The organism is Vibrio sp. 1CM7H, from assembly GCF_023161645.1.
GTDB lineage: Bacteria > Pseudomonadota > Gammaproteobacteria > Enterobacterales > Vibrionaceae > Vibrio > Vibrio diabolicus.
Map to the genome: position 1 here is coordinate 1 of NZ_JALNTV010000012.1, position 57671 is coordinate 57671.

Consider the following 57671-nt stretch of genomic DNA (forward strand, 5'->3'; position numbering starts at 1 on the left):
GGTTAGAATACCGGCCTGTCACGCCGGGGGTCGCGGGTTCGAGTCCCGTCCACTCCGCCACTTATATTAAGCCTCAGTCGAAAGACTGGGGCTTTTTTCGTTTTGGTTTCCCGACTTACCTTAACCTCATTTCCATATTGAAATCTTGCATCGAGAGGCAGACTTCCCTCTTCGCGATGCTTTCTAAGCCCTGTCATGACGAGTTGATGCGCAATTCTATGCGGTTTCTGCTGAACCGGGTCCCAGTCTCGAGCGCTAGTTTTGAGCCCCTGTGCTTACTTACCAAAGCTTCCTTTATTATTACCTGGAAAGTTTATTCACTAGGTTATGTTATTTTCAGGGATGATTTCTTTGCTTTAGATGTTGTGATTTAGCCACCGGCGCTCATTAAAATAAGCTCAGCGTATTTAAAACTTTCCTAACATGGATTTTGTTTGTAGATCTATTTAAGCCAGTGTCTGCCTTAAAGGATATTTGCTACTTCTTCCCCTCTAACCGTCTCCAACCGATAAAGCCACCACTACGTACGTATAACGTGAGCGGTATAGGTGCTCTCATAGCTGTGTTTGCTGAGTAAGTCGTTCACCTGGCACATTGACTGAGGAAAGGTCTTCTTTCAGTGGACCTTCGTGTAAGTCACGATAGTTCTAATAATTATCTGGTACTTTTTATTCTAAAGGTGTACGCTTCACATCGAATGTTTTTTCGACAGTAAACCATGTTATATCTCTTGTTTAAAAGCTTTGTAAGAAGGCTGAACTCCGTGCAAAAAACGCGATGAAGTGTTGCTCGGAGTCTTAAATTAATCTTCATCAGGTGTTTTATGCGTATAACTTCGCTGAAGTTATACGCAGGCGTCTGTACACCTGATAAAAGAGAAGAGATGGCCGGTGATATTTCATCATCGGCCTTTTTGTATCTGTTAAGCAGCTACAAAGCATTATCCAGTATTGAAATAAGGGCCGGTATTGATCACCGGCCCTTTTTATTTGGTTAAAAACATGAGTATTTTACAAGTTAAAAATTTGTCTTATCAGATCGCTGATAAGAGTTTATATAAAAACGTGACATTTCGAATTAACGTGGGAGAGAAAATAGGTATCACTGGAGCGAATGGCGTTGGAAAAAGCACCTTATTAAAACTGCTTATCGGTGAATTATCTGCAGATAAGGGCTGCATTGACTGGTTACCAAACCTTGAGGTGGGGTATTTAGAGCAACATTTTAAGATGGATAATGCGCTGAAGGTTTATGAATGCTTAAAGAGTGCTTTTGAGAACTTATACGCTGCCGAGCAGAAGCTTTGGACTTTGTATCAGGCGATGACCGAGTCTCACTCTACATCTCTTTTAAGCCAAGTCGCCCAACTACAGGCATATTTAGAAGATGAAGACTTCTATGCAATTGATACCAAAATTGAACAAGTTGCTGTAGGTCTTGGCATTTATCAATTTGGCTTAGATACACCGCTTGTCTCGCTAAGTGGGGGTCAAAGACACAAGGTCCTTTTAGGGAGGTTGTTACTCCGCAACCCCGATGTGTTAATTCTCGACGAGCCGACAAACTATCTTGATGCTCTGCACATTGAATGGTTGGTCACGTTTCTCAACGAGTACACTGGCACTGTTTTACTGGTTTCTCATGATATTGACTTCCTTAATCAAGTAGCGACCAGTATTTGTGATATTGATTATCAAACGGTCCGAAAATACAGCGGCACTTATGTCAAAGCAATGCAGCAAAAGCATCACGATGGTACTTTGTTAGAAAAGCAATATAAGGCTCAGCAAAATGAAATTCGAAAGTTAGAGCAATTTATTGCCAAAAATGGCGCTGGAGTTAACGCGAGTCTTGCTAAGGGACGCAAGAAAAAACTGGATAAAATCGAACGTATTCAACTGAATTATATAGAGAAAGTATCGATGTTTGACTTTGCTCACCAGCCTATTGGGCAACAGTATGTGATTGACGCAAAAGCGTTGATGATAGGTTATCAGCAGCCTCTGCTTCCTGCGCTTGATATCACGTTAGCGCGCGGGGAGAAGTTGGTCGTTTCTGGTTTTAACGGCGTAGGTAAGTCGACTTTGCTTAAAACCCTTATGGGGGAGATCGAGCCGCTCTCTGGTGAGGTGGTATTGGCAAAAGGTGCAATGATTGGGTATTTTTCTCAAGATTTGTCTTGGCGTCACCCTCAGCACACGCCTGAGCAGGAGCTATGCTCTTGTGATCCAACGATATCAAGCAAAGAATCACGCAAGCTATTAGCTCGCTTTGGGGTCACCGGAGATAAGACGAAGCGCCACCTAGATACATTGAGTGGAGGTGAGCAAACTCGCGTGAAACTTTGTTGTTTATCAGTCCAGAAATGCAATGTTTTGCTGTTGGACGAGCCAACGACACATTTGGATAGCAGCAGTAAAAATGCGCTTAAAGAGGCTCTCCAGCGCTTTTCTGGTAGTGTGATTGTGGTATCTCATGAGAAGGCCTTTTTACAATCTTGGCCTGATAGAGTTTTAGATATTTCGTTGCTCACTTATGCTGAATCGGAAACAGAACAGGAGGTGGAGCTATGATGCAGTCCATGATCCTATTTCTTGTTGCTTTTCTTGTTGGTGCTGATGAGTTGATGCTTGGATCTATTCTTGAACCTATCGGAAATGATTTAAGTGTTCAACCGAGTCAGGTTACGTTATTTATTACGGCATATAGTTTAGCTATAGCAATTTGTGCTCCTTACCTGGGACGTTTATCAGACCGGGTTGGGCGTATTCGTATCATGTTGCCTGCTTGCTTCGTATTTGGGGTTGCGTCTATTACGACGGGCATCGTTCATGATTTTGAACTTGCGATTGCAAGTCGAGTGATCACAGGTATTGCAAGTGCAGGCATGTTGCCAATTGCATTCGCGTTGGCGGGAGACGCGAAGGGTAATAGAGCGATGCGTCAAATTGTGATGGTTCAGGCGGGATTAACGCTGGGTATGATAACCAGCCCAGCGATCGGAGCATTGCTGACCCAGCTTTTATCATGGCGTGCCGCTTTTATTATTTTGGGGGTTGCGGCTCTTCTTGTCGGTGCCATGAGCGTAGTGTTCATGAACAACAAGCATGATGAGTCCAAGGTATTAGATACTCTGCCGCCTATCACAGACGTCATTCATCTTCCAGGCGCGTTGAGGGCGACTTTAGCGATGTGTTTAGGCCTAGGGGGAGGTATTGGTGTATTTAACCTGATAGGCCTTCATATTCGAGATACCAGCGAGTTGGCGCTCGGTTGGGTGGGCGCTATTTATGCTGCTCTAGGGATCGTGAGTGTGGTTGGAAATATGTGCGTGGGGAGAGCTTGCCGTTGGCTTGGTAGCTCTCGAGCCGTTATGCGAGTGGCTTTAATGGTGTGCATACCTTGTAGTGCATGGGTGTTCTCAAATGAGATGAGTACGGTGACCGCTTATCTTCCAGCTCTAGTGCTCTGGTCTCTTGCTGGAGGGGTAGGCTCTCCGGCGTTACAAGCACATATAGCAAGCTTATCTGATGAACATCGAGGTGTGCTGATGTCTTCTGGAATGAGTATGATGCACTTTGGTGTCGCGATTTGGTCTGCCTTGGCGGGCTTTGCTTATTCTGTAGGTCATGAATGGGTCGCTGTCGTGGCTTTGTTATTGTTTGGCTCAGCAGTGGTTATCTTAAAGCCAGTTGGTAATGCTGAACAAAGTGAGCGTTATTCGTAGTGTTTTAGTAGATAAAGAAAAGCCGTTACCTAAAAAGGTAACGGCTTGTTCCAAATACTTTTTGAAAGCCGGTCTTAGTTCATGCCGTATTTCTTAAGTTTTTTGCGAAGAGTACCGCGGTTGATACCCATCATAGTTGCCGCGCGAGTTTGGTTACCGCGAGTGTACTGCATGATAGTATCTAATAGTGGCTGTTCAACTTCAGCTAGAACTAATTCGTATAGTTCTGTTACTTCCTGGCCGTTTAGTTGAGCAAGGTAGTTTTTAAGAGACGCTTTAACAGAGTCACGTAAAGGCTTCTGAGTAATCTGGTCTTGTGACGTTACTGTAGTTACTGTTAATGCTTCTGAAGTCAGATTTTGTTCGAACATATTCGGTCTAGCTCTTCTCTTAATTATGATGCAACGTTATCAAAATAACCTTCTAACGCCTCAATTTGCAGCGGAGCTGCGTCGATAGCGTTGAAGGTACGGCGAAACTCACTTGCCTGTTCATGCTCTTTCAGGTACCACCCAACGTGCTTGCGCGCGATACGTGGACCTAAGAACTCCCCATAAAATTCATGCAGAGCATTTACATGACCAAGCATAATGGTTTTCACTTCCTCAGTTGGAAGCTCCTCCATTGTGGTGCCGTTTTCCAAATAGTGATGGATTTCCTGGAAAATCCAAGGACGACCCTGGGCAGGGCGTCCAATCATTAAAGCGTCCGCACCGGTGTACTCCAGTACAAATTTGGCTTTCTCCGGGCTATCGATATCACCGTTCGCGATAACCGGAATTGAAATCGCCTCTTTTACCGCTTTAATGCTGTCATATTCGGCCTCACCTTTGTACATACATGCTTTCGTTCTGCCATGCAGAGCAAGAGCTTGTATGCCGCAGTTTTCGGCTAATTTAGCGATCTGGACACAGTTCTTGTTGTCTGTATCCCAGCCAGTTCGAGTCTTTAACGTTACAGGAACGTCCACTGCATTCACGACCGCTTTCAAAATCTCTTCGATAATGTTTGGGTATTGAAGCAGAGCAGAGCCCGCTAGCTTCTTATTCACTTTTTTTGCCGGGCAGCCCATGTTGATGTCGATGATTTGTGCACCGTTCTCAACACTGAATTGAGCTGCGTCCGCCATAAGCTGTGGATCGGAACCCGCAATCTGTACAGAGCGAATGCCCGATTCGCCCTCGTGTACCATGCGCTGTTTCGACTTTGACGTTCCCCATAGTTTTGGGTTAGCAGACATCATTTCACTGACGGCCATTCCCGCACCATAGCGAAGACACAACTCGCGAAACGGTCTATCCGTTACACCAGCCATAGGGGCTACGATTAGATTGTTCTTAAGTTGATAGTTTCCGATTTTCAAAACGTCATCACAGTTCTGTACCAGCAAGGGCGCGCATTTTACGCATTTTTTCACTGCGTGAAAAGACTAATATTTGAGCATTTACAAATTGTTTTTGTAAATTGTATGAATTTCAAACAATTAGCTCTGAAAACCTTGTCTAGCCTTGCTTACGACCAGAGATGCGACACCATTCACTTTGCTCAACAATCGGGTCAATGTGAAGCTCGTCACGGTAATAGTTCGCAACATCTTCGGCTTGCGTGTCTAATACGCCAGACATTGCAAGGTCGCCATTTGGTTTAACTAGGCCTTTAATGATTGGTGCAAGTTCACGCAGTGGGCCAGCAAGAATGTTAGCAACAACCACGTCTGCAATCAGACCTTCTGGTTGATTTTGCGGTAAGTAAACTTCTAGTTTGTCTGCAACGCCATTACGCTCAGCATTGTCTTTTGAAGCAAGCAGTGCTTGAGGATCAATGTCGATCCCTATCACTTTTTCAGCGCCCAGTTTGATCGCAGCGATCGCCAGAATGCCAGAGCCACAACCGAAGTCGATAACGGTCTTACCGCTTAAGTCCATGCTTTCTAGCCACTCAAGACAAAGTGCTGTTGTAGGGTGAGTACCCGTACCGAATGCAAGGCCAGGATCCAACATAACATTAACAGCGTCAGGATCTGGAATGTCGCGCCAGCTTGGACAAATCCATAGGCGTTCACCAAATTTCATTGGGTGGAAGTTTTCCATCCATTCGCGTTCCCAGTCTTTATCTTCAAGCTGTTCTACTTTGTAAGCAAAATTGTCAGCCAGCATATTGCTCGCTTTAATTTGGTCGATGATGAAGTTGGTGTCTGCTTCTGCATCATACAGTGCCAGAATGTCAGTATCGCCCCATAAGCGAGTTTCGCCAGGTAGAGGTTCGAATACAGGTGTATCCTGCGCGTCTAAGAATGTAACAGACAGCGCGCCAGTCTCTTCCATTAGCATATCGCCGATTTGCTCAGCGTTTTCATTGGTCGCGTTGAGTTTGATTTGAATCCAAGGCATTGGTTTTTGCTCTTAAAGTGAATGAAGTGGCGCAGAGTTTACCAGAACTCTACGATTTGTTTGAGTATATAACCAAATAAGCCTACTTATCTGTTGAATGCTTAGAGTACATACAAAACAAAAATGCCCACGGGTGTGGGCATTTTTTAAGACGTTAGCTAAGGCTTATTGTAAGCCGAGCTTCTTCTCTAGGTAGTGGATGTTTGCACCACCATGCTGGAAGTTTTCGTCATTCATAATGGAGAATTGCAGTGGCACGTTGGTTTTGATGCCTTCGATGATCATCTCACCCAGAGCATTCTTCATGCGCGCAATCGCCACATCACGGTTTTCACCGTACGTGATTAGCTTACCAATCATTGAATCGTAATGAGGTGGTACTGTGTAACCAGAATAGATGTGTGATTCCCAACGCACACCCATACCGCCAGGCGCGTGGAAACGCTCGATCTTACCTGGAGATGGTAGGAAGCGTTCTGGGTCTTCTGCGTTGATACGGCACTCAATCGCATGGCCACGGATCTTAATGTCATCTTGAGTGAATGACAGAGGTTGACCCGCAGCAACGCGAAGCTGTTCTTTGATTAGGTCGATGCCGGTAACCATTTCTGTTACTGGGTGTTCTACCTGAATACGAGTGTTCATTTCGATGAAGTAGAATTCACCGTTCTCGTACAGGAATTCGAACGTACCTGCGCCGCGGTAACCAATTTCGATACATGCACGAGTACAACGTTCACCGATGTACTTACGCATCTCTTCAGTGATACCTGGTGCTGGCGCTTCTTCCACTACTTTTTGGTGACGACGTTGCATTGAACAATCACGCTCCCCAAGGTGGATTGCGCCGCCTTGACCGTCAGCGATAACTTGCACTTCAACGTGACGAGGGTTTTCTAGGAATTTCTCCATGTAAACCATGTCGTTGTTGAACGCTGCTTTTGCTTCAGCACGCGTCATTGCAATCGCTTGAATTAGGTCTTTTTCTGCGCGAACGACACGCATACCACGGCCACCGCCGCCACCAGACGCTTTGATGATGACTGGATAACCAATGCGTTTAGCAAACGCCTTGTTTTTCTCTTCGTCGTTGTCCAGAGGACCGTCAGAGCCAGGTACACAAGGAACGCCAGCTTTCTTCATTGCGTTGATAGCCGACACTTTGTCACCCATCAGGCGGATAGTGTCTGCTTTTGGACCAACGAAGATGAAACCACTGCGCTCAACTTGCTCAGCGAAGTCTGCGTTTTCTGACAAGAAGCCGTAACCAGGGTGAATGGCAACGGCCCCTGTTACTTCTGCTGCAGAAATAATTCGTGGGATATTTAGGTAGCTGTCGATACCACGAGCAGGGCCGATACATACGGTTTCGTCTGCGAGTAGTACGTGCTTAAGATCGCGGTCAGCTGTCGAGTGAACAGCGACGGTCTTAATACCTAATTCTTTACAAGCGCGAAGAATACGAAGTGCAATTTCACCTCGGTTCGCGATGACTACTTTGTCTAGCATAAGGCAAGCCCCGCTTATTCGATTACAACAAGAGGTTGGTCGAATTCAACTGGTTGGCCGTCTTCAGCTAGGATCGCTGTAACAACGCCAGATTTGTCCGCTTCGATTTGGTTCATCATTTTCATTGCTTCAACAATACATAGCGTATCGCCAGCATTTACTTTCTGACCCACTTCTACGAATGCTTTAGAGTCTGGGCTTGGAGAACGGTAGAAAGTACCAACCATTGGAGAAAGAACTTGGTGACCTGCAGGCGTTGCAGCTGCTGGAGCTTCTGCTGCTGGCGCTTCTGCTACTGGTGCCGCTGCTGTTGGAGCTGGTGCCGCTACTGGAGCTGCTGCGTAGTGAACTGGTGCTTGAGGGGCTGCAGTGCCGTGACGACTGATGCGTACTGACTCTTCACCTTCAGAAATCTCTAGCTCAGCAATGCCAGACTCTTCAACTAACTCAATTAGCTTCTTGATTTTACGAATATCCATCTTTTCTTTCTCTTTTATCTTGTGATTAAGACAACCCTCGTGGGGTTGCAGAGTGTTAGGGTTACTTTGCCTGTAGCTTATTAATCGCGGCAGACAGAGCGAATTCATAACCTTGTGCGCCTAAACCGCAAATCACGCCTTCTGCTTTATCTGACAGATAAGAGTGATGACGAAATGGTTCACGTGCGTGCACATTTGATAAGTGCACCTCAATAAATGGGATGGCGACGCCAAGTAATGCATCTCGCAGTGCCACACTGGTATGAGTGAAAGCCGCTGGATTGATGATGATGAAGTCAATCTTGCCATAAGCAGCATGAATGGCTTCAATCAGTTCGTACTCACGATTTGATTGTAGGTGTTCCAGTTCCACCCCAGCGTTATGAGCTTGCTTCGTAAGAGCATCCACAACTTGTGCTAAGGTGCTGTGACCATAGTGTGTCGGTTCGCGCAGACCCAATAGGTTAAGATTTGGTCCGTTTAGAACAAGAATCCGTGACTTTGCAGACATTATGTTGCTATCTTCCCTTATCGTGAGTGGAACGTTTATATTCCCAAATATACGATAGTTCAGCACGATTTTTTTGTTAAAACCGAGCAAATTTTAAAAAATCGACCAAGATTATAGCTAATTCATAGCAATTAGCAGCAATTTACTGGTCTAATCTCCTAATAGCCACCTTCGTTTCTGTAACCAAGTTAACAAAAACAACATAATTGCCATGTTCTTTGTGTGGCTAATTTGTGCGCAAAAGCAAAAAACCGCCATGAGTGATGGCGGTTTTTAAAGTGCTTTTAAAACAGTTGGTTGAATTTATGCCAATTCTGCTTTCTCTGCGATAAGTTTGTCTACCACGCTCGGATCGGCAAGCGTTGACGTGTCTCCGAGGTTGCTTGTATCGCCCGTTGCAATCTTACGCAGGATTCGACGCATGATCTTACCAGAGCGAGTCTTCGGTAAGGAATCTGTCCAGTGCAGTACATCTGGTGTCGCGATTGGACCAATCTCTTTACGCACCCAATCTTTAACTTCTTTGTGCAGCTCAGCTGACGGGAATTCACCATCGTTCAATGTAATGTAAGCGTAGATAGCTTGGCCTTTGATGTCATGTGGAATACCAACAATCGCCGCTTCTGCAATCTTGTGGTGCGCCACTAGCGCTGATTCAATTTCAGCGGTACCCATACGGTGACCCGACACGTTTAGTACGTCATCAACACGGCCAGTGATCCAGTAGTAGCCGTCTTCGTCACGACGCGCACCATCACTGGTGAAGTACATACCCTTAAAGGTTGAGAAGTAGGTCTGTTCAAAGCGCTCATGGTCGCCGTAAACCGTGCGCATCTGGCCTGGCCAAGAATCAAGGATAACCAAGTTACCTTCAGCAACAGTATCTTCAAGAATATTGCCCATGTTATCGACAAGAGCAGGCTGGACGCCGAAGAATGGGCGAGTCGCAGAGCCTGGTTTTAGATCGGTTGCCCCCGGTAGTGGCGCAATCAAGATGCCGCCAGTTTCCGTTTGCCACCAAGTATCGACGATAGGTGAGTTCTCGTTACCAATCGTTTTGTAGTACCACTCCCACGCTTCTGGGTTGATTGGTTCGCCCACTGAGCCCATGATGCGCAGGCTTGAACGAGATGTGCCTGCAACCGCTTCATCACCTTTTGCCATTAGCGCACGAATCGCGGTTGGGGCGGTGTATAGAATGTTGACTTGGTGTTTATCAACCACTTCACTCATTCGGCTTGTGCTTGGGTAGTTTGGTACACCTTCGAATAAGATGGTCTTCGCCCCATTTGCAAGTGGACCGTAGATTAGGTAAGTGTGACCGGTAATCCAACCCACGTCCGCGGTACACCAGAAGGTTTCGCCTGGTTGGTAATCGAACACATATTTGAAGGTCATCGCCGCGTAGACGAGGTAACCGCCTGTTGTGTGTAGTACACCTTTAGGTTTGCCTGTTGAACCTGAAGTGTAAAGGATGAAGAGCGGATCTTCGGCTTTCATCTCTTCTGGTGGGCAAACGTCAGAAACGTTAGCTGTTGCTTCGTGCCACCAAACATCACGGTGTTCATGCCATTCGACATCACCACCTGTACGTTTAAGCACCAACACTTTATTGATGGTTTTTACGTCTGGGTTAGTTAGTGCTTCGTCCACGTTCTTTTTCAGTGGAACGGCACGCCCGCCGCGCACGCCTTCATCAGCGGTGATCACGACTTTAGCGTCAGAGTCGATGATACGGCCAGAGAGTGCTTCTGGTGAGAAACCGCCAAATACAACGGTATGAACCGCACCGATGCGGGTACAAGCGAGCATAGCCACTGCGGCTTCTGGCACCATTGGCATGTAGAGACAAACCACGTCGCCTTTACGTACGCCTTGCTCTTTCAATGCGTTGGAGAACTTACATACTTCTTTGTGCAGTTCGTTGAAAGTGAGTGTTTTGTCGTCGGCTGGATCATCGCCTTCCCAGATGATTGCGACGTCATCCCCGTGTTCTGCGAGATGACGGTCAATACAGTTCGCCGAGACGTTCAGCGTGCCGTCTTCAAACCAACGAATGTCGACATGACCAGTATCGAAAGAGGTGCTTTTTACTTTGGTGAAAGGTTTGATCCAATCAACGATTTTGCCGTGTTCGTTCCAGAAGCCCTCTGGATCGGTTACCGACTGCTGATACATGGCTAAGTAAGTATCATTATCCGCGTGTGTATGAGTTTTAATATTTTCTTTTACCGGATAAACGTGGGCTTCGCTCATGGCTTCTCTCCTTGTGCCTTATTTCTCGGCCTTACACCAATCTAGATAAGATTTTGAATATGTTTTTGTAGGGCTGTTTTTTGGTTCTAAATAACTTGGTCGTGGTAATGACGACGTTGTGCTTATAACTGTCAGTCACTGCGCGTATTTCCACAATTAGACTTTAGGATGAGAGTGAAGGAAGCGCCGTGAAATCGCTGAAACAAAAGTATTTCTGGGAGCTAGGTCAACTGATTTTTATGTATACGGCGCGGTTAGGTTGGGCAAATCGCCTTTCGTTAAGCGAACAAAGACCAAAGCGGCAGAAATCGCATCTTGTAAAGCGTCGTGTTTATCTTGGATAGGAAGTTCGAGGTGTTTACAAATCGCATCCAGACTTAAGTCGAAATAGGCATTCGGCAAATGTCTTTCCAGCTTGTCGTGATAAATCTGACTGACCTCGATGAGCGGGTTAGGAAGTGGAAAGCCAAGTTGCCTCAGACAAGCAAGATCTAAGATCTTTTTATCGTAACGAATGTGATAACCGACAAGTGGTCGGTTGCCGATGAAGTCGAGCAGCTCGAGCAGCGCCTCTTTTTCGCTAATCCCGTCGACTAAGTCTTGGTGGCGAATTCGATGAATTTTGACTGAGCCAGAATCGAGCGATTGCGGCGCGCGTAAGCGGACTTCAAATGGCTGGCTAGTGATGATGCGGTTGTCGATGATCTTCGTGGCCGCAATGGTCACCAACTCGGCGCGATTTGGATCAAGGCTGGTGGTTTCGCAGTCGAGAGAAACGTATTCTGTTTTATCGGGCGTGCAAAAAAGCGACTGATAAGGAGAGCCTTTCAGTTTGTAGTGCCAGTATTTGCGTTGTAACCAGTTCATTGCCTACGCCTCTGTATGATTTATGAAAATCATGGTTAATCACGAATTTGATAGTGGAAGCCTAAAAATTGCTTAAATTTTTTCACTACATGTAAGCTGTGGCGAAGTAAATCACGCTCGGTTCTATCCAGTTGTTTAATATCAATGTTATTCAATGCTTCTTGCTTTTTGAGTTGTTGATTAAGGCGAACCTTAAAGAACAATTTCAGTGCTTCGTTGAGGTTATCTGCCGTTTCAGGCTCTAAGATGCGCTTATTTCTCAGTGCTTCAATGCGCTCAAACGTGTTCTTCTCCTCAATGGCATATTCCAAAGACAAGGTGCGAATGCCGTGCACAATTGGGAAAATGCCGCCGCGTTTAATATCTAATCCGTTCTTAGCACTTTTTACGTTGCCAAACAGAGTTAGGGGCACAGAAAACTGCAAGGCAGGGCGAGTAAAATCAGACAGTATCAACATGCGATCTTTCATTGTGTCGCGAAGGTGGGCCGCGATTGGAGCCAGCAGCTCGCGATTTCCCGCAACAGCATGGGCGTCACTGAAAATGGCTAAGTCCATGATTTGTTGTGGTTCGGCTTTGGCTATCCAGCGGTCTAAGGTGTTTATCCACTCTTGCTGCGTTTTGACCCATTTCGGGTTGTTGACCATGACTTTACCCGGGCAGAGTGGGTAGCCGAGCTGTTGTAGAGTGTGCGTGAAGGATTGCATCACTTGTTCGCAATGAGGCCATTCCAAACCATCTTGAATAATTAGAGCATTGTCTTGGTCTGTCTTGAGAATTTGTTCTCCTCGACCTTCTGAGCCGAGCACGATTAAGCAGCAATGATCGTGCAAGGCCGGTGGTACCACTAACTCGAACGCTTTTTCGATAATTTGCTCGTTCACGGCGGAAATCAGCTCCATGATAAAGCGAGTGCGGATGCCGTTTCTCAATAAACTCTCGACCAATTGACGCTGGCGGTTTGAGGCCAATGCGAGCTCTTCCACACTGCTTGCTCTGGCAATACTGAGCGTTAACACGTGAGAGTGGGTGGAGAACGCGCTGAGAATTTGGGTCATATCCAGCATGCCGACGGCTTGGTTGCCATCACATACCATGAGACGTTTCATTCGATTTCGGGTCATGGTGATCATGGCATTGAATAAAAAATCACCATCATCAACGTGATAGACAGGAAAGGTGGCGATATCACCAACAGGGGTATTGAGTGCGCAGCCATCTAACATCACGGAGTGCAGCATGTTGGTGCGCGTCACGATGGCGTATGGATGAGCCGAAGGCCATTTTTCTAATCGCGGATCGTCATCATTGAGTTTGACAAGTGCAGCATCAATCCCATTTGCTTTTAGGGTATGCGTCACCTCGTTAATCGGCGTGTCTGGCTCAAGGATCATCGGTGGGTGATAAATGCTGCGGTCCACTTTGGTGAGGATAAACTCTGCCAAGTTTTGTTGTTGGTGAGCGGCTTCGATGAGTTCTTGTCGCTTTGATAAATTGTTATCGAAATAGGCCGCAAACTGACCATTCTCGTTGTAAAGCGCCAGAAAGACGTCTTTCGGTAGCAGATAGGAGAGCGTGTCCTCAAGTGCGATGTATTGATGACGTACGTTGTCTTCAAGTAATGAGCGCACATCAAACATATCGTCGTTGGCATAATGCGCGAACACTTCCTGCTGATCTTGGGAGCGCTCTTCTACCGCGCCTTTGATCAGAATATGCAAGTGAGGGTTCTTCTGTCCGCAAGATAAAATTACATCTCGAGCTCGATAGTAGGCAACGTCCAGAGACGAGCGCAGTCGTGTCTGTTGTGCTTCGGTTAAGCGGTCGAACGGTGGAGATTGCATGTTAAATTTGTCAGGCATGAGAACACCCAATGATGGAAGGAACACTCTCTAAGTCTGACAAATTTCCTACCGGAAGCCAGACGACTTTGGTCTAAATCACGATGATTTCGCTTTAAGATGGCCAATGTCGCAAAGTTAGTATTCCATCGAGGAAACGATAAGTTGCCTATTCTTCCCTTTTTATAATACGCATAGCGATCCATAATTCCCGGTTCGAACGTTGATGTTCCCGTTTTAGGATATTAGTAATGTTGAAACCTTCTCCGTATGGCTGGATTTCCCAGTACTTTCTCGGATTCTTCTTTGCGTATGGCGTATATCTGCCATTTTGGTCACTCTGGTTTAAGGAGCAAGGTGTCTCTTCGACCGACATCGGTTTGCTAGTTGGGTTAGGTCTTGCGACACGTTGTGTCGCCAATATCGTGATCACCCCACGAGTGCACAAAGTTGAACACCTTATGCCTGCTTTACGTTGGTTGAGTTTCGCTGCCCTCCTTTTTGTTGGATTTCACTTTTTTACAGGTGGCAGTTTTTGGTTAATGGCGTTAGCGACGGTGCTATTTAACCTCTGTTGTGGACCGATTGTTCCATTATCGGATGCGATGGCAAACTACTACGCTCGTCTGAAAATGCTCGATTATGGCCGTACGCGCTTATGGGGCTCGATCGCCTTTATCGCGGGTTCGACGGCCGTGGGTTATCTGGTGGCTGAATTTGGCTCTGATATGATCTTGTACACGGCGATGGCCGGGGTGTTAGTTTCGTTGCTATTTTCAATGCGTATGACTAACCCGATGCCCGTTACGCTTGGTGGGCAAAGCGCGGAGCGTCCAAAACTGAGTGCTCTTTTGACTGACAAGCCGATACTTAAATTCTTAGTGTTGGTGTCATTAATTCAGGGCAGTCATGCGGCTTACTACGGTTTTAGCGCTATTCACTGGAAAGCCGCAGGTCATTCGGAAGATGTGATTGGCTATCTGTGGAGCTTGGGTGTTGCAGCCGAAGTGGCAGTGTTTGCGCTGAGCAAGCGTTTATTTGTCGGTTGGTCAATGCGCGCGTTATTTGTTGTTGCTGCCGTTGGTGTGATGATGCGTTGGGGCATTACGGCATCGACAACGTCGATTGTTGCTTTGGTGATTGTTCAATTATTGCATGGCGTGACCTTCGCAACGGCACACATTGCTGCAATTCAATATATCCAAAACTCGGAAGAAAATAAGATAGTGGCGCTGCAAGCATTGTATAACGCGATTCCGCTAGGCGCATTCATCGCACTGATGACCGTGTTGAGCGGTTGGGGTTATGAGCACTGGGGACCACTTGTGTTCTGGGGCATGGCCGCGATGGGTTTATTGGCATTGTTCATCAAGCTCGAACCACAAGAGCCACATCATGTGGTCGATGTATCAGACAAGTCACTGGAAACACAGAATTAGACTTCTGTGACAAAGGTTAAAAACTAAGCTTTGTCTCCGTTGTGAAAGCAGTGTTAAATGAAACCTCTCCCTAATGGAGAGGTTTTTTTATTCTCTTGCTTTAAAACGGCAAGAAAGGCAAGAAAGGATATCGGATGCAAGGATGGCTGGTGGTTCCCGTTTCTTTGGCGTATTTGGGAGCCTTATTTATCATCGCGTGGTACGGCGACATTCAGAAAAGGTGGTTAGCACGCTGGCGGCCGTGGATTTATAGCCTTTCCATTGCGGTGTACTGTACATCGTGGACCTTCTACGGCACGGTCGGGCAGGCCAGCAGTAACCCTTGGTCTTTCTTGCCCATCTATATTGCCCCCATTTTAGTGTTTACCATCGGATGGCGCGTTTTAGCTCGGCTTATTTTGATTGCTAAACGGGAACACATCACGTCGATTGCTGATTTTATCGGAGCTCGTTACGGCAAATCTCAAGGTTTGGCCGTAGTTGTTACACTCATTGCAGTTGCGGGAATTTTGCCGTACATCGCTTTGCAGTTGCGTGGTATCACCATGGGGCTAGAAATCATTGCCCCTGAACTGGCTACCGATTTTGGTTATCAAAACGATAGCGTGTCGTGGTTTGTCGTGGTCGCACTGGCAATTTTTACCATGCTATTTGGTACCCGGCACATTGATAACACGGAACACCATCGTGGGATGATGATGGCGATTGCCTTCGAATCGATTATCAAACTGTTGGCGTTTTTAGTGGTCGGTGTATTCATTGTTTGGTTGGCGATGAACACCGAGAATTTGAGCTTAGTTGATGTTGCCGCACAGACGTATCAGTCACCGAATATCCCGACCATATTGATTCATACCGTACTCACGATGCTGGCGATTGTTTGTCTTCCACGACAATTCCATACGATGGTGGTGGAAAACGAACGCGCGCAAGATTTGCATGTTGCTCGTTGGTTGTTTCCCATTTATCTGATCTTGATGGGGATTTTTGTTTTACCTATTGCGTGGGTAGGGCAAGGTTTGTTGAGTGGTGCTTCGCCTGATACTTATGTGATCAGTGTGCCGATGTCGGTAGGGGCGAGTGAAATCGCTTTGCTTGCATTTTTAGGTGGCACTTCGGCGGCCAGTGGCATGGTTATCGTGTCGACGATTGCCTTAGCGATCATGGTATCGAACGACTTGGTTATGCCACTACTATTGCGTCGCATGCGATTGACGCAGCGTAACCATCATCACTTCTCTGAATTATTACTGCGGATCCGCCGTGGTCTGATTTTAGTCCTACTAATTGGCGCTTGGGGTTTTTATCAAGCGTTAGATACCATTCACTCACTCTCAGCGATCGGCTTTCTCTCATTTGCGGCGATCACGCAATTCGCGCCTGCGCTGGTGGGCGGTATGTACTGGCGTCAAGGGAATAAGAAAGGTGTGTATGTTGGCTTGGCGGTAGGCTTTACCATTTGGCTGATTACGTTAATGAGCCAAACGGACATGCTTGCCGGGAATGCCAGTAACAACTTTTTGATTTGGTTGATCACCCCACCAGAGGTATTGGCTGGCTTTGACATTGCGATTTCAGATTGGGGGATGATCCTCAGCGTGGTCGCCAATGCAGTGTGTTTTGTCGTGGTTTCTATGACTACACGACCAAGCCTAAGTGAGCGCTTACAATCGGCGTCATTCGTTGGTACGCCACTGCCTGAAAGCGAAAACATGAGCCTATACCAGAGTCGTGTTACGGTTGCTGAACTAGAAATGCTAGCGTCTAGGTTTGTTGGGCGAACGCGAGTAAAAGCGGCTTTTCAAGCGTATTGGAGCCAGCAACGAGAAGAGCTAATGCCGAATCAGCAAGCGCCATCTTCTCTGATTCGACATACCGAACGTGTATTAGCCGGGGTATTCGGTGCTTCTTCTGCTAAGTTAGTACTTACTTCTGCTCTGCAAGGAAGAAACATGCAGCTTGAAGAGGTGGCGACTATCGTCGATGAAGCCTCTGAACTGTACGATTTTAGCCGAGGCCTACTTCAAGGGGCGATTGAACATATCGGCCAAGGTATTGCGGTGGTCGATAAGCAATTACGCTTGGTGGCTTGGAACCAACGCTACTTAGAACTCTTTGAGTTTCCGCCAGGCTTGATCCAAGTTGGGCGACCGATTGCGGATGTGATTCGGCACAATGCAGAGCAAGGTTTATGTGGCCCAGGCGATCCTGATGACCACGTCCGTCGCCGTGTGTATCACCTTGAGCAAGGGACTCGGCACACCTCTTCTCGGGTCCGCCCCGATGGTCGCGTGATAGAGGTACAAGGTAACCCAATGCCAGGTGGTGGCTTTGTGATGAGCTTTACCGACATCACCGTATTCCGAGATGCAGAGCAAGCGCTGAAAGACGCCAACGAGACATTGGAAGAAAGGGTACGTCTGCGGACTCGGGAATTAGAACAACTTAACAAGCAGCTGGTGGCAGCGACGCAACGCTCCGATTTGGAATCGAAGTCCAAATCACGGTTCTTGGCGGCAGTAAGCCATGACTTGATGCAGCCACTCAACGCTGCGCGCCTGTTCGCTTCTTCATTGTCGGAAGTAGCCAAAGACAGCGAAGCCAAAAAGCTGTCGGCACACATTGAGAGTGCTTTGGAGGCGGCCGAAGACCTGATAGGAGATTTGCTGGATATTTCGCGCTTGGAGTCGGGCAAGCTGGAAGTCAATGTGCACGGTTTTGCGTTAAACGATGTGTTGTCGAATTTGAATGCGGAGTTCAGCGCATTAGCCAAGCAACAAGGCATAGCATTCACCATGATTCCATCCTCACTCATGGTGAAATCGGATCCCAAACTGCTGCGCCGTGTGGTGCAAAACTTCCTGACCAATGCGTTTCGTTATAACCCGAATGGCAAAGTGGCGCTCGGTGTTCGCCGGGTAAAAGGGCGAGTGCGTATTGATGTGTGGGACAACGGTGTAGGTATTGAAGAAGAGAAGCAGCAAGAGATCTTTGAAGAGTTTAATCGCGGAACTCAAGTTCGTTCCGACCAAGGTCTCGGGCTTGGTTTGGCGATTTCCAAGGGAATTGCTCAAGTGCTCGGGCATGAAATTTCGATGCGTTCTTGGGTCGGGAAAGGCAGTGTCTTTTCTATCACGCTTGATAAAGCCGATCATGTGCAGCCGCACCCAGTTCAAGTCACGACAAGTAACCAGTCTGAACTTGGTCATCTAAGAATTCTATGTGTGGATAATGAGCCCGATATTTTAGTCGGTATGGAAAACTTACTGTCTCGATGGGGCTGCGATACGCGAGTGGCGACCGATTTGGTAGAAAGTCTACAAGCTCTCGAGGATGGTTGGATTCCGGACGTGATTTTTTCCGATTACCGACTTGATGATGGTCGTACTGGCTTGGAAGTGCTACAGCAATGTCGCTTGAGACTAGGCAGCTGCTTTGAAGGTGTCATCATCAGCGCGGATCGCACCGATGATATGCTTGATGGCATCAAGGCAAATGGGTTCAGCTTTATTGCGAAGCCAGTTAAGCCGCTTAAATTGCGTTCGGTGCTCAACCGCGTCGCATAAATTTAGAGTGCTTTAGCGTTGCTATAAAAGAGACCTCCGAATGGAGGTCTCTGTGTTTGTAATCTTATTTTGGTTTGTAGGCTGAGTTTGCCGCTTATTCCGCGACGCCGCCTTGGGTTAGCTTCGCTGGATTAAGCAATCGTTCTAGCGTTGCTCTATCTAAATCGGTTTCTTCTTCTGCGACATCAATAATCGCACGCCCCTGCTTATAGGCTTTTTTCGCGACTTCTGCCGCTTTCAGGTAGCCAATGACCGGGTTGAGGGCCGTGACCAAAATTGGGTTTTTGGCGAGCGCTATATCCAAGTTATCTTGACGAACTTCAAATGTTGCAATGGCCTTATCGGCTAAAGCGGTTGCGCTGTTAGCGAGCAACTCGATGCTCTCCAATACGTTATGAGCAATGACAGGTAGCATGACGTTTAGTTGGAAGTTGCCTGCTTGGCCCGCGACGGTAATCGTGGTGTCATTACCAATGACTTGCGCTGAGGCCATAGCTGCGGCTTCTGGGATCACAGGATTTACTTTGCCAGGCATGATGGAAGAACCCGGTTGCAAGCCTTGTAATTCAATCTCACCTAAACCAGCCAATGGGCCTGAGTTCATCCAGCGAAGATCGTTTGCGATCTTCATGATCGCAACTGCTGCTGTTTTGAGCTGTCCCGATAGGGCGACGATCGCATCTTGGCTGCTTAAATTGAAAAAGAAATTATCACTGGCTGTGAACTGAATACGAGTCGATTGTGTCAGGTTGCTAGCGAATAAGTCCGCAAAGCGTGGATCGGCATTGATCCCTGTGCCAACCGCCGTACCACCTTGGGCTAAGGCTTTTACCGCTGGCAGTGCTTGCTCAATCGCTTGCTTAGCATGGTCGATTTGGAACTGCCAACCGCCAAGCTCTTGAGCAAAGGTTATAGGCATCGCGTCCATTAAGTGAGTGCGCCCGGTTTTTACAACATCTTTCAGTGCTTGCTGCTTAGAATGTAGTGCTTGGCTGAGGTGTGACAAGGCCGGAAAGAGCTGTTTTTCAATGGCTAATGCTGCGCTAACTTGAATTGCGGTTGGCACCACATCGTTACTGCTTTGTCCCATGTTGACGTGATCATTAGGACTGACGGTACCGCCTAGATGCTGGGAGGCCAGTGTTGCAATCACTTCATTCGCATTCATATTTGAGCTGGTGCCTGAACCGGTTTGAAATACGTCAATTGGAAATTGCTCAATATGATTGCCCTCGATAATCGCCTGAGCTGCGTCAGCAATCGCATTAGCGATATCACCTTCAAGCAGCCCCAATTGTGCGTTGGTGAGTGCCGCAGTCTGCTTGATGTGTGCCAACGCTTGGATGAAGCCAGATGGCATCTTATGTTGACTGAATGAGAAGTTATCGACGGCGCGCTGAGTTTGGGCTTGGTAGAGTGCATCTTCTGGGACTTTCACTTCGCCCATACTGTCAGTTTCTATGCGGAATTCGGTGTTCATAGTAGGGATCCTTTTGGTTAATCGAGTGAGATTTGAATCAGGCGTAATTGTTGTTGTAATGCGAGAAATTTCACGTCGCCTTGTTCAAACTGATAGTAATAGCGTTTGAGGCAAAATAATGGCGTATGGATAGAATCGAGACAGACACGACGGAAGATGCGACTGCGAGTGGAGTCTTGAATTGCGTCTAGTAGATGGAAATAAACCTGACGCAAAAACAGCTCACACAACAATAGATTTTCTTCATCGGCATCGTGTTCATAGCAGGAAGACAACACCATTCCCCAATGAATATAGTCATGAATCACGTCTGGCTCAAAGCCGTGTGGTGCGGCGAGAAGGAATCTATCTTGTGCTTTAAAAAATGCGTTGAAGATGTCCCGTTTGTTGTCCATAACCACCTCTCATTTAATGTAATGATAATTATTATCAATTAAGTGGCGCGTTGGCAACCATTTTCAGAGTAAGAGGTTTGCAAAGAAAGCATTACGAAACAAAAGCCGACGTAAAAGCGTCGGCAGAGAGGGAATTATTTAGTCCTGAGGTGACAATGAGGTATCGACGTTTTGGATATCGGTGTCTTTATCTGTGGCCATTACTCTGTAAATAAGGTTTCGTACTTCACAAACGCGGTTTGTGTTTCGCCGTAATAAAGTGTACCTCCAGATTGAATGACGACTCTTAACCAACTTTCTGCGGATGCTGGTCTTGGTAAGGTAATGTACCAACTTTTTCCAGCCTGATCGGCGGGCTTCATATCAATCGGCTGAGCATTTTTCTCTTCGTCATTAACGATGGAAACTTTGACCCCTTCGAGTGGATAGGCGGCATTGAGTGACAATTCTAAGCCATTTTTCGTGAGCTGTTCTGAGCGAAACTTCACTTTAAAGTCGCCATTTTCCATGTCACACAGTCCACTGGTGTAACGACAGTTAGACTTACTCGCGAGTTTGTAAGTTTCCCCTTCTTGTGCCGCGTGGGGTTTCTCGCTGAGTGCCATATCGGTGCCGAAGTAGGCGATCAAAGAAAGAATCGGCGCAATCAGCAGAGCGAGAATAAAGTGCTTGTTTTTGAACATAAAATACTAATTCCATCAATTATCTGTTCATTTTAACTGGCTAAAATCATTAATAACTTCGTTAATGATTTTGAAGGTAGAGCAACTAGCTTGCTGCAATCTTTGCCTTGTTCTAAACGATTGTTTCTGCGTTCCCCGAACATATAACCAATGCCATTCGTGTGCTTCCTTGCTACGGCTCAGGGAATCTAATTATTAGAATAAGTTAGGTGAATAAAAAAGCCCCAAGTGGGGCTTTTGTGGCTTGCGTTATATTTTAGTGATCCACGGCATCGCCTGCACCAACAGGGACACGAACGTGTTCAACAAGATCTTTAACTTCTTGAGGTGTTTCCGCTGTAACTTTCGATACCGCGAATGCCACGATGAAGTTAAATAGGGCGCCGATAGCACCAAACGCGTTTGGCTCAATACCTAGGAACCAGTTGGTTCCCCAGCTTTCTAGATATTTCCAGTCAGCAACGAATAGGATGCCTTTGTGCTGGAATACGTAGAACAGTGTGATACTGATACCGGCAATCATACCGGCGATTGCGCCTTCTTTATTGATGCCTTTACTGAAGATACCCATCATCAACGCAGGGAAGATGGATGATGCAGCAAGACCAAAGGCGAGCGCCACCGTACCAGCTGCAAAGCCAGGAGGATTCAATCCGAGATAGCCTGCGGCTGCGATTGCCACCGCCATCGAGATTCGGCTGGCAAGCAGCTCCTTCTTCTCGGATATGTTCGGATTTATAACCCCTTTGATTAAGTCATGGGAAATTGCCGACGAAATAGCGAGCAACAGACCTGCAGCTGTGGATAGTGCTGCAGCGAGACCACCAGCGGCAACGAGTGCAATGACCCAGTTTGGTAACTTAGCGATTTCTGGGTTTGCTAGTACCATGATGTCACGGTCAACTCGCAATTCATTGGTGTCAGGGTTTGAGGTGTACTCGATCAGGCCATCGCCATTCTTATCATCAAAGCCTAATAGACCTGTTGTTTCCCAGTTTTTGAACCAATCAGGGCGCTCATCATACGCAAGGTGTTGGCCCGGAGCTGGGTTAACGGTATCCATTAGGTTTAGACGAGCCATTGCTGAAACTGCTGGCGCTGTTGTGTATAGAATCGCGATGAACACAAGTGCCCAGCCAGCAGAAGTACGCGCATCACGTACCTTAGGTACCGTAAAGAAACGGATGATAACGTGTGGTAGACCCGCAGTACCGATCATCAATGACATGGTGTAAACGAACATGTTTAGTGTGCTACCGCGAACCTGTGTGGTGTACTCACTAAAGCCGAGTTCGGTCACCACTTGGTCGAGCCTATCGAGCAGATAAACATCGGTGCCTTGAATGGTACTCCCGAGGCCAATCTGAGGTAGCGGGTTACCTGTAAGTTGCAGAGAGATAAAGATTGCAGGGATAGTGTAAGCAAGAATGAGTACGCAATATTGAGCAATCTGCGTGTAAGTGATGCCTTTCATACCGCCAAGTACGGCGTACATGAATACGATACACATACCAATCAGTAGGCCTGTTGAGTAATCAACTTCTAGGAAGCGACCGAAGGCAACGCCAACGCCTTTCATCTGGCCGATAACATAAGTGACCGATGCGATGATAAGACAGATAACCGCCACGATACGTGCCGTGTTCGAGTAGAAGCGTTCACCAACAAACTCTGGCACCGTAAACTTACCAAACTTACGTAGATAAGGGGCGAGTAGTAGCGCAAGCAGTACGTAACCGCCAGTCCAACCCATTAGGAATACGGAGCCGCCGTAACCCATAAAGGCAATCAGACCCGCCATTGAGATGAACGATGCCGCCGACATCCAGTCAGCAGCGGTTGCCATACCGTTAGCGATTGGGTTGACCCCGCCACCAGCGACATAGAACTCTTTGGTTGACCCCGCACGCGCCCAGATCGCAATACCGATGTAGAGGACGAAGGTTGCACCAACAACCAAGTAGGTAATAGTTTTCAAATCCATCTGAGTTACTCCTTACTCATCTACGCCGAATTCACGGTCGATTTGGCGCATCTTCCATGCGTAATAGAAAATAATACCTAGGAAGGTGTAGATGGAGCCTTGCTGAGCAAACCAGAAACCAAGTTTGTATCCACCTAATTGAAATTGATTAAGTACGTCGACAAATAAAATGCCGCAGCCGAAAGACACTACGAACCAGATGACCATAAGGCCAATCATGAGCTTCACGTTTTTGTCCCAATAGGCTTTGGCTCTTTCTTCGCTTTCAAATGCCATTGCCGTCTCCTTACGATTGGTATTGTTGTTAAAAAAATGTTTCAACATGTACATTAGCAAGGTGTTGGCAAGAACTCTTTTCAACTTTAGTCGGGGTATAAAAAATAAAAAACTCCCGTGATATGGGCGCTTAGAGAAGAGTTAGGGTTATTTGTTAATGTTAAAAAGCTGTTAAATTAGCCAAAGGTCTAAGGAGAAAAATGATAAAAAGCACGAATAAGAGACGTGATTAATTTTTTCTTCATTGATTTTAGCGATCCTTAACAGAAACATTCTGCGTTCTTCTTTTTATCAATCAGCGAAAAAATTGGCGTGAAAAATTCACAAGTAATTTATTTACATAAAGTTTTCGTACCAAATCACCGTTTTAGCGCACAATAAAGTAATATAACTGAGTCATTCTCGTACAACCTCGCGCTTTGGGACGGTTTAAGGAGGAGGCAGATTAAGGCATTAACTTATTAACGAAGTCGCCTTAGCTCATCACAAGCATATCGTTTTTCATTAAGGGAGGGTGAGAATGGACGCAGACACCATTAACAGTTTTTTTCTTATAGGTGCGTTGTTAATCGCACTTAGCGTTCTTTTAAGCCCAGTTTCCTCTAAGTTGGGAATCCCAATTCTTTTGGTATTTTTAGCCGTTGGAATGCTGGCGGGGGAAGACGGTTTAGGCGGTATTTTATTTGATAATTTTTCGATCGCTTACTTGGTCAGTAACCTCGCATTAGCCATCATTTTGCTCGATGGTGGTATGAGAACACGGGTTGCCAGCTTTAGGGTGGCGTTATGGCCTTCGGTGTCCTTGGCAACGTTTGGGGTTGCGATCACCACTATTTTGACCGGGCTGATGGCAACGTGGTTATTCGACTTAGACTTGCTGCAAGGTATATTAGTTGGTGCGATTGTCGGCTCCACAGATGCTGCCGCGGTTTTTTCTCTACTCAAAGGTCGTAGTCTTAACGAACGTGTTGGCTCAACGCTGGAAATTGAATCTGGCACCAATGACCCTATGGCGGTGTTTCTGACTGTTACTCTGATTGCTATTTTAGCGAACCCAGATGCAGATTTGAGTGTGGGCTTTTTGGCGCTCAGTTTTCTTAAGCAGTTTGGTATTGGTGCTTTACTCGGTTTTGCTGGTGGCTGGATTTTGTGGAAGGTCATCAATCGTAATCAACTGCCGGATGGCTTATATTCGATTTTAACCGTCAGTGGTGGATTGCTGATTTTCGCTTTATCTAATGCATTAGGTGGCAGCGGTATTCTGTCAATTTATCTGGTTGGTTTACTGTTAGGTAATCGTCCAACACGTAGCCGCCATTCCATTCTTCATGTTCTAGATGGCATGACGTGGCTAGCTCAAATCGGTATGTTCCTCGTGCTTGGTTTATTGGTTACGCCTTCCAACTTGCTTTCTATTGCGTTGCCTGGTTTGGCGTTGGCCTTTGGGATGATTTTATTTGCCCGTCCAATCTCGGTTTGGATCGGTTTACTGCCATTCAAGAGTTTCACACCACGTGAAAAGTGGTTTGTTTCTTGGGTGGGCTTGCGCGGTGCTGTCCCAATCATTCTGGCGGTATTTCCAATGATGGCAGGATTGCCAGATGCGCAGTTGTACTTCAATTTGGCGTTTTTCGTGGTAATGGTCTCTTTGATTGTGCAAGGCGGCACATTGACTAAAGCGATGTCTCTGGCGAAGGTAGAGCTGCCTTCTAAACCTGAGCCAATTTCACGCACTGGTGTGGAGATTTACCCTACCAGTGAGTGGGAGCTATTTATCTATAAGCTTAAAGCGGATAAATGGTGTATTGGTGAACCATTGCGTAGTCTTTCGATGCCGGATGGAACGCGCATCGCCGCAGTATTTCGCAATAAGGCGTTATTGCATCCGTCAGGCAGCACGCGCCTCGAAGAAGACGATACCTTGTGTGTGTTGGCGCAAGAAAAGGATTTGGATTCTCTGAGCTTGCTATTTAGTGAAGCGCCTGAGAAAGCGTCATTGGCACGATTCTTTGGTGATTTCTTCCTAGATATTGAAGTGAACCTTGCCGATATCGCGATGATGTATGGCCTGAACTTGGGCGATGAGTCACTCGATAAAAGCTTAAGAAACCTTGTAGAAGAACAATTGGGGACTACACCAGTGTTAGGGGACCAATTCGAGTGGCAAGGCTTGCAATGGATCATTGCCGATGTCGTTGACCAACAAGTCACCAAAGTGGGTATCCGTTTGCCAAGCGAGCAAAGCCTGCTCGCTGACGAGGAGTGAACCTAGTCGTTCATCTCCGTTAGCATGATGACGGCTTGTGTGCGGTTTTTTACGCCGAGCTTGCGGAAAATCGCCGTCATATGCGCTTTGATGGTGGCTTCTGAAACATTCAATTCGTAGGCGATTTGCTTGTTCAGTAAGCCATCTGACAACATCCCCAACACCTTATATTGCTGTGGCGTTAGCGCAGCAATCTTCTCCGCTAAGTCATTACATGCCGCGTTATTGGTGATCAGCCCTTCAGGAAAATACGGGTCGCCATTGAGCACTTGATTGAGCGCATTCACCAATTCGCGCATATCGCTCGATTTCGGAATAAAACCAAACGCACCATGGCTTTTCACTTGTGTCACGATCGCTGGCTCTTCACTAGCCGAGACGACGACGATTGGTAAGTCTGGGTGTTCTGCTCGCAAGTGAATCAAGCCAGACATACCATTTGCTCCTGGCATTTTGAGATCCAATAGCACCAAATCTGGCTCTTCTTCTCGCTCTAACAAAGCCAGTAGTGCGTCGAGTGAGTCCGCTTCAAGCAAATTTGCCCCACTGATTGCCATGTGGATAGATTGAAACAAGGCATTACGGAAGAGTGGGTGATCATCTGCAATGATGATGGTGTAGGTCGAATCCATGACGTTAAACACTTTTGACTATTTCGTTAAATTTATTATTGTCCAGCTTTGAGAGAGTGGACAATATTTATTCGCTAAAAGTCTGAACCAAATCGACTTTTATTAGGAAAATTGCATATAAGCGCAATTTTCTCATTCAAATCTGGGTAATAAAAAACGCCAGTGGTCATCACTGGCGTTTGAATATCTGATGATCAGAATTGTTGGATGTGCTCTAAGAAAGGCTCGGCTTGCATAAAGCCGGTTAAACGTGCGTTTGAAATGTGCTCGCCATTCGCATCCCAGAACTCGATGGTTGGCAAGCCAAGTACGTTCATGTGTTTGAGTAACTCAATATCTTGCACTTGGTTCTTGGTTACATCAGCTTGCAAAAGAACAAAGTCTTTTAGCTTGGCTTCGACGTTTGGATCATGGAAGGTGTACTTTTCAAACTCTTTACACGCCACACACCAATCGGCGTAGAAGTCGAGCATCACAGGTTTGCCAACTGCTTTGGCTAGCGCTAGTTGTTCTTCCAACTCTGCAACATTGGCAATGCGTGTAAAGCTTACGGAAGTTTGTTGAGCTTGCGTTGCGTTATTACCAAACCAGTAATTTAATACTGGCTGTGCTGACGCGAGCAAACCCAATACGGCGATGATGCCAACGGCGCTTTGTTTCCAGCCACCAAACTCCAAGCTGTTTTTCACATGATACAGCCAACCAAAGGCAGCGATGCCCAGTGTTGACCACAGAATTGTTGACCACATTTCTGGCATGATGCGTTCCAACAAGAAGATAGGCGCAGCAAGCAGAATAAAGCCGAACAGCGTTTTCACGCGGTCCATCCAACCGCCGGCTTTTGGTAGCAACTTGTTGCCAAATACCGCTACAAGGATCAACGGAATACCCATGCCCATCGCCAGCGCGTAAAGGGCGACCCCACCGGTGAGTAAGTCGCCACTTTGTGCGACGTAAAGCAGCGCACCAGAGAGTGGGGCGGTAGTACACGGAGAACAAACCAAGCCAGATATTGCCCCCATTGCAAACACGCCAGCACTGCTACCACCTTGCTGCTTGTTACTTAAGTTATTCAGCCACGTTTGCACGCTGCTTGGTAACTGCAATGAGTACAGACCAAACATCGACATAGCTAATGCAATGAACAGTACACTCAAACCAATCAGCACATAAGGGTGTTGCATCGCCGCTTGGAACTGCATACCCGCAGACGCCACTACAAGGCCGAGCAGCGTGTAAGTCAGCGCCATGCCTTGTACGTAAATAAATGACAAACCAAGCGCACGACGTTGGCTCAGTTTGCCGCTACCAAGCACGATGCTGGTGAGAATGGGATACATCGGCAGTACACAAGGGGTAAATGCTAGACCCACACCAAGTGCCAAAAACAACAACGGCGTCCACCACTTGTCGGCTAGATTCGCGGCTAAGCTATCTTGCTCACTGACTGGTACTGAAGTGGTGGTTGATTTTGTTGTTGGCTGTGCTTGTTCTGTCGCTGGTGCCTTGGCAGTCGGTGCTACGGTGTCGGAATTGGATGAAGAAAACGCGCTGATTGGAATCTCACGCGTTTCTGGTGGGTAGCAGAAGCCCGCTTTCGCACAGCCTTGATATTGCACAATGACACGTGCGCCCTCTTGCCAATTACTCATTGGGATATTGACAAATAGTGGTGTGGTATAGATATGCACATCACCAAAGAATTCATCTTTATGTGGCGTGCCGTTTTCCATTTGCAGTTCGCCCAGTGAGATGTTCTCACCAGACACAGATAAACGCTCTTGATACAGGTAATAACCATCGCGTACCTGCCAATCGAGCATCAATTTGTCGTCTTGCTGGTAGAAATTAAACGGAAATGCCTGATCGACCGGAACAAAGCTGTCGCTGCTGCTACCAAAACTGTTGTTCTGGCTATTGGTAAACTGGTCTTTGCCAAATAAAGCTAAAGACGGAGTGGAAAAGGTAATGAGCCCTAAGAGTAAAACGGAAAGTAATGCGCGCATAAAAGAGTCAATTCATCTTAGATAATTGCCGTTAGTGTAACTCAATCAGACCCGGAGGCGAGTCAATAAGTTTCATGAAAATGAAGATTTATTGAGCATAAATCAAGACAACAGGCAATAAAAAAGGGAGCCGAAGCTCCCCGAGTAAGACTCTGTTTCTACTAGATCAGTAGACCACCGAATGCGAAGCCAAGTGCTACCGCAGAAGCAATGGTTACCACACCAGGTACAAAGAATGGGTGGTTGAATACGTACTTACCGATACGCGTTGAACCCGTGTCGTCCATCTCAACCGCTGCTAGAAGCGTTGGGTAAGTTGGCAGTACGAATAGCGCACTTACTGCTGCGAAAGATGCAACGGCGGTTAGTGGTGCCACACCGATAGCAAGTGCTGCTGGCATCAGCGCAACCGTGGTTGCACCTTGCGAGTAAAGCAGCATAGACGCGAAGAATAGAACAAGCGCTAGCATCCATGGGTAGTCTGCTAGTAGTGCTCCAGCGACTTCTTTGATGCCGTCAACGTGCGCGTTAACGAACGTAGAACCTAACCATGCCACACCAAGAACACACACACACGCTGTCATACCAGAGCGGAATGTTGCTGCGGCTGGAATTTTGCCAGCATCAATTTTACAGCTCATTACGATCGCCGCGGCTGCTGCCAGCATGACTGTCATGATTGCTTCGTTACGACCCAGTGCTGGGTTCTCGATTAGACCCACTGAACCAGAGATAGCCGCTGCGTAGCACACGACGAAAGCGATAGCGCCAAGGAAGATGAACGTCGCTTTTTTCGCCGTTGGTAGGATTTCACGTTTTGTTTCAGTGTTTAGCTTGATTAGGCCTTTCTCTAGACGCTCTTGGTATTCAGGATCGTCTTTTAGCTCACAGCCCATGAAGTTCGCAACGAATGCACCGATCATACAAGCGATGAACGTGGTTGGAATACAGATCGCAAGTAGCGTTAGGTAATCCACACCAAACGGATGCAACATTGCCGCAAACGCTACAACAGCCGCTGAGATTGGCGAGGCAGTGATCGCGATTTGCGATGCGACAACCGCAATAGACAGAGGACGAGAAGGGCGCACACCTTGACCTTTCGCGACTTCTGCAATTACTGGCAAAGTAGAGAATGCCGTGTGGCCAGTACCCGCCATTAATGTCATTAGGTAAGTTACGATAGGCGCATAAAAGGTGATGCGCTCAGGATGCTTGCGCAAAAAGTTTTCAGCAACTTGCACCATCCAGTCTAAACCACCAGCCACTTGCATTGCTGCGATGGCCGTGATGACCGACATGATGATTAAAATTACGTCAACGGGAATGTAAGCTTGGCTTGTTGGTACGCCCAAGATCAAAGACAACGCAATGACCCCAGCACCACCGGCAAAACCAATGCCGATACCGCCGATTCTAGCCCCCAAATAGATGAAGAGCAGAACCACGAAGAGTTCGACCATGACCATATTGATACCTCTTTAGTTTTTATTTGATTCTGATTTTTTGAACACTCAGGAACAGGAGTAAATGCTCAGAGAATTAGAACCCAGTGGCCTAATGGCAATAAAAGCATATAAAAAATGTGGTTAACCGTATGAGAGCCTAAAAAAGGGGCCTGAGTGGCCCCCTTCGAATTAGTTATTACTCGTAGCGTTTCGCTTTGTAAGTTGGATGCATGAAGTTTTCTACTGACAAGATTTCATCAAGCTCTTCTGCGGTTAGCAGACCGCGCTCTAGCACAACTTCGCGAACACTCTTACCGGTTTCCGCACAAATCTTACCTACGATGTCACCTTCGTGGTGGCCGATGTATGGGTTTAGGTAAGTGACGATACCGATTGAGTTGTAAACGTAGTTTTCACAAGTCTCTTTATTGACTGTGATGCCGTCGATACATTTATCACGTAGGTTCACACACGCATTGTGTAGTAGAGAGATAGACTCAAACATGCTTTGTGCGATAACTGGTTCCATTACGTTTAGCTGTAGCTGACCGCCTTCTGCTGCGAAAGAAACCGTGTTGTCGTTACCTAGAACTTTAAAGCAAACTTGGTTTACTACTTCTGGGATAACTGGGTTTACTTTTGCTGGCATGATTGAAGAACCTGCTTGCATTTCAGGTAGGTTTAACTCATTTAGACCTGCGCGAGGGCCAGAAGAAAGTAGACGAAGGTCGTTACAGATCTTCGATAGTTTCACCGCTAGACGTTTTAGTGCACTGTGCGTCATTACGTATGCGCCACAGTCAGAAGTCGCTTCGATAAGGTCTTCTGCCGCAACAACGTCAAGACCTGTTACTTCCGCTAGGTGTTTTACTGCAAGAGCTTGGTAGCCAGTCGGTGTATTTAGACCTGTACCGATTGCGGTTGCGCCTAGGTTGATTTCTAGGAGTAGTTTAGAGGTGTAATCTAGAGCACGAATCTCTTCGTTTAGTGTTACTGCCCAAGCGTGGAACTCTTGACCTACAGTCATTGGTACCGCGTCTTGTAGCTGAGTACGACCCATTTTCAGTACATCTTTAAACTCAATTGCTTTAAGTTCGAATGCGCCTTTTAGGTACTCAATTGCTTCCATTAGTTTGTGTACGCTGTTGTAAACCGCGATACGGAAACCCGTTGGGTACGCACAGTTGGTTGATTGGCTCTTGTTTACGTGGTCATTTGGGTTAACAAATTCGTATTGACCTTTCTCTTTACCCATTAGCTCAAGCGCAACGTTTGCGATCACTTCGTTCGTGTTCATGTTCACTGAAGTGCCCGCACCACCTTGGAATACGTCTGATGGGAACTGATCCATGCACTTGCCAGTTTCTAGGATCAAATCACACGCTTCGATGATGTAGTTTGCAACGTCTTTTGGAATCGCACCAAGTTCTTTGTTTGCCAACGCCGCTGCTTTTTTGGTCATTACCATACCGCGTACAAATTCTGGTACGTCAGAGATGGTCATATTAGAGATGTTGAAGTTCTCGATCGCACGTAGCGTATGAATACCGTAGTACGCATCTGCAGGGACATGACGTTGACCTAATAGATCTTCTTCAATACGAGTGGCTGGGTTTGCTGTTTTTGGAGCATCAGATAGGGTAGCCATAGCAGGATCCTTAGATGATAATTCTGATAATAAAGTTATTTATTAGCCATTTCTGCAATCTAGAATCCATTCATCAGAATTTTTGGCTGGAAAATCCGTCCTGACTTATGTGGCACATGATACTGCACCTAGCGCATAAAAATAGTAACTAGATCACCTTTTTCGTTTTTCATGAGTCAATAATTTGCAAAGTATGAACGGGTTATTAATAACCCTTTATGGGTACTCGATTTTCCTCGACAAATATGGGTTTTTAGAGTTCGAAATTAGCACTTTAAAAGCACGAAAAAATCGGTATGCAATTGAATGAAACACTCCACTACTGCTTTTTCTGCGTAGGAAGAGACCAGTATGAACACGCTTTTTTACAACGATTCGTTTGAGCTTAGTCCGCTTTTACCATTACACTGAATTAAACAAAGGAGGGCGTGTGTTTCCTATCTTATTATTGGCGTTTATTTTTGTCCCGATCATTGAAATCGGCTTATTTATTCAGGTGGGCGGCTTTTTAGGTTTGTGGCCGACTATCGCATTAGTATTAATCACGGCATTTGTCGGTGCATCGTTGGTGCGCAGCCAAGGCATCCAAACTCTGATGTCTGTGCAGGGGCGTCTGGAACAAGGTGAAATTCCAGCCCAGCAAATTTTTGAAGGCGTAATGCTAGCGGTGGCTGGCGTGCTGCTGTTAACACCGGGCTTTATGACCGATGCTCTTGGTATGCTGGTGTTGCTTCCTGCGCCACGCGCCGCGATTGCCAAATACTTGATGAGTAAAATGGTGGTGAAAACCATGCATGGTGGTGGCTTCCAAGGTGGTTTCTCTAACCAAGGGCCATTTGAGCAAGACCCGTTTCGCCGTGACCCATTTAATTCCCAGTCAGAAGATGGCAATACCTTTGAAGGGGAATACGAGCGTAAAGACGATGATGATCGCAACAAGCTCAACTGATTGAGTCAGAGAGTAAAGAAAACAAAAGGGCGCACGAGCGCCCTTTTTTGTGTTTGGAATTCGTGGGGCTTACAACGCGCCTTCAAATCCCATTTGACGCCATGCTTCAAAAGCAATGATCGCAACGGCGTTCGAAAGGTTTAGGCTACGCGCATCTGGCATCATTGGAATGCGGATACGCTGCTCCATTGGCAAGCTATCGATGATTTCAGCAGGCAAGCCACGAGTTTCTGGACCAAACATCAATACGTCACCTGCTTGGTATTGTGCATCAACGTGGTGACCTGTGGTTTTGGTGGTGCAGGCAAACAATCGGTAGTTACCTTGTTTCTCTTTCTCTAAATATTCTAAGAATGCTTGATAGTTCTTATGACGCGTTACGCGAGCTAAATCATGGTAATCCAAACCAGCGCGGCGGACTTTCTTCTCTTCAAGATCGAAACCCAGAGGTTCAATTAAGTGAAGGTTTGCACCGCAGTTGGCACAAAGTCGAATGATGTTGCCGGTGTTCGGCGCGATTTCTGGTTCGTATAAAGCGATATCAAACATGGTATTGAAATAGAGTTGGTCAAATAGAGGGGCAGTATATACCCAAGTCACCAAGATATGCGAGATTCAGCAAGATTGACCTGGGTATGAAAGCAGGCATTAGCGCGGACGTTAATACCGTAAGTATCGATGCTCTTTATAATAGAGCGTGAGCGTAATTTTCTTCAACCGCTCGCCAGTTGACGACGTTCCACCATGCGTCAATGTATTCTGGACGACGGTTTTGGTAGCTGATGTAATACGCGTGCTCCCACACGTCAAGAGCGAGAATTGGCTCGCCGCGTACATCCACTACGTCCATCAGAGGGTTATCTTGATTGCTGGTGGACGTAATGTGAATCTCACCATCTTTTACGATCAGCCATGCAAAGCCAGACCCAAAGGTATTAATCGCGGCTTGGGCAAACGCTTCTTTAAATTGCGCAAAGCTACCAAATTTATCGTTAATTGCCTGAGCAAGTGCGCCTTGAGGCTCACCGCCACCGTTTGGAGACATGCAATTCCAATAAATGATGTGGTTGTAGTAGCCGCCGCCATTATTACGCACTGCAGGGCTGAGCTTAGAGATATTGTCAAAGATCTCGTCTAGCGACTGAGTTTCGAGCTCGCTCCCTTCAACGGCACTTACGAACTTATCGAAATAAGTCTTGTGATGTTTGCTGTAGTGCACTTCCATGGTTTTCGCGTCGATGTACGGCTCTAGTGAATCGTACGGGTAAGGCAGAGCGGGAAATGTATGTGACATAGTAAATCCTCCTTAATTGGAAAATTTACTTTAATGCTAACGATAATTATTATCAACTTTGATCTTTGTAAGGGTATTCGAAGGCGTTCCCATCCAATTTCTAAAGTGAAGATGAAGCCGTGAATCTCTCACTCTAGAAATAGGGTGTGGCTTACTGTTAGCTCATCGGCTTGAAGTTAACGATTGATAGGTAAGGTGATACTCATACGCAATCCGCCTAACGGACTTCGACTGGCGACGATCGTTCCACTGTGCTGGCGGATGGCACTTTCGGTAATGGTTAGGCCGAGACCCGTGCCGCCGGAGTGGCGATCGCGGGCAGTCGAAACGCGATAAAACGGGCGAAAAATCGCGGCTAATTCTTCTTCTGGAACGCCCTCGCCATTGTCATCAACCGTGATATGCAGCGTATCATCATCGGCCTTGATGTCTATTTGCACCTCATCTTTCCCGTAATAAATGGCGTTACGAACGATGTTTTCCACCGCACTCATCAGCAGTTTAGGATTGCCGGAGATACTTCGTTTTGGCAGTTCAGAATAGTGTAGGTGCTTACCCATTTGCTCAGCTTCAAACTGCGCATCTTTAATGATCTCTTCCCACAAACTTTCCAGTGGCTGCGTTTCGCGAGTCATATGGCTGTTCGCCTGCATGCGAGACAGTTCAAGCAATTCGCTGATCATCTGTTCCAAGCGCTGCGCTTCGGTATCGATACGAGTCAGTTCTGGGCTTTCACCCTGCTTACGCGTCGCTAATGCGCTCGCCATACGTAGGCGAGTTAAAGGTGAGCGTAACTCGTGAGAGATGTCGGATAGCAGGCGTTGCTGTCCTGAAATCATCTGATTGACCGCCTCGACCATCTGGTTGAAGCTGCTGCCAGCCTGACGAAACTCTGCTGTGCCTTTTTCTAAATTTGGGTCTGTGACAAATTCGCCTTTCGCGACACGTTGAGCGGCGGCTTCAAGACGACGCGCTGGCTGACTCAATGCCCAAGCAAGCCATAACAGCAGTGGTGTACTAACCAGCATGACCGCGAGCAATAGCTGGAATGGGTGATCAAACAGACGCAAGAGTAGTGGTGGTGGCTCATTCCACTTGAAGCCCACATACATCAAGATATCGGAGCCAGCCAAAGTAATTGGGATTGGACCTGCAATCATGTATCGACCATACAGTTTCTGCTTTGGCTGGTTGTAATCTTCGATACTGGTGACAAAGTTTTGCATGGCACGCAATTGGAAGTTACTGCGTTTTTCTGTCGTAAGAACATTACCGCTGTAGTCAGAAAAAAATACGCGCGGACGAGGGTCATGCTTACCGTGACGGTTACCCTCGATACGAAATAGTATTCGACCTAAATCAGTTTGCTGACTGTATTTTTGTTGGATTGCGTCACGCGTTTCTACCATACGTTTATAGTGCTCTTCTGGAATGTCGCGAGCTTTGCGAGGGTCCAAATGTGGCAGTGATAGCACAGCTATCAACACCAATAACATAGTGAACCAAAAAATGGCAAAGATGCGCCCATACAAGCTATTGATGTTTGGCAGTTTGATGCGTGATAGGCGCATTAATCCTCCTCAAGCAGCATATAGCCACGACCACGCAGGGTTTTGATTCGCGGCTTGCCATTGCTCTGATCTGGTAATTTTTTACGTAAGTTCGAAACATGCATATCGATCGCGCGATCAAAAGCGGCGAGTCGTTTACCAAGCACATCTAAGCTCAATGTTTCTTTAGTTAGCACTTGTCCTGGGTTTTGCACAAAGTGGGTCAACAGAGCAAACTCGGTTGCTGTGAGATCGAGCAACTGTTGATCGCAGTATGCTTCTTGTTTACCTGGGTAAAGACGGAGCTCTTGATACTCAATGCAATCGCTGTTTTTGGTGTTTTTCTGTGTGCTGCTGGTACGGCGTAAGATCGCACGGATACGTGCTAACAGTTCACGGTCACTAAAAGGTTTCGGTAAATAATCATCCGCGCCTAGCTCTAAACCGATCACGCGGTCAATTTCTTCCCCTTTAGCGGTCAGCATCAAGACAGGAGTTTCCCAGTTTTCACGCAAGCGTTTAAGGGTTTCCATGCCATTTAGCTTCGGCATCATGACATCCAACAAAATCAAATCAATCTTATCATTGACCGCAGCTAAGCCTGCTTCGCCATCATTTGCTTCGCTGACGTCAAATCCTTCGAAACTGAGTACTTCTTTTAATAAGCTGGTTAGCTCGATATCGTCATCAATTAAAAGAATGTTTGCCATGGGGGCACCTATAGTAAGTTACCGATAGCTTAATATTACATTGGAATGATGTGCTGCGAAGAGGGTAAAAATCACTCTTTACGATTCTTTACGCTCCCTATACGTCGCTTTACCTAGTGCGTCGTATTCTATACTCAAGCGCTGTGAGAACAGCTCAGAAGAATCACTCACCTGTGTAAGGAATCAAATTATGAAATCTGCAAAAAAACTTGTGTTAGCTGCTGTTGTTCTACCTCTTACTCTCGGCGCAGCAAGCGCATTCGCTTACGGTGGTAAAAACCATCATCAAGGCCCGCGTGATGAATGTGGCATGGGAATGGACCGCGGCATTATGCGTGATTTGAGTTTGACGGATGCTCAAAAAGATCAGCTTAAGTCTTTCCGTGAAGCAAACCGCGCACAGATGAAAGGCAAATATTCTGAAAATCGCGAAGCTCGTATGGCTGAGCGACAAGCACACCATGCAAAAATGCAGTCACTCTTACTAGCGGATAGTTTTGATGAAGCACAAGCGACCGCATTAGCAAAAGAAATGGTTGAACGCCAAACTGAGCATCGTGTGCAAATGCTAGAAAGAAAGCACCAAATGCTGAGCGTATTAACACCTGAGCAGAAAGCGAAATTTGTTGAGCTACAAAATGAACGCATGCAAGAGTGTGGCGATAGAATGCATAAGCGCATGGAAAAATACCGCAATAATTAAGTCATGAATTGATGTTATATAAAGAGGCAGCCATTGATTGCCTCTTTTTGATCTGGTTATTTCATGGGCATTCAATATACTCAACGTATGGTTTGAGTTAACTCTTTGATTATGAAACAGCAATATGCACGTTTAGTGACGACCGCAGCTTGGACTGCAACTATTGTGGCGACTCTTCTCTTGATTGTAAAAGTCATCACATGGTGGGTAACCGGCTCAGTTAGCCTATTGGCATCACTGATCGACTCAATGTTGGATATCGCCGCGTCGGTGGTAAATCTCGTTGTTGTCCGTTATGCCTTACAACCAGCAGACCGCGAACATACGTTTGGGCATGGTAAAGCTGAGTCTCTAGCGGCCTTGGCTCAGGCGATGTTTATTTCGGGGTCGGCGGTATTTTTGATCCTGAACGGGATTGACCGATTTTTCCGTCCACACGCACTGCATGCGCCGGAGCTCGGTGTTTATGTATCGCTGTTTGCGATTGTGGTCACACTTGGCTTGGTGATGTTCCAAAAACATGTGGTGCGCGTGACAGGGAGCCAAGCAATCGCGGCGGATTCTCTGCATTATCAGACTGATTTGTATATGAACGCTGCGATCATGGTGGCTCTGGGACTCAGCTACTTTGGCGTGACGCAAGCGGATGCGGTGTTTGCGATTGGCATTGGTGTCTTCATTCTTTACAGCGCCTTCAAAATGGTCAGCGAAGCGATTCAGACGTTATTAGACCGAAAGCTGCCGGATTCCGAATTGGAGCAAATCCGCAATGAATGTTTGAATGTGAAAGGGGTTCTTGGGGTTCATCAACTGCGTACCCGTATGTCAGGGCCGACACGCTTTATTCAGTTGCACTTGGAGCTAGACGATAACTTACGTTTAATCGAAGCGCACTATATTGCCGATAAAGTTGAGGAAAACCTTTTAGCTTTGTTTCCTGATGCGGATGTTTTGATCCATCAAGATCCATTGTCTGTCGTTTTTGGGCCAGAGAAAGAGCAAAAAGCGCAAGATTGGTAGGGCTCGAAAAATCAATAAGTGCCTGACGACAAACAGGCACTTATTGACTATCTTTCCATCAATACTTATTAAGATTCGTGATCCTGATGTGAATCAACAAAGTTTCATAGAGAAACTGTAATACTCTTACATAAGTAGAAAAGTTACATAAAAAAGTGCGTTTTCATTGGTAATCCTGTAGAGGAAATGTAACATAACGCACAGTTCTGGATTATGCAGGTTGCTTGGTAACAAGGGGCCTAAAAGAAAATTAAATAATTGATTGCCAAAGATCGAGGGTGAGCATGATTAAGAAGATCGGTGTTTTAACAAGTGGCGGTGACGCACCTGGTATGAACGCGGCGATACGCGGCGTAGTACGTACAGCACTATCCGAGGGATTGGAAGTATTCGGTGTGTACGACGGCTACCTAGGCCTATACGAAGGCCGCATCGAGAAGCTAGATCGTTCTAGCGTTTCAGATGTGATCAACAAAGGTGGTACGTTCCTAGGTTCTGCACGTTTCCCTGAATTTAAAGAAGTGGAAGTGCGTGAAAAAGCGATTGAGAACCTGAAAAAACATGGTATCGATGCGCTAGTCGTGATCGGTGGTGACGGTTCGTACATGGGTGCGAAGAAACTGACTGAGATGGGTTACCCATGTATCGGTCTGCCAGGCACAATCGACAACGATATCGCTGGTACTGACTACACAGTGGGCTACCTAAGTGCACTAAACACAGTTATCGATGCGATCGACCGTCTACGTGATACTTCTTCATCTCACCAACGTATTTCAATTGTAGAAATCATGGGTCGTCACTGTGGTGACCTAACTCTGATGTCTGCAATCGCGGGTGGTTGTGAGTACATCATCACTCCAGAAACTGGCCTAGACAAAGACAAGCTGATCAGCAACATCCAAGACGGCATCGCAAAAGGTAAGAAACACGCAATCATCGCGTTGACTGAGCTAATGATGGATGCCAATGAACTGGCTCGTGACATCGAAGCGGCGACAGGTCGTGAAACTCGTGCAACAGTACTTGGTCACATTCAACGTGGTGGTCGTCCAACGGCATTTGACCGCGTTCTAGCATCTCGCATGGGTAACTACGCTGTTCACCTACTGCTTGAAGGTCATGGCGGTCGCTGTGTAGGTATCGTGAAAGAGCAACTTGTTCACCACGACATCATCGACGCGATCGAAAACATGAAGCGTCCAGTACGCAACGATCTATACAAAGTTGCTGAAGAACTGTTCTAAGCAAGTTTGAAATAGATAAAGAAAAACCGCGGCTTTCCGCGGTTTTTTTGTATTTGAGTATCAGCAAAAGGAAGCTGACGCATCGGACAAAATCTTACGAAGCGCTGCTCTGTTCAATGAGCGTCAATTTACGTTCGCGCAGTGCAAACATATAGCCAAGTAGGCCACCTAACGTATTCCCCACTGCGATACCTATAAACAAGCCTTCAATACTGTAAATTTGGCTTCCGATCCATGCCGATGGCAGGGTAAACACAAACAAACGCATAAAGCTCCATTGGAATGCTCGTAATGGTTTGTGCATCGCATTCAACCCACTGATTAACATCATCACAATGCCTTGAAAACCATAACTGAACGGCACCACAAGCAGGTAATGCCACAGCAGATTTTTAACTGCTTCTTCCTGCGAGAACAATGCCGCTAGAGGAATACTCAATGGCACCATCATCAAGAAGATAAACCCTTGGAACACCACCGCAAAACGCATGCTGATAAATAAGCCGGAAAAGGCGCGTTGAGGGTTTTTCGCCCCTAAGTTTTGTGCCATGAATGGCGTGAGTGCTGAGGTCAGAGACATCAAGACTAGGATCAAAATAGACTCAATACGCTGCGCCGCACCGTAAGCCGCAACTGCTGCCGTACCGTGGTTGGATAAAAGCATCATCAAAATTGCGCCCGACAATGGATTCATCGCGTTCGACAGTGCGGCAGGAGTGCCGATTTTTAACGTTTGCTGCCAATCTTGTTTCAGTAAGGACCATTGGGGTTGAGCGAGCAACTTTTCGCGTTTAACTAGCACATAGAATGAGCCACATAGTGCACCTAACCAGCTAAAAGCACTGGCTATTGCCGCACCTTGGATACCAAGCTCGGGGAATGGGCCAAGTCCGAAGATCAGCAGTGGATCGAGCATGCCGTTAATCAAGCCTGCCAACATCATGATTTTGGCGGGTGTTTTTGTATCCCCAGATGCTCGTATCGCACTGTTGCCTGCCATCGGGATCACCAACAATGGAATGGTGAGATACCACACCTGCATGTACTCTTCGATGAGTGGAATTAGGTCGTCGGCTGCGCCAAGAAAGCGGAACAGTGGTGCAATGGTGGCAAAGCCAATCGAAGAGGCGATAGCCACGAGTAACACCGCTAATAACAAACCGTGAGTGGTAAACCGAGCGGCTTGTGGGGCGTGACCTTGTCCAAGTAAGCGACCAATATTGGTCGATAGACCCATCCCTATCCCCATCGTGATGCAGTTAACCGCAAAGGTTACAGGGAAGGTATAGCTGATCGCCGCTAGCGCTTGAGTACCAAGCAACGAGATAAAAAACGTGTCCACCAAGTTAAACATCAAAATCGCGATCATGCCCATGGTCATGGGGACGGTCATTTTCCGCAGCGTTTCAGGAATAGGTGCGGTCAACAAACCATGCTTATCGGTCGCTTGGGGTTCCAGCTTGTTATTTTCCTGCATGTATGACAACTATGTGGTGAGCAAACTGCAAGGATACAAGAAAGCGAGATGCCGGGCGAGTGAGCATTTCGAACGCAAACCGTTGCTTAGTTGTTCGTTATTTTAACTAAGTCACAAAAATTTTGTGCCCCCCCCTTGGGATCGCTGCTTCGACCCCTTATATAGGGATCACGTGTCTGGGGCTAAAGTCCCTAAGGACAATTATCAAATAAACATGGAAATTTTCAGGAGAGACGACCGATGAACATTCGTCCATTACATGACCGAGTTATCGTTGAACGTAAAGAAGTTGAATCTAAGTCTGCTGGTGGCATCGTTCTGACTGGTTCTGCTGCAGAAAAATCAACTCGCGGTGTTGTTCTAGCTGTGGGTAAAGGCCGCATCCTAGAAAACGGCACAGTACTGCCGCTGGACGTTAAAGTTGGTGATACTGTTATCTTCGCTGAAGGTTACGGTACAAAAACTGAAAAAATCGACGGTAAAGAAGTGCTTGTCATGTCTGAAAACGACATCATGGCGATCGTTGAATAATAGCAATCATTGAGTAATTTTTTACTCAGATTCAATTACGAAATTACACACAAAGAATTTTAGAAAGGAAATCAAAGATGGCTGCTAAAGACGTTAAATTTGGTAATGACGCACGAGTTAAAATGCTAGAAGGTGTAAACGTTCTGGCTGACGCAGTAAAAGTAACACTGGGTCCTAAAGGACGTAATGTCGTTCTAGACAAATCTTTTGGTGCACCGACTATCACGAAAGATGGTGTATCAGTAGCGCGTGAAATTGAACTGGAAGATAAATTCCAGAACATGGGCGCACAAATGGTTAAAGAAGTTGCGTCTAAAGCAAACGACGCGGCAGGTGACGGTACAACAACAGCAACAGTACTAGCACAATCTATCGTAAACGAAGGTCTAAAAGCAGTCGCAGCGGGTATGAACCCAATGGACCTTAAGCGTGGTATCGACAAAGCAGTAGCTGCAGCAGTAGAGCAACTAAAAGAGCTTTCTGTTGAATGTAACGACACGAAAGCGATCGCACAGGTTGGTACTATCTCTGCAAACTCAGACGCAAGCGTAGGTAACATCATTGCTGAAGCAATGGAGCGTGTGGGCCGTGATGGCGTTATCACTGTTGAAGAAGGTCAGGCGCTACAAGATGAGCTAGACGTAGTAGAAGGTATGCAGTTCGACCGCGGTTACCTATCTCCTTACTTCATCAACAACCAAGAGTCAGGCAGTGTTGATCTAGAAAACCCATTTATCCTGTTAGTTGATAAGAAGATCTCAAACATTCGTGAACTTCTTCCAACGCTAGAAGCTGTAGCGAAAGCGTCTCGTCCACTGCTTATCATCGCAGAAGATGTAGAAGGCGAAGCGCTAGCAACATTGGTTGTCAACAACATGCGTGGCATCGTGAAAGTTGCAGCAGTGAAAGCACCTGGCTTCGGTGACCGTCGTAAAGCAATGCTACAAGACATCGCGATCCTAACTGGCGGTACTGTTATTTCTGAAGAAATCGGTCTAGAGCTTGAAAAAGTAGCACTAGAAGATCTAGGTCAAGCGAAGCGTGTTTCTATCACGAAAGAAAACACGACTATCATCGATGGTATCGGTGAGGAAGAGATGATCTCTGGTCGCGTAGCTCAGATTCGTCAACAAATCGAAGACGCAACTTCAGACTACGACAAAGAGAAACTACAAGAGCGCGTAGCGAAACTGGCTGGCGGTGTTGCAGTAATCAAAGTTGGTGCAGCAACTGAAGTTGAAATGAAAGAGAAGAAAGACCGTGTAGAAGATGCGCTAGCCGCGACTCGTGCAGCGGTTGAAGAAGGTGTTGTTGCTGGTGGTGGTGTTGCACTTATCCGCGCGGCATCTAAGATTGCTCACCTAACGGGTGACAACGAAGAGCAAAACGTTGGTATCCGCGTTGCACTACGTGCAATGGAAGCGCCAATCCGTCAAATCACGAAGAACGCAGGTGAGGAAGACTCAGTGGTTGCGAACAATGTGAAAGCGGGTGAAGGCTCTTACGGTTACAACGCGGCAACAGGCGAATACGGCGACATGCTAGAGATGGGTATTCTAGACCCAACGAAAGTAACTCGTTCTGCGCTACAGTTCGCAGCATCGGTTGCGGGTCTGATGATCACGACTGAAGCAATGGTTACTGACCTACCGCAAAAAGACGCACCAGCGATGCCTGACATGGGCGGCATGGGTGGCATGGGCGGTATGGGTGGCATGATGTAAGCCAGCTTATCTCTTTGCTCTAAGGGAATCCTTATAGCGGAAAGATAACCGACCAAACCTTTAAAAGTCGAGGCATTTGCCTCGACTTTTTTATGTGCGTTATCCGAGAAATATAGCATTCTGATGTGGCTTCGATTGTGAGAGGCGAGTTCAAGAAATGTCAGTGGAAAAACATGAAAATAGAAGCGATAAAATTTTTTCTTTTGAGTCAGATGGTTAAATCTGACCTACCGCTAACACTTTTTGAACGTGGATAGCGCAAAATCTGAACATTACACTATGTTGTAAATTGTTGCTTCCCATCATGGAGATGAAAATGAAAAAGCTTATGACGTCATTGGCGGTTGCAGCCGCTATCGCATCACCAGTTGCTCTTGCTGACAGTACACCTGTGATGTTCTCTACTATCGACAACACAAACGCACCTTCTAGCTCGTCAGTTGGTGGTGTTCGTTTAGCTGTGTTGCATGGACAGGTGAATGAGGTTAAAGGTGTCGACTTTTCACTGCTTGGTATGTCAGAAACGGATCGTACGACAGGTGTGAACTTCGGTCTGTTTTTTGGTGCAGCAAAGGTAAACCAAGAAATGAAAGGTGCGTCTTTAGGCTTAGTTAACTGGAACCAAGGTCAGACGACGGGTGTTAACTTGGGTGCTGTCAACATTACGAACAATGTAAAAGGCTTGAACTGGAGCGCGGTGAACTATTCTGAAGGCTACACCATGGCGGATGTGGGCTTGGCGAGTATCTCTAAAAAGTCTAACTTCCAGTTTGGTTTCTTCAACATGACCGATCAAATTGATGGCGTACAAATTGGTCTTTTGAACTGTGCGGATAACGGTTTCTTCAAGTGTTTCCCACTCATCAACTTCGCTAAATAATCCCCGAGCAAGTCAGAATTTTTAGATACCGAAAGCCCTCGATATTCGTCGAGGGCTTTTTAATTACTGATGGGGTGAAGCGAGTTTATCGGCGGCGTTAACTATTTAATTAAGCGGGATGAGGTTTTGCGTTGTTGAATTCTTTGGTGAACCCCTCGGCGCAATGCTTTGATGTGGTTTTCTGCTTTATCCACGCCCAGTAACACCGTTAAAGCCAGTAGGGTAATGACCACCGACTGCGTTAAATAACCCAAACCGATCATCAACCCTAATCCTGCCAGTACCCAAATAACCGCTGCGGATGTTACGCCGTGGATTTTTCCATCGAGTGTCATCATCACGCCTGCGCCTAAGAAGCCGACGCCAGTAATAATCTGACCAAGCACGCGTGCTTGATCGAGTGTATTTGGCGATAACGATACTGCCATCGACATAAACAGGTAAGTGCCTGAAATAATAAGAATTGCCGTGCGAATGCCAACAGGTTTACCACGAGTTTGGCGTTCGATACCGATCATTAGCCCATTAATGGCACAGCATAGTAGGGCAGGCCAGCTGAATGGGCCAAGATCGAAAATTTGTTCGAGTGCTGTATGCATCTTGACCTCCAAAAGAGCGGAGTATGCATAGACTTACCGTGCAAAGCGAACAAAAAGGAACGGTCGTGACGACAAATTTAATTGAGCGTCAGGACCTATTCTAAATGCAAATCCAATGGCGTTTTACTTGGCCTGCCACCAATTTCTCGTGTCAGTTTTGGTACCAGGTAACCCGATACACGCGTGATGAGTCCGCGCATAATGGCTTTTGCTTCTTCGTCCGAAATAAAGTAGTGCGCCGCGCCTTGCACCTTATCAAGAACGTGGAGGTAATAAGGCAAGATACCCGCGTCAAATAAGGCTTCACTTAATGCCACTTGAGCTTCTACCGAATCATTCACGCCTTTCAGCAGAACGCCTTGGTTTAGAAGCGTAACGCCTGCTCTTTTGAGCTTGAACATCTGTTCAGCAAATTCGTCATTGATTTCGTTGGCATGGTTGATGTGAGTCACAAGGATGATTTGCAACCTTGATGCTTGCAGCAGTTGGCATAGTTCATCAGTGACTCGAGCGGGAATCACCACAGGTAAACGGCTATGAATACGCAGACGTTTGATGTGAGGTATGTGAGCAATATGCTCTAAAAGCCAATGAATTTCATCGTCTTTTGCCATTAATGGATCACCACCTGAGAAGATGACTTCGTTCAACTCTGGTTGCTGCGCCATGTACTCTAAGCACTTTGTCCATGCCTGCTTGCCGCTTTTATTTTCTTGATATGGGAAGTGACGACGAAAACAGTAACGGCAATTTACCGCGCAGCCACCTTTGACGATCATTAAGGCGCGGTTGCGATACTTGTGTAGCAGACCAGGGACTTCATTATCCTGCTCTTCTAACGGATCGTTGGAATAGCCCGGATGTACTTCAAATTCGTCACTTAATGGTAAAACCTGACGTAAAAGAGGGTCTTTAGGGTTGCCTTTCTCCATCCTATCGACAAAACTTTGCGGTACACGCTGTGCAAACAGCTTGCGCGCGGCAAACCCGTCTTGCCACGGTGAAGGATCTATTTCCAGTATTTCGAGCAATTTTGCAGGATCAGAGATCCCATTCGCCAACTGTTTGAGCCAGTTTTGCTCAACAGATTCGACTTTTCGGGTTATTATGTGCGGCATTGAATTTAGCTCTAAGAATGTAAGAGGAAAAAATGGCTACAGTTAGCACCAATGAATTTAAAGGCGGTCTTAAGTTAATGCTTGATAACGAGCCTTGTGTAATTCTGGAAAACGAATACGTTAAACCAGGTAAAGGCCAAGCGTTCAACCGCGTTAAAATTCGTAAACTTCTTTCTGGTAAAGTGCTAGAGAAAACATTCAAGTCTGGTGACACTTGTGAAGTGGCAGACGTAATGGATATCGACCTAGATTATCTATATTCAGACGGCGAATTCTACCACTTTATGAACAGTGAAACGTTTGAACAGATCGCAGCAGACGCAAAAGCGGTAGGTGACAACGCTAAGTGGTTGGTAGAAAACAACACTTGTATGATCACACTTTGGAACGGTAACCCAATTACTGTTACTCCACCAAACTTCGTTGAGCTAGAAGTGGTAGACACAGATCCAGGCCTGAAAGGTGATACTCAAGGTACTGGCGGTAAACCAGCTACGCTATCAACTGGCGCTGTTGTTCGTGTTCCTCTGTTCATCTCAATTGGTGAAGTGATTCGCGTTGATACTCGTACGGCCGAATACGTAGGCCGTGTGAAGTAAGCACTTTAGATTGATTGTTTGAAAGGTCGCTTCGGCGGCCTTTTTTATTGCCTGTAATTCTCTCTTGAATGTCCCTGCATAGAAAATCGATATCCTCCGCAAATTTTCGATGATTTTGTATTATTCGTAAAAATCTTATTTATTTCATGAATCTGTCGATTATTCCTTAATGTAACATTTTGATACATTAGTTCTTGTTGTTGAGTTGCATAGCAATCTGATTTTTATCGATTTAACTCAGTAACAATCCAAAAAGGAGAACAAAATGGAAAGCAGAGGCTTAGGAAGGGGTTTAAAGGTGGAAGAAAGACGTCAGTTACTACACAAAGGATTGAAAGCTGCGGTGTTTGGCGTACCGCTGTTGGCAATAGGCTTAACGATTAATAGCTCTGTGCTGATGACCGATGCAGGTTACAGCTACGTGCATCAGAACAATATCACTGGTGAGTTGGATGTGTTTACTGAACCTGGCATTCATTTTCGCATGCCATTTCTGTCCAAAATCACCAAGTATGACCAAGTGATCACTGTGTCATTCGGTAACAGCAAGGGCGAAGATTTTTATCAACGTCTTGATGCGATTCAGGTTCGGTTTGCCGACACCTACATTGGTCAGATCCCCGTAACATTCCGCTTTAAGCTCAGTAATGACCCTGAAGCGGCGAAGAAGATGCACAAAGAGTTCCGTAACAACAGTAACTTGATTGATGCGCTGCTTGTAAAGAACGCACGTAACGTGACGGTGATTACTGCTACCCAATACACGGGTGAAGAGTTTTTCCAAGGTGGTTTGAACCAGTTCAAATCGAAACTTGGCGATCAGTTGCGAGAGGGGATTTATCTAACAGAGCGACGTCAGGTTGAAGTGGAAGAGTTGGATCTTGCGCCTGTTGGGGCGAATCAGGCCAATGCGAACCAACTACAGCGCACCAATCAACTGGTTTGGAAAACGGTGCCAGTTGTAGATAAAACTGGGCAACCAATTCGTCAAGACAACCCGTTACAACAATACGGCATTCAAGTGACGCAGGTGACCATTGGTGATCCACAGCCAGAAAAGCAATTGGATCAGCTATTGGCGGATAAAAAGCGTTTAGTGGCGGATCGTATTCGCGCGATTCAGGAACAAGAAACGTCGAAAGCACAGGCAGAGACCGAGCAGTTACGCAAAGAGATTCAACGAACACGTGAAGTGCAAGACGCTCAGCGTGGTAAAGAACTCGCTATTATTGCTCAGCAAAAAGAAGTGGAAGTTGCACGTCAGATTGCAGAGCGTGAAATCGTTGAAGTGGAAAAAACCAAACGACTTGCTGAAGTCGAGAAGGAGAAAGAGCTAGCTATCGCAGAGGCTAACTTAGCCATTCAAAAGGCGAACGCACTTTCTGCTGAGTTTGAAGCGAAAGCGATATTAGCGAAAGGTCGTGCAGAATCTGAGGTCCTAAAAGCGAAGTACTCGGCGTTAGGGGCAAACCGTGAAGTTTATTTGGCAGAGTTGAATCGAGACGTAGCGAACTCGTTGTACAACAACTTGCAAAACTTCCAAGTTCAGATGCCACAAAACTACATTGGTGGTAGCGAAGAAACGGGCTTGAAAACAAACCTAGATGTGATTACTGGCTTTGGTGCCCTGGGTCTTATGGACCAAACGAAGAAGGTCATACAGCAATAAGATCATGGGTGGTCAAAAGCTTAAAAAGCAAAAAGATCATGGGTAACCCAAAGCAATAAAAAAAGCTGGCATAGAGCCAGCTTTTTCTTTTTTAGTCAGTATCTTAAATCATGAAGATAAAGATAACGGCTAGTGCAGTAATGAGGCCTGCAAATGCATAGCACGCAATTTTACCTATCACACCAGTGTGGAATTTAAGGTCGTGCATGCCGTGGTGTACACGGTGCATCGCATGCCACATTGGTAGAGCTAGGGTGCCAATGATGAATAGCGCACCGATGATACTGGTTGCGAATTCGGAGACACGCTCGTAGCTCATCGCTTCTGCATCAATCACGCCTAGTGGGACCAAGATACCTAGCACCAATACCGTGATTGGCGTGATCATCGCGAACCAAGTACCGCCAGCACCAAATAGACCCCACCAGATTGGCTCATCAGAACGTTTTGGTGATGTGTTTACACTATAATTCGGTTTCATGCTCAGCTCCTTACACCACGATGAGAACGATCAGTGAGATGAACGCAACCGCGGCCCACTGAGTCAATACGATGATTTTCTTGTCCACTAGTTTGCCTTTCAAACGAATTGGCATTACTTGTGGCATCATGCTGAAGAAAGTTTGAGCGTGGAATAGGCTACCTAGTAGTGCAACGATGTTGATTGCGACTACGATTGGGTTTGCCATAAAATCCAACCAACCTTGCCATGCTTCAGGGCCTTTCACCAAGCAACCTAAACCGAAAGTTAGGAACAGAGTGAATAGGATCAAAGGCAGCACAGTCGCTTCACGTAGCATGTAGAAGCGGTAGAAAGGATGGTTCTTCCACCAAGTGCGTTTTACTTCACGAACGTAAGGTTTACGATTGCTCATCCTTATGCCTCCACTTTCTTTGGTGAACCATCAGGTTTCAACATAGCAATCACGAAGTCCATAGAAGACTCCACTTTGCCTTGGTTTACTGCCGCTGCTGGGTCAACGTTCTTCGGACAAACTTCAGAACAGTAACCAACAAACGTACAACCCCAAGCACCGTTTTCACCGTTGATAAGCTTCATGCGCTCATCTTTACCGTTGTCACGGCTGTCTAGGTTGTAGCGGTGCGCTAGCGTTAGTGCCGCAGGACCGATGAATTCAGGGTTTAGACCAAACTGAGGACACGCCGCGTAGCAAAGACCGCAGTTGATACAACCAGCGAACTGCTTGTATTTCGCCATTTGCTCTGGCGTTTGCAAGTTCGTACCGTCTTCCGGCTTACGGTCGTTACCAATGATGTACGGTTTGATTGCTTCAAGACGTTCGATGAACGGCGTCATATCAACAATCAAGTCTTTCTCGATTGGGAAGTTCGCTAGAGGCTCGATAGTCACACCGTCTGGGTAATCACGTAGGAAGCTCTTACAAGCAAGCTTCGGTACGTTGTTCACCATGATGCCGCAAGAACCACAGATCGCCATACGGCAAGACCAACGGTAAGACAGATCTTTGTCTAGGTGATCTTTAATGTAGCCCAGTGCGTCAAGCACAGACATGGTTTCATCGAATGGCACTTCGAATGTTTGCTTGTATGGTTCTGCATCTTTTTCTGGGTCATAACGCAGAATGTCTACTTTTTGAATGCGATTTGCTGACATTATGCTTGCTCCTCTGCGTTCTTCTCTTCAGCTGCGGCTTTTTCTGCTGCTTCACCGTATAGACGAGCTTTTGGTTGTGACTTAGTGATAGTCACATTGCTGTAATCGATACTTGGCGCTGAATCTGGTTTGTAGAAAGCAAGTGAGTGTTTTAGGAAGTTCACGTCATCACGTTCTGTACAACCGTCGTCTAGACGTTGGTGCGCACCGCGAGATTCTTTACGTAGAATCGCAGAGTGAACCATCGCTTCTGCGACTTCTAGGCCGTAACCCACTTCAATTGCGTACAGAAGATCAGTGTTAAACACTTTGCCTTTGTCTTTAATGCTGATGCGTTTGTAGCGTTCTTTTAGTTCGGTGATCTTGTTAATGGTTTCTTGCATCAAATCTTCTTGACGGTAGATACCACAACCCGCTTCCATGGTATGACCCATTTCCGTGCGGATGTTTGCCCAGTTCTCATCACCTTCTTGGTTCATCAGTTTGGCGATGCGCTCTTCAACTGCTTTCACTTGAGCATCGATTGCAGAATCGTTCCAACCTTTGAATTCTTCAGCGCGTTTCACTGCGTTTTCACCCGCTACGCGACCAAATACCACAAACTCAGCCAATGAGTTAGAACCTAGACGGTTTGCACCATGAAGACCAACAGACGCACATTCACCAACCGCGAATAGACCTTTAATGCGAGTTTCACAGCCGCCGTTTGTCTCGATACCACCCATGGTGTAGTGAACCGTTGGACGAATTGGAATTGGCTCTTTTGCAGGGTCTACGTTTACGTAAGCTTTTGCTAGCTCACAGATGAACGGTAGACGCTCTTGTAGGTACTCTTCACCAAGGTGGCGAAGGTCTAGGTGCACCACGTCACCCAGTGGGTGTTTGATGGTGTTGCCTTTCTGTTGTTCGTGCCAGAAAGCTTGAGAAACTTTGTCACGAGGACCCAGTTCCATGTATTTGTTCTTCGGTTGGCCAACTGGAGTTTCAGGACCCATGCCGTAATCTTGTAGGTAACGGTAGCCGTTCTTGTTAACGATGATACCGCCTTCACCACGACAACCTTCCGTCATCAGGATACCTGTGCCAGGAAGACCGGTCGGATGGTATTGAACGAATTCCATATCACGTAGAGGAACGCCGTGACGGTAAGCCATTGCCATGCCATCGCCCGTTACGATACCGCCGTTGGTGTTACAGTGGTAAACACGGCCCGCGCCACCTGTTGCTAGAACAACAGATTTTGCTTTGATAGTAACAAGCTCGCCTTCAGACATGTGAATAGCAATCAGACCTTGAACTTCGCCTTCATCAACAAGCAGATCCACCACAAAGTACTCATCAAAGCGTTTGATGTTGCTGTACTTCATGGATGTCTGGAATAGCGTATGAAGCATGTGGAAGCCAGTTTTATCTGCAGCGAACCAAGTACGTTCAACCTTCATACCACCAAAGCGGCGTACGTTGACTTCACCGTTCTCTTTACGACTCCATGGGCAACCCCATTGCTCCATTTGGATCATTTCGCGAGTCGCGTTCTCTACAAAGTATTCAACAACGTCCTGTTCACATAGCCAGTCACCACCGCCAACAGTGTCGTTGAAGTGGTTGTCTAAGCTATCTTCATCCTTGATAACTGCTGCTGAGCCACCCTCTGCAGCGACCGTGTGGGAGCGCATTGGATAAACTTTAGAAATCAGAGCGACTTCTAAGTCTGGGTTTGCTTCAGCCGCTGCAATAGCAGTACGAAGACCAGCGCCGCCTGCGCCGATGACTGCGATATCTGTGGTGATAATTTGCACAGTTATCCTCCAGTGTGTGATTGCGGAAATCCGCTTGTTATTGTCATTACGAGGCGCTCTTTAAAAAGAACTCCCCAAAAGTAGTAGGGTTAGTGTAGATGAGCCACATGGCAGAAAAATTGATGTAATTGGGTTTTTGCTTCGGTAATGCACTTAAGGGCATAGAATTTATAGGTTATGTGACTGCTATCACGGCATCGAGGTTTTGGCCCTCAAGCATTAACATTAGGGATGTTAAACCTGTGTTGCGTGACATTAACCGCATGGATAATAGGATTTTAACTGAGTGTTTTTTGTGCTGCGGCACGAGTAATGCTTGCCTCAAATTTGAACAATGTGGCGGGAGAATAGAGAAGGGAAATTCCCCTCTCGTTGAACAGTGAAAAGCATGTAGAATGGGTTTTTACGCGCTAAATTAGAGTTTTGAGAGACTTGTTATGCAAACCAACTGGCAACCTACTGCTTCCATTGACCAACTTCGTCAACGTGCGACGTTAATCGCGTCGATTCGCCAATTCTTCGCTGATCGACAGGTGATGGAAGTCGACACGCCAGCCATGAGTCACGCAACCGTGACCGACATTCATTTGCATACTTTCCAAACCGAGTTTGTTGGCCCGGATTACGCCGATGGTAGCAAGCTGTTCTTTATGACCAGCCCTGAATTCCACATGAAGCGCCTGCTGGCGGCTGGCAGCGGTTGTATTTATCAAATCAACAAAGCATTTCGTAACGAAGAAAATGGTCGTTACCACAATCCAGAATTCACGATGTTGGAGTGGTATCGCGTTGGCTTTGACCATCATAAATTGATGGATGAAATGGATGATCTGTTGCAACTGGTATTGAAGTGTGGCGCAGCGCAGCGCATGACGTATCAACAAGCCTTCATTGATGTGTTGGGTGTGTGCCCACTAGAAGGCTCGATGACGGAGCTGAAAGCGGCGGCAAGCAAGCTGGGTTTGAGTGACATTGCAGAGCCTGAAGAAGATCGCGATACGTTACTGCAATTGCTATTTAGCGTGGGAGTCGAACACAAAATTGGTCAGGATGTGCCTGCTTTTGTGTACGACTTCCCGGCATCGCAGGCGGCGCTTGCGAAAATCAATCCTCAAGACCATCGTGTTGCGGATCGCTTTGAGGTGTATTTTAAGGGAATTGAGCTGGCAAATGGGTTCCATGAACTCGATAACCCGAAAGAGCAACTGGCGCGTTTTGAGCAAGATAACGCGAAGCGTCTCGACATGGGTTTAAAACCGCAGCCAATCGACTATCATTTGATCTCCGCATTGGAGGCAGGGTTGCCAGATTGTGCGGGTGTTGCGTTAGGCATCGATCGTTTGATCATGCTAGCGCTCGGCTGTGACCACATTGATCAAGTGACGGCTTTTCCATTCCCAATCGCATAAGGATATTCAATGAACTTGGCTGCTGCACGTTTGGTCATTCTCAGCTACGCAATACTGATCGCTTACTTATCGTTGAGCTCGGGAGAGTTGCAAGACTGGGGCAACATTGCGTATCTTGATAAAATGCAGCACGCCATGGCGTACAGCGGATTTGCGTTTTTAGGTTGCTTTTGCGTGTGGCGTTGGCGTCAACGTTGGGCGGTGGCGATTGGTATCTTATTATTTAGTGCTGCCATCGAATGGCTACAAGGGTATGTCGGAAGACAAACTTCTTGGTTAGACCTTGTCGCCAACTCAACGGGTATTCTAACTGGTCTGTTATGTTACCGTATTTGGAGCCTCTATCGACCTAGGTTGGTGAAGTCGCTATACTCGATTCGTTAATGAAGAGGGAACACGATAACAATGAAAACGCGCGACAAAATAGTCTACGCGGCACTGGAGTTGTTCAACCAACATGGTGAACGCAACATCACCACCAATCACATTGCCGATCACATCGAAATTAGCCCAGGTAATCTGTATTACCACTTCCGTAATAAGCAAGAAATTGTTCGTGAGATCTTTGCGCTTTATTCAGCAGAACTTTTAGAAAGATTTACCCCTATTCAAGGCTCACAGGAAAGCCTGACTATGCTGAAGAGCTACCTAGATTCCATCTTTACGCTAATGTGGAAATACCGCTTTTTCTACGCGAATCTACCTGAGATCTTGTCACGAGATGAGCAGTTACATGAGCAGTACATCGATGTGCAAGAAAAGCTGCAAGCGAACCTCATTGCGATCATGCAAGAGTTTGTATCGCTGAAGCTGCTTAATGTAGATCAACAGCAGTTGAAGTCACTGGTGTGTACGTTGCATTTGATTGCGTGTAGCTGGTTGGCGTATCAATCTGCAATGGCTTCGAAAACCAGCATCACTGAGCAAATGGTGAAGCAAGGGATGTTGCAGATGCTTAATGTCGTTAAGCCATTAGCAACTGAGCAGGGGTTAGAGCAGCTACTGTTACTGGAAGATGCGGTCAGCAATCTACACAGTTAAACGTCAAACTGCTTAATATTTCGAGAGTCACTCTCATTTTCGAGTCGTGGCTCGAGTTGACTTGTCAAATATGCCACGCACAATAGTCCTCATACCGTTCAGCCCTCTCTGGGATATGACTCTCGATAAAGGAACTATCGCTCCATGAATTACGACATTTTTAATGGCGATGCTGATGGCATCATTGCGCTTCTACAATTACGCTTGGCTGATCCTATCGAGGCTCAGTTAATTACTGGTGTAAAGCGCGATATCAAGCTGGTGGAAAAAGTAGACGTGCAAGCGGGTGATGAGTTAACGGTGTTAGACATTTCGATGGAAAAGAACATGGTAGGCCTAGAGCAAGCATTGGCTCAAGGCGCGCACGTGTTTTACGCCGATCACCATAAGGCGGGTGATATTCCTCAGCATGGCAACTTGGATGCGCACATCGATCTCGATGCCAACATGTGTACGGCTTTAATTGTCGATCAATTGCTAAATGGACGTTTTCACACATGGGCGATTACGGCGGCTTATGGCGATAACATGATCGCGAAAGCAGATGAATTGGCTGACAAGGTCGGCTTGTCACACGATCAGAAAGCGCAGCTTAAAGAGCTTGGCACTTTGATTAATTACAACGGTTACGGTTCGAAAGTGGATGACTTACATTTCCATCCAGCGGATTTATACCAAGCTTTGCTGAAGTACGCGTCGCCATTTGATGTAATTGAAGATAAAACTTCGCCTTACTACCAACTGCAATCTGCTTACCGACAAGATATGGATGCCGCTCTGGCAGTGCCTGCCACGCATGAGAGCGGTAAGCTGAAGCTGTTCGAACTACCAAACACGGCCGCATCACGTCGAATCAGTGGTGTTTATGGCAATTGGCTGGCAAATCAAAACCCAGATTCTGCTCATGCAGTACTCACCGAAAATGCAGATGGCACTTACACGGTCTCTCTACGCGCCCCGTTGAACAACAAACAAGGCGCCGTTGCCGTGTGTGGGCAGTTTCCAACTGGTGGCGGCCGAGAAGCGGCGGCAGGCATCAACGCCTTAAGCAAAGATGATGTAAGTGCTTTTATTGATGCGGTAGAAACGTACTACGTATAGCATTTGCCAAAATATGAATACAAAAAAGGAGCCGAGTGGCTCCTTTTTTATTATAAGTCGATGAGTCAGATAATCAGCGCTTCAACCAAGATTTCGGGTTTTGTGCTTCACTGTTGCGGCGAATTTCGAAATACAGTGATGCGCGATCTTGCCCGCCAGTATCACCCGCAAGAGCGATCACTTCGCCTGCGGTCACTCGATCGCCTTCTTTTTTCGTCAACGCTTGGTTGTAGCCGTAGAGCGTCATATCGCCTTTGCCGTGGTCAAGCAACACCACTAAGCCATAACCGCGTAAATACTCCGCAAACACTACAGTACCAGGATAAACGGCTTTCACTTGTTGACCGTAATTGGCCGCAAGCACCATTCCCTTCCAGTTTACTTGCCCGGTTTGGCGAGTACCGAAGTTGTGTAATACACGACCTTTGAGTGGCCATGGCAGTTTACCGCGCTGTTTGCCCAGTCCGTCCATTGGCACGGCATTACGCTTAGCCGCTTTGGCGATCTCGGCTTTTAGGCGTGTTTCGTTGCGCTGCAGTTCAGCAAGGTAGCGTTTATCGTTCTTGATACTGCTCTGAATTTTATTCAGGGTTTGCTTACGTTTGGATTGTGTACTTGCCAGCGCAGTACGTTTCTCAGATTGCTGTTTGAGTAACGTCTCGATTTGCTCTTTTTCTAGCTCAAGCTGGTTTTTGTTGTGTGCCAATTCTTGAGTGGTTTTGGTGATTGCATCAATCACTTCCGCACGCGCTTTGGCTAAGTGCTGGAAGTATTGACTCATGCGGTCTTCTTCCACACCTTGATTCAACAAGTGCCCATTGGCTTTTGCTCGTTCGGTCACGTAATACGTTTGCAGCAACTGTTTGAGCTCTTCCTCTTGCTCTTGGCGCTGCGCTTCTTGCAAGGCAATTTTATCTTCTAGCTTGTCTATGTTTTTGTCTGCTTGTGCGAGCTCAGATTTGGTTTGTCTTATTTCGCGTTCAAGTTTAGAAATGCCAAGTTCTTGTTCTTTAAGCGATTTTTGTAGCTCGTTGAGTTGCTTTTCTTGGGAAGAGAGAGATTTGCGTTGACGGCTTATCTCACTTGATACGCCTTTGAGCTCTTGTTGACTAGCGGCAGAAGAGGCGAGGGGATATGTGGCAGATAAAGCACAAGTTAATAAAATAGCCGAGCGTAGAACAGGGTGATTTTGTTTTCGCACTTGAGATTTACCTACCACGTTGTTGTCAAAGGTTTGTTGACGATTAAATACCATCTCCATGGATAAAGCTTTGTGATTTACCATTAAAGCCTTGATCCATATCGAGAGAAGGTTTGTCCGTTTTTGGACGACCGACGATTTTCGCAGGAACCCCCGCCACAGTTGTGTGTGGTGGTACTGCTTGCAATACCACAGAGCAAGAGCCGATTTTCGCGCCTTCGCCCACTTCGATATTGCCAAGAATTTTTGCACCTGCACCAATCATCACACCTTCACGGATTTTCGGGTGACGATCGCCGCACTCTTTACCCGTACCGCCTAAGGTAACGTCTTGTAGAATTGAGACGTCATTATCGATAACTGCAGTTTCACCGATGACAATACCTGTCGCGTGGTCGAGCATGATGCCGCTACCAATGCGTGCTGCCGGGTGAATGTCTACCTGACACGCAACCGAAATTTGGTTTTGCAGGTAGGTTGCCAGTGCATGGCGCCCTTGTTTCCATAGCCAGTTTGCCACGCGGTAGCCTTGCAGAGCGTGGTAGCCCTTTAAGTACAGCAGCGGCATAGAGTACATCGAAACTGCAGGGTCGCGATTAACTGTGGCACAAATGTCACAAGCGGCACAATCGGTAATGGTTGGGTCGGCAGAGAACGCTTCTTCTACCACTTCACGTACTGCCATTGCTGGCATCGATGCCGTGTTTAACTTGTTTGCCAAAATGTAGCTGAGCGCGGCACAGAAACTTTCATGCTTGATGATGGTGGCATGGTAAAAGCTGGCCAGCATTGGCTCTTGCTCTGACATTTCGCGGGCTTCTGAGACAATTCTGTTCCAGACTTTTTGTTTTTCGCAGTGTTTCATTCTCAATATCCTGAGTGGTTCTTCCGTGACCCGACAACTTCTATTCTTCTCAGATGAGGTGCGAAGGGGCGTAGAGTGCTACTTTCCTTCGGCTTTTTTGTCACGAGCAAGTAAATCTTGCGCTGCCAGGCGTGCATCCTTCCCTTGATACAATACTTGATAAATTTGATCAACAATTGGCATCTCAACACCCATGCGTTGAGAGAGCATCCATACTTCTTTCGTGTTGCGGTAGCCTTCTACGACTTGGCCAATTTCTTCTTGTGCCGTGTCGACGTCTTTACCTTGACCTAGCGCTAAACCAAAGCGGCGGTTGCGTGATTGATTGTCGGTACACGTTAGGACAAGGTCGCCCAAACCAGCCATACCCATGAAGGTTTCTGGTTTTGCACCAAGCGCAGCACCAAGACGACTCATTTCGGCCAAACCACGAGTAATCAATGCAGTACGCGCGTTGGCTCCAAAACCGATACCATCAGACATACCCGCACCAATCGCGATAACGTTTTTCACCGCGCCGCCCAATTGCATACCAATAAAGTCACTATTGGCGTATACGCGGAAGGTTTTGCTACAGTGGATTTTTTCTTGTAGATCCGCAACAAATTCAGAATCAGGAGACGCAACTGAAATTGCAGTCGGCATACCCATTGCGAGCTCTTTTGCAAACGTTGGGCCAGACAATACTGCTAGTGAGTAGTTTTCACCGATAATGTCATAAGCGACGTCTTTCAGCAGGCGCCCCGTTTCAGGTTCAAGCCCTTTGGTTGCCCAACAGATGCGAGAGTCCTCGCGCAAGAATGGTTTACAGCTGTTTAGCACGATGCCAAAGACATGGCTTGGAACCACAACCAATAAATCTCGGCTTGCTTGTACGGCTTTTTCTAAATCCGATTCAATGATCAAGCTTTCAGGGAAATCAACACCAGGTAAGAAAGCGTGGTTCGCGCGATCCGCTTCTAAACGTGCCATGTGCTCAGGCTCGTGTCCCCAAAGGACTACGTTCGCGCCGTTACGAGCGAGTGAGATCGCCAGAGAGGTACCGTATGAACCTGCGCCAATCACCGTCATTGCGATGTCTTTACCGTAAGCATTGTTTGTATTTGCTTGTGTCATGCTACCGCCTAATTGTCTTTCTACTAGTAG

At 46.6% G+C, this 57671-nt stretch carries 51 protein-coding genes; 19 read left to right on the top strand and 32 right to left on the bottom strand.

Annotated features, from left to right (window positions below; translation table 11 throughout):
- The 3 genes from MSG33_RS21795 to MSG33_RS21805 form a co-directional block, all read left to right on the top strand.
- Positions 1-374, top strand: a 374-nt coding sequence (locus tag MSG33_RS21795; RefSeq protein WP_248382102.1) for a hypothetical protein, incomplete at its 5' end; no start/stop codon positions are given.
- 627 nt (positions 375-1001) lie between these two features.
- Positions 1002-2573: an ABC-F family ATP-binding cassette domain-containing protein gene (locus MSG33_RS21800; RefSeq protein ID WP_248382104.1), complete on the top strand. Its 1572-nt coding sequence runs from the start codon at positions 1002-1004 to the stop codon at positions 2571-2573.
- Positions 2570-3727 carry an MFS transporter gene (locus MSG33_RS21805; protein WP_248382106.1) on the top strand — a complete coding sequence of 386 codons (1158 nt, stop codon included), beginning with the start codon at positions 2570-2572 and terminating at the stop codon, positions 3725-3727. The genes MSG33_RS21800 and MSG33_RS21805 overlap by 4 nt, the downstream gene beginning before the upstream one ends.
- Positions 3728-3801: 74 nt before the next feature.
- Here MSG33_RS21805 and fis read toward each other — a convergent pair whose 3' ends face one another.
- From fis to MSG33_RS21850, 9 genes are all read right to left on the bottom strand, one after another.
- On the bottom strand, positions 3802-4098 hold the full coding sequence (gene fis, locus MSG33_RS21810; RefSeq protein ID WP_000462885.1) for a DNA-binding transcriptional regulator Fis: 297 nt from the start codon (positions 4096-4098) through the stop codon (positions 3802-3804).
- Positions 4099-4121: 23 nt separating this feature from the next.
- Positions 4122-5090, bottom strand: a complete 969-nt coding sequence (dusB, locus tag MSG33_RS21815) for a tRNA dihydrouridine synthase DusB (protein WP_005382505.1) — start codon at positions 5088-5090, stop codon at positions 4122-4124.
- A gap of 139 nt (positions 5091-5229) precedes the next feature.
- Positions 5230-6117 carry a 50S ribosomal protein L11 methyltransferase gene (prmA, locus tag MSG33_RS21820; protein WP_005397838.1) on the bottom strand — a complete coding sequence of 296 codons (888 nt, stop codon included), beginning with the start codon at positions 6115-6117 and terminating at the stop codon, positions 5230-5232.
- A 165-nt stretch (positions 6118-6282) separates the two neighbouring features.
- Positions 6283-7626, bottom strand: a complete 1344-nt coding sequence (accC, locus tag MSG33_RS21825; RefSeq protein ID WP_005397839.1) for an acetyl-CoA carboxylase biotin carboxylase subunit — start codon at positions 7624-7626, stop codon at positions 6283-6285.
- 14 nt (positions 7627-7640) lie between these two features.
- Positions 7641-8105, bottom strand: a complete 465-nt coding sequence (gene accB, locus MSG33_RS21830) for an acetyl-CoA carboxylase biotin carboxyl carrier protein (protein WP_193448282.1) — start codon at positions 8103-8105, stop codon at positions 7641-7643.
- 61 nt (positions 8106-8166) lie between these two features.
- Positions 8167-8616 carry a type II 3-dehydroquinate dehydratase gene (gene aroQ, locus MSG33_RS21835; RefSeq protein ID WP_005397842.1) on the bottom strand — a complete coding sequence of 150 codons (450 nt, stop codon included), beginning with the start codon at positions 8614-8616 and terminating at the stop codon, positions 8167-8169.
- Positions 8617-8919: 303 nt separating this feature from the next.
- A complete protein-coding gene (gene acs, locus MSG33_RS21840; protein WP_006742998.1) occupies positions 8920-10872 on the bottom strand; it encodes an acetate--CoA ligase in 1953 nt (650 codons plus the stop codon).
- Between the two features lie 237 nt (positions 10873-11109).
- Entirely contained in the window at positions 11110-11739 is a 630-nt protein-coding gene (locus MSG33_RS21845) for a 3'-5' exonuclease (RefSeq protein ID WP_005382363.1), read from the bottom strand.
- A 35-nt stretch (positions 11740-11774) separates the two neighbouring features.
- Positions 11775-13601: a DUF294 nucleotidyltransferase-like domain-containing protein gene (locus tag MSG33_RS21850; protein ID WP_248382108.1), complete on the bottom strand. Its 1827-nt coding sequence runs from the start codon at positions 13599-13601 to the stop codon at positions 11775-11777.
- Between the two features lie 230 nt (positions 13602-13831).
- Here MSG33_RS21850 and MSG33_RS21855 point away from each other — a divergent pair, with 230 nt between their 5' ends.
- Both MSG33_RS21855 and MSG33_RS21860 read left to right on the top strand, forming a co-directional pair.
- Positions 13832-15019 carry a 3-phenylpropionate MFS transporter gene (locus tag MSG33_RS21855; RefSeq protein WP_005397849.1) on the top strand — a complete coding sequence of 396 codons (1188 nt, stop codon included), beginning with the start codon at positions 13832-13834 and terminating at the stop codon, positions 15017-15019.
- A gap of 134 nt (positions 15020-15153) precedes the next feature.
- A complete protein-coding gene (locus MSG33_RS21860; protein WP_048626672.1) occupies positions 15154-18585 on the top strand; it encodes a PAS-domain containing protein in 3432 nt (1143 codons plus the stop codon).
- Between the two features lie 94 nt (positions 18586-18679).
- Here the strand turns inward: MSG33_RS21860 and MSG33_RS21865 are convergent, their stop codons facing one another.
- The 5 genes from MSG33_RS21865 to MSG33_RS21885 all read right to left on the bottom strand — a co-directional run bounded on the left by MSG33_RS21865 (position 18680) and on the right by MSG33_RS21885 (position 23403).
- Positions 18680-20065, bottom strand: coding sequence for a class II fumarate hydratase (locus MSG33_RS21865; protein ID WP_248382110.1), 1386 nt, complete (start codon positions 20063-20065; stop codon positions 18680-18682).
- 17 nt (positions 20066-20082) lie between these two features.
- Positions 20083-20460 (bottom strand): hypothetical protein, encoded by a 378-nt coding sequence (locus tag MSG33_RS21870; protein ID WP_005382370.1) that lies wholly within the window; start codon positions 20458-20460, stop codon positions 20083-20085.
- 200 nt (positions 20461-20660) lie between these two features.
- Positions 20661-21143 (bottom strand): hypothetical protein, encoded by a 483-nt coding sequence (locus MSG33_RS21875; protein WP_012841321.1) that lies wholly within the window; start codon positions 21141-21143, stop codon positions 20661-20663.
- 256 nt (positions 21144-21399) lie between these two features.
- Positions 21400-23127 (bottom strand): sodium:solute symporter family protein, encoded by a 1728-nt coding sequence (locus tag MSG33_RS21880; RefSeq protein WP_005397550.1) that lies wholly within the window; start codon positions 23125-23127, stop codon positions 21400-21402.
- 12 nt (positions 23128-23139) lie between these two features.
- Positions 23140-23403 carry a DUF4212 domain-containing protein gene (locus MSG33_RS21885; protein WP_005397548.1) on the bottom strand — a complete coding sequence of 88 codons (264 nt, stop codon included), beginning with the start codon at positions 23401-23403 and terminating at the stop codon, positions 23140-23142.
- Positions 23404-23923: 520 nt separating this feature from the next.
- Between MSG33_RS21885 and MSG33_RS21890 the strand changes: the two genes are divergently transcribed.
- Entirely contained in the window at positions 23924-25669 is a 1746-nt protein-coding gene (locus MSG33_RS21890) for a potassium/proton antiporter (RefSeq protein WP_248382112.1), read from the top strand.
- 2 nt (positions 25670-25671) lie between these two features.
- Here MSG33_RS21890 and MSG33_RS21895 read toward each other — a convergent pair whose 3' ends face one another.
- From MSG33_RS21895 to aspA, 4 genes are all read right to left on the bottom strand, one after another.
- On the bottom strand, positions 25672-26301 hold the full coding sequence (locus tag MSG33_RS21895) for a response regulator transcription factor (protein WP_005397542.1): 630 nt from the start codon (positions 26299-26301) through the stop codon (positions 25672-25674).
- A 194-nt stretch (positions 26302-26495) separates the two neighbouring features.
- Complete coding sequence (locus tag MSG33_RS21900) at positions 26496-28307, bottom strand: protein-disulfide reductase DsbD (protein WP_248382114.1); 1812 nt, start codon at positions 28305-28307, stop codon at positions 26496-26498.
- Positions 28308-28468: 161 nt separating this feature from the next.
- Positions 28469-29776, bottom strand: coding sequence for an anaerobic C4-dicarboxylate transporter (locus tag MSG33_RS21905; RefSeq protein WP_248382116.1), 1308 nt, complete (start codon positions 29774-29776; stop codon positions 28469-28471).
- A 175-nt stretch (positions 29777-29951) separates the two neighbouring features.
- On the bottom strand, positions 29952-31403 hold the full coding sequence (aspA, locus tag MSG33_RS21910; protein ID WP_005397540.1) for an aspartate ammonia-lyase: 1452 nt from the start codon (positions 31401-31403) through the stop codon (positions 29952-29954).
- A gap of 430 nt (positions 31404-31833) precedes the next feature.
- On the opposite strand from aspA, the gene MSG33_RS21915 reads away from it, so the two are divergent.
- Positions 31834-32352, top strand: a complete 519-nt coding sequence (locus MSG33_RS21915; protein WP_109170183.1) for an FxsA family protein — start codon at positions 31834-31836, stop codon at positions 32350-32352.
- A 69-nt stretch (positions 32353-32421) separates the two neighbouring features.
- On the opposite strand, the gene trmL is transcribed toward MSG33_RS21915, so the two are convergent.
- From trmL to MSG33_RS21935, 4 genes are all read right to left on the bottom strand, one after another.
- On the bottom strand, positions 32422-32901 hold the full coding sequence (trmL, locus tag MSG33_RS21920; RefSeq protein WP_005382381.1) for a tRNA (uridine(34)/cytosine(34)/5-carboxymethylaminomethyluridine(34)-2'-O)-methyltransferase TrmL: 480 nt from the start codon (positions 32899-32901) through the stop codon (positions 32422-32424).
- A gap of 136 nt (positions 32902-33037) precedes the next feature.
- The gene (locus MSG33_RS21925; protein ID WP_005397537.1) at positions 33038-33646 is read right to left on the bottom strand and encodes a superoxide dismutase; all 609 of its coding nucleotides are present in this window, start codon (positions 33644-33646) and stop codon (positions 33038-33040) included.
- A 176-nt stretch (positions 33647-33822) separates the two neighbouring features.
- Positions 33823-35217 (bottom strand): envelope stress sensor histidine kinase CpxA, encoded by a 1395-nt coding sequence (cpxA, locus tag MSG33_RS21930; protein ID WP_047010255.1) that lies wholly within the window; start codon positions 35215-35217, stop codon positions 33823-33825.
- Positions 35217-35906, bottom strand: a complete 690-nt coding sequence (locus MSG33_RS21935; protein ID WP_005397534.1) for a response regulator — start codon at positions 35904-35906, stop codon at positions 35217-35219. The genes cpxA and MSG33_RS21935 overlap by 1 nt, the downstream gene beginning before the upstream one ends.
- 190 nt (positions 35907-36096) lie before the next feature.
- Between MSG33_RS21935 and MSG33_RS21940 the strand changes: the two genes are divergently transcribed.
- From MSG33_RS21940 to pfkA, 3 genes are all read left to right on the top strand, one after another.
- Positions 36097-36609, top strand: coding sequence for a CpxP family protein (locus MSG33_RS21940; protein ID WP_248382117.1), 513 nt, complete (start codon positions 36097-36099; stop codon positions 36607-36609).
- 111 nt (positions 36610-36720) lie between these two features.
- Positions 36721-37629 carry a CDF family cation-efflux transporter FieF gene (fieF, locus tag MSG33_RS21945; RefSeq protein ID WP_005397530.1) on the top strand — a complete coding sequence of 303 codons (909 nt, stop codon included), beginning with the start codon at positions 36721-36723 and terminating at the stop codon, positions 37627-37629.
- A 284-nt stretch (positions 37630-37913) separates the two neighbouring features.
- Positions 37914-38876 (top strand): 6-phosphofructokinase, encoded by a 963-nt coding sequence (gene pfkA / locus MSG33_RS21950; protein ID WP_048626679.1) that lies wholly within the window; start codon positions 37914-37916, stop codon positions 38874-38876.
- A gap of 94 nt (positions 38877-38970) precedes the next feature.
- On the opposite strand, the gene MSG33_RS21955 is transcribed toward pfkA, so the two are convergent.
- On the bottom strand, positions 38971-40353 hold the full coding sequence (locus MSG33_RS21955) for an MATE family efflux transporter (protein WP_074190085.1): 1383 nt from the start codon (positions 40351-40353) through the stop codon (positions 38971-38973).
- 240 nt (positions 40354-40593) lie between these two features.
- Here MSG33_RS21955 and MSG33_RS21960 point away from each other — a divergent pair, with 240 nt between their 5' ends.
- From MSG33_RS21960 to MSG33_RS21970, 3 genes are all read left to right on the top strand, one after another.
- Positions 40594-40884, top strand: coding sequence for a co-chaperone GroES (locus tag MSG33_RS21960; RefSeq protein ID WP_005381516.1), 291 nt, complete (start codon positions 40594-40596; stop codon positions 40882-40884).
- A gap of 77 nt (positions 40885-40961) precedes the next feature.
- Entirely contained in the window at positions 40962-42608 is a 1647-nt protein-coding gene (gene groL, locus MSG33_RS21965) for a chaperonin GroEL (protein WP_005381509.1), read from the top strand.
- A gap of 316 nt (positions 42609-42924) precedes the next feature.
- Entirely contained in the window at positions 42925-43488 is a 564-nt protein-coding gene (locus MSG33_RS21970) for a phaC PHA synthase (RefSeq protein WP_248382119.1), read from the top strand.
- 101 nt (positions 43489-43589) lie between these two features.
- Here the strand turns inward: MSG33_RS21970 and MSG33_RS21975 are convergent, their stop codons facing one another.
- Together MSG33_RS21975 and epmB are read right to left on the bottom strand one after the other, a co-directional pair.
- Positions 43590-44087, bottom strand: a complete 498-nt coding sequence (locus tag MSG33_RS21975; RefSeq protein ID WP_005395427.1) for an MgtC/SapB family protein — start codon at positions 44085-44087, stop codon at positions 43590-43592.
- 95 nt (positions 44088-44182) lie between these two features.
- Entirely contained in the window at positions 44183-45205 is a 1023-nt protein-coding gene (gene epmB, locus MSG33_RS21980) for an EF-P beta-lysylation protein EpmB (protein WP_005381502.1), read from the bottom strand.
- A gap of 32 nt (positions 45206-45237) precedes the next feature.
- Between epmB and efp the strand changes: the two genes are divergently transcribed.
- Complete coding sequence (efp, locus tag MSG33_RS21985) at positions 45238-45804, top strand: elongation factor P (RefSeq protein WP_005395425.1); 567 nt, start codon at positions 45238-45240, stop codon at positions 45802-45804.
- A gap of 265 nt (positions 45805-46069) precedes the next feature.
- Positions 46070-47473 (top strand): SPFH domain-containing protein, encoded by a 1404-nt coding sequence (locus MSG33_RS21990; protein ID WP_248382121.1) that lies wholly within the window; start codon positions 46070-46072, stop codon positions 47471-47473.
- A 103-nt stretch (positions 47474-47576) separates the two neighbouring features.
- Here MSG33_RS21990 and frdD read toward each other — a convergent pair whose 3' ends face one another.
- From frdD to frdA, 4 genes are read right to left on the bottom strand one after another with little or no spacing between them, the layout of a single operon-like run.
- Positions 47577-47954 (bottom strand): fumarate reductase subunit FrdD, encoded by a 378-nt coding sequence (gene frdD / locus MSG33_RS21995; protein WP_005395421.1) that lies wholly within the window; start codon positions 47952-47954, stop codon positions 47577-47579.
- 10 nt (positions 47955-47964) lie between these two features.
- Positions 47965-48348, bottom strand: coding sequence for a fumarate reductase subunit FrdC (gene frdC / locus MSG33_RS22000; protein WP_005395419.1), 384 nt, complete (start codon positions 48346-48348; stop codon positions 47965-47967).
- 2 nt (positions 48349-48350) lie between these two features.
- On the bottom strand, positions 48351-49109 hold the full coding sequence (locus MSG33_RS22005) for a succinate dehydrogenase/fumarate reductase iron-sulfur subunit (RefSeq protein WP_005381489.1): 759 nt from the start codon (positions 49107-49109) through the stop codon (positions 48351-48353).
- The gene (gene frdA / locus MSG33_RS22010) at positions 49109-50908 is read right to left on the bottom strand and encodes a fumarate reductase (quinol) flavoprotein subunit (RefSeq protein WP_248382123.1); all 1800 of its coding nucleotides are present in this window, start codon (positions 50906-50908) and stop codon (positions 49109-49111) included. Before frdA ends, MSG33_RS22005 begins: the two co-directional genes overlap by 1 nt.
- 437 nt (positions 50909-51345) lie before the next feature.
- On the opposite strand from frdA, the gene epmA reads away from it, so the two are divergent.
- The 4 genes from epmA to MSG33_RS22030 all read left to right on the top strand — a co-directional run bounded on the left by epmA (position 51346) and on the right by MSG33_RS22030 (position 54459).
- Positions 51346-52317: an elongation factor P--(R)-beta-lysine ligase gene (gene epmA / locus MSG33_RS22015; RefSeq protein WP_152815358.1), complete on the top strand. Its 972-nt coding sequence runs from the start codon at positions 51346-51348 to the stop codon at positions 52315-52317.
- Between the two features lie 9 nt (positions 52318-52326).
- A complete protein-coding gene (locus MSG33_RS22020) occupies positions 52327-52701 on the top strand; it encodes a VanZ family protein (RefSeq protein WP_005395414.1) in 375 nt (124 codons plus the stop codon).
- A gap of 21 nt (positions 52702-52722) precedes the next feature.
- On the top strand, positions 52723-53358 hold the full coding sequence (locus MSG33_RS22025; protein ID WP_005395413.1) for a TetR/AcrR family transcriptional regulator: 636 nt from the start codon (positions 52723-52725) through the stop codon (positions 53356-53358).
- A 144-nt stretch (positions 53359-53502) separates the two neighbouring features.
- Positions 53503-54459, top strand: a complete 957-nt coding sequence (locus MSG33_RS22030; RefSeq protein WP_145533601.1) for a DHH family phosphoesterase — start codon at positions 53503-53505, stop codon at positions 54457-54459.
- Positions 54460-54532: 73 nt separating this feature from the next.
- Here MSG33_RS22030 and MSG33_RS22035 read toward each other — a convergent pair whose 3' ends face one another.
- The 3 genes from MSG33_RS22035 to gpsA all read right to left on the bottom strand — a co-directional run bounded on the left by MSG33_RS22035 (position 54533) and on the right by gpsA (position 57641).
- A complete protein-coding gene (locus MSG33_RS22035) occupies positions 54533-55678 on the bottom strand; it encodes a murein hydrolase activator EnvC (RefSeq protein ID WP_170903524.1) in 1146 nt (381 codons plus the stop codon).
- A gap of 25 nt (positions 55679-55703) precedes the next feature.
- Positions 55704-56525 (bottom strand): serine O-acetyltransferase, encoded by an 822-nt coding sequence (gene cysE / locus MSG33_RS22040; RefSeq protein WP_005395410.1) that lies wholly within the window; start codon positions 56523-56525, stop codon positions 55704-55706.
- Between the two features lie 78 nt (positions 56526-56603).
- Positions 56604-57641, bottom strand: a complete 1038-nt coding sequence (gene gpsA, locus MSG33_RS22045; protein ID WP_134648279.1) for an NAD(P)H-dependent glycerol-3-phosphate dehydrogenase — start codon at positions 57639-57641, stop codon at positions 56604-56606.
- Positions 57642-57671 lie beyond the last annotated feature (30 nt).

What these genes read in the sequence shown, in the direction of transcription:
- prmA (WP_005397838.1), bottom strand. Translation starts at nt 6,117, where the DNA reads ATGCCTTGGATTCAAATCAAACTCAACGCGACCAATGAAAACGCTGAG.
- MSG33_RS22020 (WP_005395414.1), top strand. Translation starts at nt 52,327, where the DNA reads ATGAACTTGGCTGCTGCACGTTTGGTCATTCTCAGCTACGCAATACTG.
- MSG33_RS21955 (WP_074190085.1), bottom strand. Translation starts at nt 40,353, where the DNA reads ATGCAGGAAAATAACAAGCTGGAACCCCAAGCGACCGATAAGCATGGT.
- MSG33_RS21855 (WP_005397849.1), top strand. Translation starts at nt 13,832, where the DNA reads ATGTTGAAACCTTCTCCGTATGGCTGGATTTCCCAGTACTTTCTCGGA.
- cpxA (WP_047010255.1), bottom strand. Translation starts at nt 35,217, where the DNA reads ATGCGCCTATCACGCATCAAACTGCCAAACATCAATAGCTTGTATGGG.
- acs (WP_006742998.1), bottom strand. Translation starts at nt 10,872, where the DNA reads ATGAGCGAAGCCCACGTTTATCCGGTAAAAGAAAATATTAAAACTCAT.
- MSG33_RS21850 (WP_248382108.1), bottom strand. Translation starts at nt 13,601, where the DNA reads ATGCCTGACAAATTTAACATGCAATCTCCACCGTTCGACCGCTTAACC.
- MSG33_RS21960 (WP_005381516.1), top strand. Translation starts at nt 40,594, where the DNA reads ATGAACATTCGTCCATTACATGACCGAGTTATCGTTGAACGTAAAGAA.
- cysE (WP_005395410.1), bottom strand. Translation starts at nt 56,525, where the DNA reads ATGAAACACTGCGAAAAACAAAAAGTCTGGAACAGAATTGTCTCAGAA.
- MSG33_RS21975 (WP_005395427.1), bottom strand. Translation starts at nt 44,087, where the DNA reads ATGCATACAGCACTCGAACAAATTTTCGATCTTGGCCCATTCAGCTGG.
- accB (WP_193448282.1), bottom strand. Translation starts at nt 8,105, where the DNA reads ATGGATATTCGTAAAATCAAGAAGCTAATTGAGTTAGTTGAAGAGTCT.
- MSG33_RS21925 (WP_005397537.1), bottom strand. Translation starts at nt 33,646, where the DNA reads ATGTCACATACATTTCCCGCTCTGCCTTACCCGTACGATTCACTAGAG.
- pfkA (WP_048626679.1), top strand. Translation starts at nt 37,914, where the DNA reads ATGATTAAGAAGATCGGTGTTTTAACAAGTGGCGGTGACGCACCTGGT.
- aroQ (WP_005397842.1), bottom strand. Translation starts at nt 8,616, where the DNA reads ATGTCTGCAAAGTCACGGATTCTTGTTCTAAACGGACCAAATCTTAAC.
- MSG33_RS22005 (WP_005381489.1), bottom strand. Translation starts at nt 49,109, where the DNA reads ATGTCAGCAAATCGCATTCAAAAAGTAGACATTCTGCGTTATGACCCA.
- efp (WP_005395425.1), top strand. Translation starts at nt 45,238, where the DNA reads ATGGCTACAGTTAGCACCAATGAATTTAAAGGCGGTCTTAAGTTAATG.
- MSG33_RS22030 (WP_145533601.1), top strand. Translation starts at nt 53,503, where the DNA reads ATGAATTACGACATTTTTAATGGCGATGCTGATGGCATCATTGCGCTT.
- MSG33_RS21990 (WP_248382121.1), top strand. Translation starts at nt 46,070, where the DNA reads ATGGAAAGCAGAGGCTTAGGAAGGGGTTTAAAGGTGGAAGAAAGACGT.
- MSG33_RS21905 (WP_248382116.1), bottom strand. Translation starts at nt 29,776, where the DNA reads ATGGTCATGGTCGAACTCTTCGTGGTTCTGCTCTTCATCTATTTGGGG.
- MSG33_RS21940 (WP_248382117.1), top strand. Translation starts at nt 36,097, where the DNA reads ATGAAATCTGCAAAAAAACTTGTGTTAGCTGCTGTTGTTCTACCTCTT.
- accC (WP_005397839.1), bottom strand. Translation starts at nt 7,626, where the DNA reads ATGCTAGACAAAGTAGTCATCGCGAACCGAGGTGAAATTGCACTTCGT.
- gpsA (WP_134648279.1), bottom strand. Translation starts at nt 57,641, where the DNA reads ATGACACAAGCAAATACAAACAATGCTTACGGTAAAGACATCGCAATG.
- MSG33_RS21935 (WP_005397534.1), bottom strand. Translation starts at nt 35,906, where the DNA reads ATGGCAAACATTCTTTTAATTGATGACGATATCGAGCTAACCAGCTTA.
- MSG33_RS21890 (WP_248382112.1), top strand. Translation starts at nt 23,924, where the DNA reads ATGGACGCAGACACCATTAACAGTTTTTTTCTTATAGGTGCGTTGTTA.
- MSG33_RS21865 (WP_248382110.1), bottom strand. Translation starts at nt 20,065, where the DNA reads ATGAACACCGAATTCCGCATAGAAACTGACAGTATGGGCGAAGTGAAA.
- MSG33_RS21900 (WP_248382114.1), bottom strand. Translation starts at nt 28,307, where the DNA reads ATGCGCGCATTACTTTCCGTTTTACTCTTAGGGCTCATTACCTTTTCC.
- MSG33_RS21885 (WP_005397548.1), bottom strand. Translation starts at nt 23,403, where the DNA reads ATGGCATTTGAAAGCGAAGAAAGAGCCAAAGCCTATTGGGACAAAAAC.
- fis (WP_000462885.1), bottom strand. Translation starts at nt 4,098, where the DNA reads ATGTTCGAACAAAATCTGACTTCAGAAGCATTAACAGTAACTACAGTA.
- MSG33_RS21895 (WP_005397542.1), bottom strand. Translation starts at nt 26,301, where the DNA reads ATGGATTCGACCTACACCATCATCATTGCAGATGATCACCCACTCTTC.
- MSG33_RS21875 (WP_012841321.1), bottom strand. Translation starts at nt 21,143, where the DNA reads ATGTTCAAAAACAAGCACTTTATTCTCGCTCTGCTGATTGCGCCGATT.
- MSG33_RS22025 (WP_005395413.1), top strand. Translation starts at nt 52,723, where the DNA reads ATGAAAACGCGCGACAAAATAGTCTACGCGGCACTGGAGTTGTTCAAC.
- groL (WP_005381509.1), top strand. Translation starts at nt 40,962, where the DNA reads ATGGCTGCTAAAGACGTTAAATTTGGTAATGACGCACGAGTTAAAATG.
- frdD (WP_005395421.1), bottom strand. Translation starts at nt 47,954, where the DNA reads ATGAAACCGAATTATAGTGTAAACACATCACCAAAACGTTCTGATGAG.
- trmL (WP_005382381.1), bottom strand. Translation starts at nt 32,901, where the DNA reads ATGTTTGATATCGCTTTATACGAACCAGAAATCGCGCCGAACACCGGC.
- MSG33_RS21805 (WP_248382106.1), top strand. Translation starts at nt 2,570, where the DNA reads ATGATGCAGTCCATGATCCTATTTCTTGTTGCTTTTCTTGTTGGTGCT.
- epmA (WP_152815358.1), top strand. Translation starts at nt 51,346, where the DNA reads ATGCAAACCAACTGGCAACCTACTGCTTCCATTGACCAACTTCGTCAA.
- MSG33_RS21970 (WP_248382119.1), top strand. Translation starts at nt 42,925, where the DNA reads ATGAAAAAGCTTATGACGTCATTGGCGGTTGCAGCCGCTATCGCATCA.
- MSG33_RS21800 (WP_248382104.1), top strand. Translation starts at nt 1,002, where the DNA reads ATGAGTATTTTACAAGTTAAAAATTTGTCTTATCAGATCGCTGATAAG.
- MSG33_RS21880 (WP_005397550.1), bottom strand. Translation starts at nt 23,127, where the DNA reads ATGGATTTGAAAACTATTACCTACTTGGTTGTTGGTGCAACCTTCGTC.
- aspA (WP_005397540.1), bottom strand. Translation starts at nt 31,403, where the DNA reads ATGGCTACCCTATCTGATGCTCCAAAAACAGCAAACCCAGCCACTCGT.
- MSG33_RS21860 (WP_048626672.1), top strand. Translation starts at nt 15,154, where the DNA reads ATGCAAGGATGGCTGGTGGTTCCCGTTTCTTTGGCGTATTTGGGAGCC.
- MSG33_RS21845 (WP_005382363.1), bottom strand. Translation starts at nt 11,739, where the DNA reads ATGAACTGGTTACAACGCAAATACTGGCACTACAAACTGAAAGGCTCT.
- epmB (WP_005381502.1), bottom strand. Translation starts at nt 45,205, where the DNA reads ATGCCGCACATAATAACCCGAAAAGTCGAATCTGTTGAGCAAAACTGG.
- fieF (WP_005397530.1), top strand. Translation starts at nt 36,721, where the DNA reads ATGAAACAGCAATATGCACGTTTAGTGACGACCGCAGCTTGGACTGCA.
- MSG33_RS21870 (WP_005382370.1), bottom strand. Translation starts at nt 20,460, where the DNA reads ATGGACAACAAACGGGACATCTTCAACGCATTTTTTAAAGCACAAGAT.
- frdC (WP_005395419.1), bottom strand. Translation starts at nt 48,348, where the DNA reads ATGAGCAATCGTAAACCTTACGTTCGTGAAGTAAAACGCACTTGGTGG.